The organism is Clostridium sp. AF19-22AC (assembly GCF_003479085.1).
In the GTDB taxonomy this organism is placed as follows: Bacteria; Bacillota; Clostridia; order Lachnospirales; family Lachnospiraceae; genus Faecalicatena_A; species Faecalicatena_A orotica.
The window spans coordinates 300783-358453 of sequence record NZ_QUGN01000003.1; the positions used below are offsets into that span (position 1 = coordinate 300783).

General features: G+C 45.0%; 53 protein-coding genes (1 of these 53 only partly in view). 7 read left to right on the forward strand and 46 right to left on the reverse strand.

Annotated elements, in window-relative coordinates; translation table 11 throughout:
* Positions 1-43 precede the first annotated feature (43 nt).
* Positions 44-1069, reverse strand: coding sequence for a LacI family DNA-binding transcriptional regulator (locus DWX43_RS05215; protein WP_182440624.1), 1026 nt, complete (start codon positions 1067-1069; stop codon positions 44-46).
* A gap of 369 nt (positions 1070-1438) precedes the next feature.
* Between DWX43_RS05215 and DWX43_RS05220 the strand changes: the two genes are divergently transcribed.
* On the forward strand, positions 1439-2212 hold the full coding sequence (locus DWX43_RS05220) for a nitroreductase family protein (protein ID WP_118619253.1): 774 nt from the start codon (positions 1439-1441) through the stop codon (positions 2210-2212).
* A gap of 11 nt (positions 2213-2223) precedes the next feature.
* On the forward strand, positions 2224-2574 hold the full coding sequence (locus DWX43_RS05225) for a metalloregulator ArsR/SmtB family transcription factor (protein WP_118619255.1): 351 nt from the start codon (positions 2224-2226) through the stop codon (positions 2572-2574).
* Positions 2575-2629: 55 nt separating this feature from the next.
* On the opposite strand, the gene DWX43_RS05230 is transcribed toward DWX43_RS05225, so the two are convergent.
* From DWX43_RS05230 to DWX43_RS05280, 11 genes are all read right to left on the reverse strand, one after another.
* Positions 2630-4045 (reverse strand): glycoside-pentoside-hexuronide (GPH):cation symporter, encoded by a 1416-nt coding sequence (locus DWX43_RS05230; protein WP_118619257.1) that lies wholly within the window; start codon positions 4043-4045, stop codon positions 2630-2632.
* 54 nt (positions 4046-4099) lie between these two features.
* Positions 4100-5041, reverse strand: coding sequence for a sugar phosphate isomerase/epimerase (locus DWX43_RS05235; RefSeq protein ID WP_118619259.1), 942 nt, complete (start codon positions 5039-5041; stop codon positions 4100-4102).
* 36 nt (positions 5042-5077) lie between these two features.
* The gene (locus DWX43_RS05240) at positions 5078-5998 is read right to left on the reverse strand and encodes a sugar phosphate isomerase/epimerase (RefSeq protein WP_118619261.1); all 921 of its coding nucleotides are present in this window, start codon (positions 5996-5998) and stop codon (positions 5078-5080) included.
* Positions 5999-6019: 21 nt separating this feature from the next.
* A complete protein-coding gene (locus tag DWX43_RS05245; protein WP_118619263.1) occupies positions 6020-7036 on the reverse strand; it encodes a Gfo/Idh/MocA family oxidoreductase in 1017 nt (338 codons plus the stop codon).
* Between the two features lie 82 nt (positions 7037-7118).
* The gene (locus DWX43_RS05250) at positions 7119-7724 is read right to left on the reverse strand and encodes a cytidylate kinase-like family protein (protein ID WP_243099258.1); all 606 of its coding nucleotides are present in this window, start codon (positions 7722-7724) and stop codon (positions 7119-7121) included.
* Positions 7725-7943: 219 nt separating this feature from the next.
* Positions 7944-8474 (reverse strand): hypothetical protein, encoded by a 531-nt coding sequence (locus DWX43_RS05255; RefSeq protein WP_118619267.1) that lies wholly within the window; start codon positions 8472-8474, stop codon positions 7944-7946.
* Positions 8465-9115, reverse strand: coding sequence for a J domain-containing protein (locus DWX43_RS05260; RefSeq protein ID WP_118619269.1), 651 nt, complete (start codon positions 9113-9115; stop codon positions 8465-8467). The genes DWX43_RS05255 and DWX43_RS05260 overlap by 10 nt, the downstream gene beginning before the upstream one ends.
* Positions 9096-9953: a DUF5685 family protein gene (locus tag DWX43_RS05265; RefSeq protein WP_109729562.1), complete on the reverse strand. Its 858-nt coding sequence runs from the start codon at positions 9951-9953 to the stop codon at positions 9096-9098. Before DWX43_RS05265 ends, DWX43_RS05260 begins: the two co-directional genes overlap by 20 nt.
* A 207-nt stretch (positions 9954-10160) precedes the next feature.
* On the reverse strand, positions 10161-10544 hold the full coding sequence (locus DWX43_RS05270; RefSeq protein ID WP_118619271.1) for a hypothetical protein: 384 nt from the start codon (positions 10542-10544) through the stop codon (positions 10161-10163).
* Positions 10529-11101 (reverse strand): UbiX family flavin prenyltransferase, encoded by a 573-nt coding sequence (locus DWX43_RS05275; RefSeq protein WP_118619273.1) that lies wholly within the window; start codon positions 11099-11101, stop codon positions 10529-10531. The genes DWX43_RS05270 and DWX43_RS05275 overlap by 16 nt, the downstream gene beginning before the upstream one ends.
* Complete coding sequence (locus tag DWX43_RS05280; protein ID WP_118619275.1) at positions 11094-12572, reverse strand: UbiD family decarboxylase; 1479 nt, start codon at positions 12570-12572, stop codon at positions 11094-11096. The genes DWX43_RS05275 and DWX43_RS05280 overlap by 8 nt, the downstream gene beginning before the upstream one ends.
* Before the next feature lie 159 nt (positions 12573-12731).
* Between DWX43_RS05280 and DWX43_RS05285 the strand changes: the two genes are divergently transcribed.
* Complete coding sequence (locus DWX43_RS05285; protein ID WP_118619277.1) at positions 12732-13610, forward strand: LysR family transcriptional regulator; 879 nt, start codon at positions 12732-12734, stop codon at positions 13608-13610.
* A gap of 16 nt (positions 13611-13626) precedes the next feature.
* Here DWX43_RS05285 and DWX43_RS05290 read toward each other — a convergent pair whose 3' ends face one another.
* From DWX43_RS05290 to DWX43_RS05330, 9 genes are all read right to left on the reverse strand, one after another.
* Complete coding sequence (locus DWX43_RS05290; protein WP_109729568.1) at positions 13627-15186, reverse strand: SPFH domain-containing protein; 1560 nt, start codon at positions 15184-15186, stop codon at positions 13627-13629.
* Between the two features lie 178 nt (positions 15187-15364).
* Entirely contained in the window at positions 15365-16150 is a 786-nt protein-coding gene (locus DWX43_RS05295; RefSeq protein ID WP_109729569.1) for a LytTR family transcriptional regulator DNA-binding domain-containing protein, read from the reverse strand.
* A gap of 36 nt (positions 16151-16186) precedes the next feature.
* A complete protein-coding gene (locus DWX43_RS05300) occupies positions 16187-16762 on the reverse strand; it encodes a DNA-3-methyladenine glycosylase I (RefSeq protein ID WP_118619279.1) in 576 nt (191 codons plus the stop codon).
* Positions 16763-16777: 15 nt separating this feature from the next.
* A complete protein-coding gene (locus DWX43_RS05305; RefSeq protein WP_330582226.1) occupies positions 16778-17098 on the reverse strand; it encodes a YolD-like family protein in 321 nt (106 codons plus the stop codon).
* Complete coding sequence (locus DWX43_RS05310; protein ID WP_118619281.1) at positions 17091-18356, reverse strand: DNA repair protein; 1266 nt, start codon at positions 18354-18356, stop codon at positions 17091-17093. Before DWX43_RS05310 ends, DWX43_RS05305 begins: the two co-directional genes overlap by 8 nt.
* 2 nt (positions 18357-18358) lie before the next feature.
* Positions 18359-18895 carry a methylated-DNA--[protein]-cysteine S-methyltransferase gene (locus tag DWX43_RS05315; RefSeq protein WP_118619283.1) on the reverse strand — a complete coding sequence of 179 codons (537 nt, stop codon included), beginning with the start codon at positions 18893-18895 and terminating at the stop codon, positions 18359-18361.
* A gap of 110 nt (positions 18896-19005) precedes the next feature.
* Positions 19006-20370: an APC family permease gene (locus DWX43_RS05320; protein WP_118619285.1), complete on the reverse strand. Its 1365-nt coding sequence runs from the start codon at positions 20368-20370 to the stop codon at positions 19006-19008.
* A gap of 29 nt (positions 20371-20399) precedes the next feature.
* A complete protein-coding gene (locus tag DWX43_RS05325) occupies positions 20400-21587 on the reverse strand; it encodes a PatB family C-S lyase (RefSeq protein ID WP_182440625.1) in 1188 nt (395 codons plus the stop codon).
* Positions 21588-21837: 250 nt separating this feature from the next.
* Positions 21838-22326, reverse strand: coding sequence for a MarR family transcriptional regulator (locus DWX43_RS05330; protein WP_118619289.1), 489 nt, complete (start codon positions 22324-22326; stop codon positions 21838-21840).
* A 359-nt stretch (positions 22327-22685) separates the two neighbouring features.
* Here DWX43_RS05330 and DWX43_RS05335 point away from each other — a divergent pair, with 359 nt between their 5' ends.
* The 3 genes from DWX43_RS05335 (at position 22686) to DWX43_RS05345 (ending at position 23785) form a co-directional block, all read left to right on the forward strand.
* On the forward strand, positions 22686-23048 hold the full coding sequence (locus DWX43_RS05335; RefSeq protein WP_109729577.1) for a DUF2089 domain-containing protein: 363 nt from the start codon (positions 22686-22688) through the stop codon (positions 23046-23048).
* 74 nt (positions 23049-23122) lie between these two features.
* Complete coding sequence (locus tag DWX43_RS05340; protein ID WP_109729578.1) at positions 23123-23509, forward strand: hypothetical protein; 387 nt, start codon at positions 23123-23125, stop codon at positions 23507-23509.
* Between the two features lie 12 nt (positions 23510-23521).
* A complete protein-coding gene (locus tag DWX43_RS05345) occupies positions 23522-23785 on the forward strand; it encodes a hypothetical protein (RefSeq protein ID WP_109729579.1) in 264 nt (87 codons plus the stop codon).
* A 92-nt stretch (positions 23786-23877) separates the two neighbouring features.
* Here the strand turns inward: DWX43_RS05345 and DWX43_RS05350 are convergent, their stop codons facing one another.
* The 24 genes from DWX43_RS05350 to DWX43_RS05465 form a co-directional block, all read right to left on the reverse strand.
* Positions 23878-25851 (reverse strand): oleate hydratase, encoded by a 1974-nt coding sequence (locus DWX43_RS05350; protein ID WP_118619291.1) that lies wholly within the window; start codon positions 25849-25851, stop codon positions 23878-23880.
* A 183-nt stretch (positions 25852-26034) separates the two neighbouring features.
* Positions 26035-26595, reverse strand: a complete 561-nt coding sequence (locus DWX43_RS05355; protein ID WP_118619293.1) for a TetR/AcrR family transcriptional regulator — start codon at positions 26593-26595, stop codon at positions 26035-26037.
* A gap of 94 nt (positions 26596-26689) precedes the next feature.
* Complete coding sequence (locus DWX43_RS05360) at positions 26690-27610, reverse strand: D-ribose ABC transporter substrate-binding protein (protein ID WP_118619295.1); 921 nt, start codon at positions 27608-27610, stop codon at positions 26690-26692.
* Positions 27611-27630: 20 nt separating this feature from the next.
* Positions 27631-28569, reverse strand: a complete 939-nt coding sequence (gene rbsC / locus DWX43_RS05365; protein WP_118619297.1) for a ribose ABC transporter permease — start codon at positions 28567-28569, stop codon at positions 27631-27633.
* Positions 28569-30056, reverse strand: coding sequence for a sugar ABC transporter ATP-binding protein (locus DWX43_RS05370; protein ID WP_118619299.1), 1488 nt, complete (start codon positions 30054-30056; stop codon positions 28569-28571). Before DWX43_RS05370 ends, rbsC begins: the two co-directional genes overlap by 1 nt.
* A gap of 38 nt (positions 30057-30094) precedes the next feature.
* Positions 30095-30502, reverse strand: a complete 408-nt coding sequence (rbsD, locus tag DWX43_RS05375) for a D-ribose pyranase (RefSeq protein WP_118619301.1) — start codon at positions 30500-30502, stop codon at positions 30095-30097.
* Between the two features lie 23 nt (positions 30503-30525).
* Positions 30526-31416, reverse strand: a complete 891-nt coding sequence (rbsK, locus tag DWX43_RS05380) for a ribokinase (RefSeq protein ID WP_118619303.1) — start codon at positions 31414-31416, stop codon at positions 30526-30528.
* A 39-nt stretch (positions 31417-31455) separates the two neighbouring features.
* Positions 31456-32451: a LacI family DNA-binding transcriptional regulator gene (locus DWX43_RS05385; RefSeq protein WP_118619305.1), complete on the reverse strand. Its 996-nt coding sequence runs from the start codon at positions 32449-32451 to the stop codon at positions 31456-31458.
* A 298-nt stretch (positions 32452-32749) separates the two neighbouring features.
* Positions 32750-34426 carry a methyl-accepting chemotaxis protein gene (locus DWX43_RS05390; RefSeq protein WP_118619307.1) on the reverse strand — a complete coding sequence of 559 codons (1677 nt, stop codon included), beginning with the start codon at positions 34424-34426 and terminating at the stop codon, positions 32750-32752.
* Between the two features lie 160 nt (positions 34427-34586).
* On the reverse strand, positions 34587-35909 hold the full coding sequence (locus DWX43_RS05395; RefSeq protein ID WP_118619309.1) for an ATP-binding protein: 1323 nt from the start codon (positions 35907-35909) through the stop codon (positions 34587-34589).
* Positions 35906-36619, reverse strand: a complete 714-nt coding sequence (locus tag DWX43_RS05400; RefSeq protein ID WP_118619311.1) for a LytTR family DNA-binding domain-containing protein — start codon at positions 36617-36619, stop codon at positions 35906-35908. Before DWX43_RS05400 ends, DWX43_RS05395 begins: the two co-directional genes overlap by 4 nt.
* 98 nt (positions 36620-36717) lie before the next feature.
* Positions 36718-39702, reverse strand: coding sequence for a glycoside hydrolase family 3 N-terminal domain-containing protein (locus DWX43_RS05405; RefSeq protein ID WP_182440626.1), 2985 nt, complete (start codon positions 39700-39702; stop codon positions 36718-36720).
* Positions 39703-39904: 202 nt separating this feature from the next.
* Positions 39905-40819, reverse strand: coding sequence for an AraC family transcriptional regulator (locus DWX43_RS05410; protein ID WP_118619315.1), 915 nt, complete (start codon positions 40817-40819; stop codon positions 39905-39907).
* A gap of 130 nt (positions 40820-40949) precedes the next feature.
* A complete protein-coding gene (locus DWX43_RS05415; RefSeq protein WP_182440627.1) occupies positions 40950-41498 on the reverse strand; it encodes an FtsX-like permease family protein in 549 nt (182 codons plus the stop codon).
* Positions 41462-41686, reverse strand: coding sequence for a hypothetical protein (locus DWX43_RS27280; RefSeq protein WP_243099259.1), 225 nt, complete (start codon positions 41684-41686; stop codon positions 41462-41464). The genes DWX43_RS05415 and DWX43_RS27280 overlap by 37 nt, the downstream gene beginning before the upstream one ends.
* Positions 41687-41695: 9 nt before the next feature.
* Positions 41696-43615: a MerR family transcriptional regulator gene (locus DWX43_RS05425; protein WP_118619319.1), complete on the reverse strand. Its 1920-nt coding sequence runs from the start codon at positions 43613-43615 to the stop codon at positions 41696-41698.
* Between the two features lie 222 nt (positions 43616-43837).
* Positions 43838-44992: an aldo/keto reductase gene (locus DWX43_RS05430; RefSeq protein WP_118619321.1), complete on the reverse strand. Its 1155-nt coding sequence runs from the start codon at positions 44990-44992 to the stop codon at positions 43838-43840.
* A gap of 51 nt (positions 44993-45043) precedes the next feature.
* Positions 45044-45667, reverse strand: coding sequence for a DedA family protein (locus DWX43_RS05435; RefSeq protein WP_109729593.1), 624 nt, complete (start codon positions 45665-45667; stop codon positions 45044-45046).
* A 107-nt stretch (positions 45668-45774) separates the two neighbouring features.
* Positions 45775-48711 carry a transporter substrate-binding domain-containing protein gene (locus DWX43_RS05440; RefSeq protein ID WP_147356286.1) on the reverse strand — a complete coding sequence of 979 codons (2937 nt, stop codon included), beginning with the start codon at positions 48709-48711 and terminating at the stop codon, positions 45775-45777.
* Between the two features lie 167 nt (positions 48712-48878).
* Positions 48879-49442, reverse strand: a complete 564-nt coding sequence (locus tag DWX43_RS05445; protein WP_118619325.1) for a nicotinate-nucleotide adenylyltransferase — start codon at positions 49440-49442, stop codon at positions 48879-48881.
* 75 nt (positions 49443-49517) lie between these two features.
* Positions 49518-50750 (reverse strand): [Fe-Fe] hydrogenase large subunit C-terminal domain-containing protein, encoded by a 1233-nt coding sequence (locus tag DWX43_RS05450; protein ID WP_118619327.1) that lies wholly within the window; start codon positions 50748-50750, stop codon positions 49518-49520.
* Between the two features lie 111 nt (positions 50751-50861).
* The gene (locus tag DWX43_RS05455; protein WP_118619329.1) at positions 50862-51881 is read right to left on the reverse strand and encodes a PD-(D/E)XK nuclease family transposase; all 1020 of its coding nucleotides are present in this window, start codon (positions 51879-51881) and stop codon (positions 50862-50864) included.
* A gap of 310 nt (positions 51882-52191) precedes the next feature.
* Positions 52192-53079 carry a DegV family protein gene (locus tag DWX43_RS05460; protein WP_118619383.1) on the reverse strand — a complete coding sequence of 296 codons (888 nt, stop codon included), beginning with the start codon at positions 53077-53079 and terminating at the stop codon, positions 52192-52194.
* 153 nt (positions 53080-53232) lie between these two features.
* Positions 53233-56058 (reverse strand): transporter substrate-binding domain-containing protein, encoded by a 2826-nt coding sequence (locus tag DWX43_RS05465; protein ID WP_118619331.1) that lies wholly within the window; start codon positions 56056-56058, stop codon positions 53233-53235.
* Between the two features lie 205 nt (positions 56059-56263).
* On the opposite strand from DWX43_RS05465, the gene DWX43_RS05470 reads away from it, so the two are divergent.
* Positions 56264-56773 carry a ferritin gene (locus tag DWX43_RS05470; RefSeq protein WP_118619333.1) on the forward strand — a complete coding sequence of 170 codons (510 nt, stop codon included), beginning with the start codon at positions 56264-56266 and terminating at the stop codon, positions 56771-56773.
* Positions 56774-56849: 76 nt separating this feature from the next.
* Here the strand turns inward: DWX43_RS05470 and DWX43_RS05475 are convergent, their stop codons facing one another.
* On the reverse strand, positions 56850-57671 hold the 3' end of the coding sequence (locus DWX43_RS05475; RefSeq protein ID WP_118619335.1) for an ATP-binding protein. Its footprint extends 1245 nt past the window's final position; only the last 822 of its 2067 coding nucleotides appear in the window; its start codon lies off the right edge, out of view — the gene reads right to left on this strand; the stop codon is at positions 56850-56852.

Here is a 57671-nt window from a genome sequence, read left to right on the forward strand (position 1 = left end):
CCTTCTCCTTGATATTGGCATACCTCGTTCCAAGGGTTTTATTTTAGATGCTTTCTTTGAGCATGATTTTTATTTCTGAATACAGGTGTTTCCGAACCGGCATTCTGTCGTAGATCAGGTAATCCATTAAGACTTCCAGTGCTTTTTTTCCCTGTTCTTCAATATCGCTATCCAGTGTGGCGGTTACGATGTCTTTTTTTAGAAGTTCGATAATCTCGGGATAGTTTTCGTAACAGATCAGTTTTATGTCTTCACGCTCATACTCTTCCAGTACATCACCGACTGCCTTGACACCACCACATGTAATGAATATACCTGACAGTTTTTTTTCGTTTTCACACAGTTTACGCATCTCGCGCCGGATGACCTGGGATTTTTCCTGTGTATGTATATTATCCATGACCTGAATATACGGGTATGCTTCCGCAATGATCTGGCGGAAACCGCCTTCTCTTGTTCCAAAGGGAAATGACTGGTGGTTATCACCGTCACTTGTGAAGACTGCAATTTTGCCCTGTCCCCGCAGAAATTCTCCCATTAGTCTTCCTGCAACGCGTCCTGCCTTGAAGCCATCCTGACCGATGAAGCATAGACGCTGGCTGCCTTTAATATCTGTATTTACTGTTACGACCGGGATCCCCGCAAGTGTACAGGTATCTATTTCTTTTACAATTTCCGGAGAATTGATCGGACTTAAGATGACCCCCTGCACTTTTTCCCCTATGCAGCTTCGAAGCGCCCTCACCTGTTTCTCTGTCTCTGAATAGGGTATGGTCATATAATCCAGTTCAATCTGAAAGGAACCGTATTTTTTTAACTCCTCTTCAATCCCCTTTTCCAGATAGGAACGGGCATCTACTTCCAGAAGAATAACCTTTATCCTCAGTTCCTTATCCTGCATCTTCAATGCCTTGCCAATCGGGTTAGCTTCATAATTACACTCATCAATAATCTTCTGCACACGCCTGCGGACGGGATCACTTACCCCCGGCCTGTTATGAAGCACTTTATCTACTGTGGACCTGTGCACACCCGCCATTTCTGCAATCTGTTTAATTGTAACGCTCATCCTTTTATCTTCACCTCTTCTATTCTTATGCATCCTCACAAACAGTCATCGAGTACGAACTCTTAAACGAATTATACCATACCTTGCTATTTATGTGCAATTAAGCGTATAATTTCATTTGATCTTAATAAGCAATTCTGATATTCTTTTCATGGTGATTTATTCACATTCGTGATTATGATATGTGCTATTATTACATTAGCCAGAAATGGCAGAGACAGAAAATAGCCGCCCTGCTCTCTGGAGCAGCCCGCAAAATAGATATAATCCCCTCAGACCTCCAATGGTAACGTATTTCTTTACCAATGTTGTAACTGGCATTTTTGTTTTGTATAATGGTTAACAAACATTAACGAAAGGATTTTTGCTATGGAAAAACATGAGGTAAGAATTGATACAGATAAATGTATTGGATGTGGGTTATGTGTGAAAACGTGTGCCGCACGTAATATAAGATTAAAGGATAAAAAGGCCGACATTGTTTCAGAACACTGTATTCTTTGCGGACAATGTACGGCAGTCTGTCCGAAAGAAGCGGTTTCAATCAGTGGCTATGACACGGAGCCAACCAGGAAAACAGGGAATGCACAATTAAATCCCGGGGAAGTTTTAGATGCTATCCGCTTTCGAAGAAGTATCAGGCAGTTTCAGGATAAAAAAATTCCAAAAGAAGTCATAGACCAGATTTTGGAGGCGGGGAGGCTTACCCATACTGCAAAAAATAAACAGGATGTGTCATTTGTTGTACTTGATAAAGAAAAGGACAGAATAGAACAGATGGCTGTCCGTATATTTAAAAAAGTGAAACCGCTTGCAGGTTTATTCAGCCCTATGGTGAAGCGTTTTGAAATTGACAGACACTTTTTATTTTTTAAGGCGCCTGTTGTTATTGTTGTGCTGGCCGAAGATAAGACGAACGGAATTCTTGCCGCACAGAATATGGAGTTTGTGGCTGAAGCAAATGGCCTGGGTGTGCTGTTCAGTGGATTTTTTACGACAGCAGCCAACATTTCACGCCGAATCCGAAAAGAGCTGCGGGTACCGAAGGGGAAGAAAGCAGCGATGACTTTAGTCTTAGGTTATCCGGGTATTAAATTTCTCCGTTCCACACAGCATGAAAAGTTAGATGTCAGATATATGTAATGTAAGGGAGGATGTATATGGAATGTGAAGAAAGGTTGGAAAAAATAGTGTCGGGTTTTCAAAAATGCAGGAATGCTTTTACTGCTATCGGCGATGAGACAAGACAGCTGATTCTGCTTGTGCTGCTGGAAAGTGATTTATCCGGAATCCGTGTTGGAGAGATTGCAGAAAAAACGCATTTGACAAGGCCGTCCGTGTCACATCACCTTCAGATCCTGAAGGAAGCAGGAATTGTAGCAATGCAAAGGGAAGGAACTAAAAACTATTATTATTTGAGTGTAGATGGAACGCAGTGGAAAGAGATTGCTGACTTGATCAACTTAATCTATGGAAGTATTCAGGCAATTAGTACTCAAAAATAACCGGGCGACAGCAGATCAGGGTCTGCTGCCGTCCGGTTTTTGTCCAAAGTCTTATTTATTCTGATTCCACCTGTTTCGTCTTGATTTGTTTTGCCTCGCGTTCCAAAAGTTCCTTAATAATAGCCGGGTATTCTTTATCCAACTTATAGAAGAGCAGAATCACGATCATGATAACGCCGAGTATGGTCACTCCATATACAAACAGATTTTCAATCGTCTGAATTGCCTGCGGTGACTGTGCAGCCAGATTTCCGTTATACTCATTTGCCTCCATGATAAATCCAATCAGGGCCGATCCGATCCCCTGTCCGAATTTCTGGCCGGAAGTGGTTGCTGACTGGATTGCCCCGGCAGTACGCAGGCCGGTCTTCCACTGTCCGTACTCGATCGCGTCTGCGATCATGGTGAAGATCATTCCCAGAATCGGAGTCATACCGATACCTCTTAAGAGACCGCCGAATGTAACAAGGGCCACACTCTCCGGACTGATCAGCAGGATCAGGGAACCTGCGATAATAAAGCATGCCCCGAGTATGCACCAGTTGCGCTTACTCATCAGATGCATGACTTTTCCAAGCAGAAGTGTTGCAAAAATTGTGATTCCAAAACATGCCGTGTTTACGTTTCCGATGATGTTTGTGTCACCCACGATCCATTTGCAGTAATAGGTAGCCATTGTCCCGGCAAAGGTCTGGTACATTGCAAAAAATACAAAGAATAAAAACAGCATGATAAAATATTTATTCTTAAACAAAGCCGGAATTGCTTTTTTCAACGGAAGCTTCTCGCCGCCGGCTTCATCATGAACTTCCACACGTTCTCTGACAGTTGCAAAGCAGAACAGCATCAGTGCCGCTGCACCGAATGCATAGATTGCAGTCAGAATCACCCAGTTTCTCTGGGAATCCATTCCGCCGCCCGGCATTACATTTAAAATACGCGTGAACAAAAGGGTTACCAGAATGTTACCGATCGGGCTCATTGCCATACGGATGATATTGATCTTGGCACGTTCATTCTGGTCACGTGTCATATAAGTCATCGTGGTTGCGAAGGGCAGCTGGAACAGAGTATAGACTACTGTCAGCATCAGGTTATATGTAATAAAAATGTAGATTGTCTGCGCCATCCGGCCAACCTGTGGAACGGTGATCAGAAGGATTGCTGCAATTGCATAAGGGATTGACATCCGCAGCATCCAGACGCGGGCACGCCCGTACTTGGAGCGTGTCCGGTCTACGATAAAGCCTGCCGCGATATCTGAGACCCCGTTGAACACCTGTGATACAGCTATAATCATACCTATGATCGCCGCGGACACATGTGCAACATCTGTATAAAACATGACTAACAGGCTGGTAGCGATCGTAAATACAATGTTGGTTGAGATTTCACCACACCCGTACGCAAATTTTTCAAAACCGGTTACACGGTCTTTCTGGACCAGTTTATTAAAACCATTCAGATTCATTTGTGTACCTCTCTTTTCTTTCCATTTATATATCTGTTCAAAACCATGAACATTTTATTTACTGATTGTCTGATTAAGTGCGTCGATTGACGTAGCCAGGCCAGCCTCTGTGCTCATTGTCAGGTCTTCCATCTCGAGGGATACATATCCGTCATATCCCATCATATGTGCTACTGAGAAAAATTCTTTCCACCACTGGAGGTCTTTTCCGCATCCGACTGCCACATAATTCCATGTACGGTTCTTTGAATCTGTGACAGGCTTTGTCTCTGTCAGTCCGTTGATATCACATAATCCTCTTTCTATTCTAGCATCCTTTCCATGAATATGGTAGATTGCACCTTCCAGATTTCTTAAGCCGGCAATCGGGTCTGCCCCCATGACCATCAGGTGGGAAGGATCCATATTCATACCGATCATCGGATCAACTGCATTGCGGAGTTTCCAAAGTGTCTCCGGGTTATGTACGAGCTGGCATGGGAATTCTTCAATCGCAATCTGCTCTACACCGTTTTCCTTACAGTGCCCTGCGAATTTCTTCCACCACGGGATCGCAACATCTTCCCACTGGTAACGTACGCTCTCCACCATGTAATCTGGCCATGAAACGGTTGATGTGAACCAGTTCGGAGTCTTATCTCCGGGTGCACCTGCCGGGAGCCCTGACATCATGACTAATTTCTTCACACCCAGTTTTCCTGCCAGTACTGCAGTATCATAGATCGTCTTCGTATGAAGCTCTCCCATCTCTCCCGGACAGAGCGGGTTGCCGGAGCAGTTCAGCGCTGCAATTTCCATTCCCCTTTTTTCAAGCTCTGCCTTGTATGCCTTTAATTTTCCTTCATCCTCAAGCAGTTCCTTCGTCGGTACATGCTTACAGCCGCCCCATCCGCCTGCTGTCATTTCTACTGCATTGATCCCCAGTGATTTCACCCGGTCAAGCATATCTGTAAATGATAAATCTCCTAATACATCTGTACAAAGTGCTAACTTCATATTCATTTCCTCCCTGTTTTACACGAACAATTACTTCTATTTTAATAATTCTTTTTCAATTCTCTCTCTTGCTTCCGGCGCCTGCTTTGCCATTTTTTCGGGAAAGCCAAACATGGATACGCATGCGATGTTGTCCCCGCCTGCTTTTGGTGCATCCTGCTTCATCTGCTTTCCGGCAAAATCCATTTCCCTGAGTGTCTCGAAGATACCGTCAAAGTCTACATCTCCCTCACCCATTGCCAGATGCTGGTGGATCGTCACATCCGCCTTTCCGCGTCCGTTGAGCCACGGAGGATTGGCAATATAGCGGCAGTCCATTGTCTGGTTAAAGGTATCTGCAAATAAAACATGTGTCAACTCATCTCCCGCATACTTCAGCATGGAGCGTACATCTCCTTTTCCCCCATCATAGAAGAAGCCATGTGGCGCTGAATATACATATCCCAGATTCGGTGAGCGGAAAGACTTCACCATATCACAGGTCTCATTATTTAATTCACAGAAATCATACGGATGGGACTGAATCTCTACGCGGATGCCTTCTTTTTCAATGAGCGGAAGCAGTTCCTCCATTGACTTAAACCACATCCCGTTACAGATCTCCTGCTGGTTCGGGTCTCCTGAAAGCTCGGTGTTAATGACCTTCACCCCCATGTCTCCTGCAATCTGTATCATCCTTTTCCAATTGGCTACGGCAAACTGCCTCTGCTCGTCGGTTGGGCCCGACCAGCAGTAAACAACAATAAAGGATGATATTTCAACACCTGTTTCTCTCAATGCTTTTTTATATTCCATCTCGCACTCCTTCGAGAAAAGCGGATGTTTGTAAAATGGGTTGATCCTTGGATGCGGGGACTGTTCGATATATTTATACCCCCAGTCCGCTGCCTGATGGACCATCCAGTTGATATCCATTGACTGCTTTGCCAAAACGTCTACATCAAATGCTATTTTCATGCTCTGTACCTCCTGTTTCGATTATTTCTGATAGAAATCCGGTGTCGGGTCCATCTCGATCTGAACAACGGTCTGTGTGTCTCTTGCTTTAGAAGCTGCAGCAGCCGTTACCTGTCCAACATAGCCGTCCCATGCAGTCGGCCCGTCAACTCTTCCCTCTTTTGTTGCATTGATCCATTCCTGTACCTCTACGTTATATGCCTCAACAAAACGTGTAGACCAGTCACTGTGGATCGCGTGTCCGCGCTGTGCATTTGCACATACCTGGATGTTAGCCGGTTCCGGAAGATTCAGGATGGCATCCTCACAGCAGACCTCACATTTAATATCATAGCAGTGTCCTGTATTAACAAATGCTTCCACATCAATCCTTACTCCGGATTTTGTTGTCAGGATCATGATCTGCGGGTCCATCAGGTCCTTATGTGTACGCCTTGTGTTCTTCGCAAATACGACCTCTGCCGTCGCATAATCTTCATCCAGCAGCCATCTGAGCACATCTATCTCGTGGATCATGGAGTTTTCCACTGCCATCGGTGTTGTGTAGCTTTCATCTACAGCCGGGTTCCTGTGTGCACAGTGAAGCATCAGTGGCTCGCCGTATGTACGGTTCTGGATGGCTTCTTTTAACTGACGGTATCCCGGATCATATCTTCTCATGAATCCGACCTGAACAAGCTGCTTTCCTCCTGCGATCTCTGCATCCACAATCCGTCTGCAGGCTTCCGCTTCCGGTGCAAGTGGCTTCTCACAAAATACATACTTCCCTGCTTTGATTGCTGCCATAACATACTGTTCATGGAAGGGGTCAATGGTTGTTACGATAACTGCGTCAATATCATCGGATGCAATCATTTCTTCTCCGTCTGCATAGAATTTACAGTCATACTTTTCAGCTACTGTTTTTCCAAATTCTACATTTACGTCCGCACATGCAGTCACCTTTGCTCCCTGCAGCTGTCCGTTAATTCTCTCAATGTGTGTCCTTCCGATTGCTCCGACTCCTACTACTCCAACTCTTAATTCCTGATTACTCATCTTTGTTTCCTCCTTATAATATGTGTGAAATTTATTTTTTTAAAGAGCTCGTGCTCTTTAATATGTATAAAAAAATGGACTTCTAATCATCCTTCTGCCTCTTCTCTACATATGCTAAAATTAACTCTGCCGCATCCTCAAGACTGATCCTGCTCGTATTGAGCATCATATCATAATTATTGCAGTCGCCCCTTTTCAGCCCTGTGTAATACTGATAATACTCAGCTCTGTTTTTGTCTTCCTTTTCCAGTTCCTCCACTGTCGCACTGCCATACAGTTCCTTTGCTCTCTTTTCCTTAAATTCCCTGTCCGCATAGATGAAGAAGGAATAGTGGTTCTCATACTCTTTCAGTACATAATCTGAACATCTCCCCAGAAATACACAGGACCCCTGCATTGCAAGTTTCTGTATGATTCGGGCCTGTTCCAGAAACATCTGGTTATAAACCGGGATATTCCCCATTCCCATAACACCTGTGATACCGCCCAGACCGATGTTCCCTCTGTCATAAGCCAGCTTGTTCACAGAGTCAATATCTACGGATTCTGCCCCTATTTCCTGAGCTGCCAGGTATAGGATCTGCCGGTCGTAACATCTTACCTTCATCTTTTCTGCCAGGATATCACTGAGTTCTTTTCCACCGCTTCCATATTGACGGCTGATTGATATGATTGTATTCTTTAACAAACTCACCTCTCCTTTCTGTCTGTAAAGAGCTCGTGCTCTTAACTTGCTTTTACTATACTCTCTTTTCAAAATATTGTCTATTGCCATTTTTACCTAATCTGTAGTGAAATTATTGTGAATAATTACCAACTAAAACAGGGCATCATGATTTAACCGAATCATGATGCCCTGTATTTATAATATCTTTTTCCTGATGTCCCTCTGTAAAGTATCCTTTTTCTAAAAGAGCCGCCCACGCATCTTATTCCATATATGTCCCTGCACATACTCATATGCGCGGTCGTATATCCATAATCCGGCCTGTCCCGCTGCAATGATTCCGGCCAGCCACACGGCAGACAGACTTCTACCGAACAACAGCTTCTGGAAAAAGAAGAGGATGGGAATATACATCAGATTAAATATGACATATTTCACCGCCCAGAACAGTAACTTCCTGTTCACATTTCTTTTGATCTTCCCGATATAACAGTAGCTCACTTCTACAGCTAAAATATAAAATCCCATCGCGGCAAAAGAAACTACGTACAGCTTATTCGGTGCTACCATAAATCCAAGCAGGACGGCAGCCAGATAGAAGGCTCCTCCTGTCCTCATACCAGCCTCACGTATGAATATTCCTACAAAATAAGAAGCGGCCGCCAGTAAAAACAGCGTATTGGACTCAATGACGCTCCCCAGTACCATACAGACGATTATCAGTGCGAGCAGCAGCCCGCCGAAAGCCATCTTTTTCGCATTTACATGCATGAACAAAGATCTCCTCCCATACATTCACATAATGAATCTGCACACCAGAGGTCACAGCACAGGTTTCCCGTGCCGCAAGACTGATTGCCTGAACCGTAGCCTCCGCCATAAGGATTATTCTGGTATCTCCTGCTGTTCCAGTCGAGCTGGTTCAGCAGCTGGCGGTACTGCGGATTATTGGGTTCCATATTCACAGCCTGGCCCGCATGGTCTCTGGCCAGGACATTATTCCCCATTCCTGCATTCGCTGCCGCACTCAGATAATACCACTGTGCATTCCTGTTCGGCATGCGGTTCAAAAGATTAAGGGCGTCATTAAAGCGTCTGGAATTAATGAAATTGTAAACAGCCTGCATCTCTACATCCTGTTGTCCTCCCCCACTGTAACTGCTCTGCTGGTAGCTGCCGGCGCCCCTGCCGTAATTATAGCCGCCGTTATATCCGCCATTCTCTCTTTCTTTCATAATAACGTCGTATGCTTCCTGCACCTCTTTGAACTTCTCCTCCGCCAGATCAGCCAGCGGATTATTCACATTCGCATCCGGATGATATTTCCTTGTCAGGTCTCTGTATGCTTTCTTTATCTCATCATCCGATGCATTCTGGGGCACCCCCAGAACATCATATGGATTTTTCGTCATGACTCTTGTCCTCACTTTTCTTCTTTTGTTCCTGAATCTTTCGATATCGGGTCCACACACCATCATATAATATATTTCTCAGAATGTCTACATCCAAAAGGCATGGAAGTCCTTCAAACTGTGCACTGCATTCTGCAATCATCATACACAGCATCTCTTTGCAGCGCTCCTCATAATCTTCTTTCTGCCGTAATTCCTTCAGGGGATTGTAGCAGCCCTCCTTCAGGTCCTTGTCCAGGTCCTCATAGGCATCCATAAGATAGATGAACTTACCCAGGAAAAATCCCATCCTGCGCAGCCTCTGCTCCCACTGGTCTTCCTTATATACAAAAAGCTCCGCCATCAGGCGGCCAAAACAGCCGGCTGTCTTATCTATATCTGCAGAACCTTCTTTTTCATATTCAGACAGCTCCTTTAATTCCTTCTGGATCACACGGCTCTGCCTTGGATAATTCCTGATGATTTTCTTCACCCTGCCGCGCAGGGCATAAGTTCCCGCAAAGCCGCTAACTTTCTTCTCATCTATCCAGTCATCCTTCATATGATAGTAAGTCAGGATCATATTCATATCTGCCGCATACTCTGTAAACTCATTCTGAAGCATATCCTGCTTCTTCACAGGGTGCACTTTACAGCGGTGAGTAGAATGCTGAGTCTCACTTTCATACAGGGAAGTAAGCAGAATCACAGAAAACGTCATATCATATGACAGCGTCAGCTGCCCCAGACTCCCATACCGTTCCTTTAAGGTCCTGCACAGACCACAATAATATGCCTTATATTTTCTCAAGTCCTTGACCTTAAGCTCAGGTTCACTAATCGTTATATAACCAAACATAAATCTCCTGAACAATGTATATGGAAAATACACTGTCTTCCTTTCACGGTTTACCGGTATCAATTGTACAGGTTTACTTCACTGCACGTCTAGTTATTATAACATCAAAATATCATGTTGCAAAGGTGTGCGGGTAAACAAAATCGGAAATTGGTGGACTAGCGTTACTGTGCACGCCCGCAGGGTGTGAACAGTAACGGACGGGCTTTAGCCCCGCCGGCCTGCCTCCTTTGATTGGCTCATAATTTCTTCTACTGCCTTTATAACTTCTTTTATCTGTACCTCTGTAATGTCATCCATATGGAATCCGCCTGTACATACGACTGCCGCATTTTTCAATTTAGCCGTCTGCTCTGCAAGGTAACGGCAGATTTTCTCGTCTTTATGTCCTGTCAGATTCAGTACCGAGGAGGTTACGCTTATGCTGCCGTCCCCAGTCAGCGACGGACGGGGGACGGTAAGCACGGTGCATCCAATATGTGGTTTTGTGCCACCTGCCAGCAGGATGCTGTAATCTTCTCCGATTTTTGTGATTCGAACTGTTATTTTTGCAAACGGCAGTTCTTTTTCGTATGTTATATCCCCATCCATCTTCGATACTCCTTTGCTTCTATTTTAAATGGTTCTAATAGTTTTGCTGCTGTATGGTATATCATATCCTGAATATTTTCCGGCCGATGATAAAATGTCATCATCGGGGGGATGATTCTGACTCCGGGCAGCATGGACAGCTCTGACAGGTTCCTTAAGTGTATCGGGCTTAGCGGGGTCTCTCTGGCGGCCAGAACAAGGGGGCGCTGCTCCTTGATTGTTACATCGGCGGCTCTCAGAATCAGGTTATCCGCATAACCGATGTGGATACCCGCAATTGTCTTCATACTGCAGGGCACGATGAGCATTCCCTCCGTCTGGAAGGAACCACTGGCCGGCCCTGCGCCAATCTGCTCTTGCCCCAGCACATAGTCCGCCAAATCTGTAACTTCATGTACTGTATAGTCTGTCTCCTGTGCCAGTGTTATTTTAGCGCTTTCGCTCATGATTAACCATGACTCATACTGTGATTGTCCGCGGATTAGTTTCAGGCACTGTACCAGAATAGGAAGCCCGCTCGCGCCGGTCGCAGCAACTATGATTCTTTTTTTATCCATAAAAATCTGCTCCTGTCCACTTTTGTGCATCTACATCCAGAAAACGGGCCCGCACAAACCGCTCTTTCTGTGAAAATGGCACGGTACAGTCAAAAATAGTCTTGCAGGCAATTCCCTGATCCAGAATACTGGAAGAATAGGATGGAGAATTCGACGGATCCAGCGGATGGCACCTGACTCCCGGAATCGTAATGATGTCACGGTCTCCCTGAAATCTTGTATTCATGGCCCACAATACATCATTCATGTCAAAGCAGTCGACATCCTCATCGACAAGGAATATATGCTTGAGTTCACTGAATGCAGAAAACGCTAAAAGCGCCGCCTGCCTCTGTCTCCCCTCATCACTTGCCGCCCTTTTCTCAAACTGGAGGACTGCCATGTATTTCCCGCCGCCTGCAGAAGTACAGTAAACATTCTTCAGCCTCCCTGGCATTGCTTTCTCTACCATACCGTAAATACTGGCTTCCGTCGGGATTCCTGCCATTGAAACATGTTCTTCACTTGGTCCGATACATGTCTGCATAATCGGATGTTTCCGATGTGTGACAGCGGTCACCTTAATCAGCCGGCACTCCCCGCTCGCCGGACCTGTATAGCCCGGAAATTCAGGCATTGCATAGCCGGTATTACTGTTCTGGTCCTCTCTGACCCGGACGTTGGGAACCACCTCTCCCTCAATCACGTACTCCGCATTCGCGATTGCCTTTTCATCCACAGTCACACATGGACAAAGCTCAACAGGTTCTCCTCTGAGGGCACCTGCAACGGCCAGCTCATCATACCCCATCGGAGTTGTAGGCGGTTCAAAGCATGATCCAATCTCAATAGCCGGATCTACGCCGATACTAATCGAAATCGGCAGCCTCTGTCCCAGTTCTTCCGCCCGTTCAGCCATCGCCCCGATATGTCTGGCTCCGGGTGTAAAGAAAATCGAGAGTTCATCCTTTCCCTGAATACAGAGCCGGTGGATTGTCACATCACTCTCTTTCGTATCAGGATGCGATGCATAACACATGCCGAGCGTGATATACGGACCTGCATCATCCGGCGTGTTTGTCGGTGCCGGTACTAATTCTGCCAGATCAAAACCGGGATCTTCTGCCAGATGTACTACCTCCTGACACAGTGCCGGGCCTTCTGCCAGTACAGGCGGAACCGGATGATCAACACTCTTCCACAGCAGCTTTCCTAACTCCTGAGGCTTAGTATCCAAAAGGGCCGCCACTCTCTTTCTGCTGGCAAGTACGCCGATTGCAACCCTTGCCCCGGGGTGTCCTTTTACATGATTAAATATCATAGCCGGTCCCTCTTTTGTCGGACGCATTACTGTTCCACCTGCACCGACATACCGGTACACTCCTGACAATTCCGCTCTGGGATCCACCTCAACATCCGTCTCAATAAGCTGTCCGGGCATGTTTCCCAGCATGTCCAGCGCACTGCGCAAATCTTTTATTTTCTCAGCCATTTTCTTTCACTTTCTCCTTCCTTCTCGCCATAATTCACATCCTTAAAACAGATACAATAGCGATATTAACATAATTTTACCCTTTGAATACTACGCAATCAATTCAACTTATGGTATAATTGTTTCCAATATGGAATGAATAAAAGAGAGGAAATCCCTATGACATTTGACCAGTTAAAATATTTTATTGCCGTAGTTGAAGAAAATACCTTTTTTGACGCCGCAGAAACTTTGCATATCTCCCAGTCTTCCCTGTCCAAACAGATCATGAAGCTGGAAAAAGAACTGGACATCACACTGCTTGACAGAAGCAGGCGAAGCTGCTCTCTGACAGAAGCAGGGCAGTTCTTTTACCAGGAAGCTCTGCAGCTTACAAAACAGTACCGGCAGACACTTTTCGGACTTAAATGCTTCAGAGAAAACTGTGACAGTGAACTGCGTATTGGAACGCTGCCCATCCTGTCCCATTACCGTCTGATCCCTCTTATAAAAAAGTATTCAGAGATACACAGCCAGATTCATCTCGAAATCGACGAAGTGGAAGAAGTGGAATTAATCAACGGATTCAATGCAGGAAAATATGATCTCATCATTGCGAGAGAGCCTCTGCTGCGCCAGTGTTCCTGCGAGACCTCCATACTGGTACACGACGAACTGGCCGCAGTACTCCCCTCCTCCCACAGATATGCACACTCTTCCTCTGTCAGCCTTCCTGAACTTGCCTGCGAGGACTTTCTTTTGATGAACAGATACACTTCCGTATTTCACCTGTGTATGGAAGAATTTAAAAAATATGGCATCTCTGCAAATATCATCCGTAATGCACGTGCAGAATCTATAATCGGGGCCGTCGCCGCGAATGAGGGCATCAGCCTCCTCCCTATGAGTAATTTTGAGGTTTTCCGCCATCAGAACGTTGCTGCCCTTCCCCTGGCCCCCCCTGTACAGCTTCCTGTCGCTGCCGCCATGAAAAAAAATGGCAGCTCTGCACGAGCTGCCAAAGAGTTCATCTCTTACTTATGTAAAAATATAGAATAAAATTGGTTTCAGATTTCTATTCCGTCTCTGATTTTCCATCCGGCAAATCAATATCCGGGATACCAGTTATATGTACGTTCCTGTCTGTTCTGGCTTCAAGTGTCTCTGCCTTGATTACATCTCCAAGATCAATACCGGTTGTCTCTTTCATGCTTTCAATCAGCTTCTTCATGACAATCGGTACATTGCCTGCGACAGCATCCATGCCACTGCCTTCGCCACTTCCTCCGATGATCGTGATCTTATCGATCTGTTTCAGCGGCTCGGCAATGCTGGATGCGATATCCGGCAATACCTTAATCAGCATTTCTGCCATAGCAGCTTTATTGTACTTCTGGTAAGCATCCGCCTTTTTCTCCATTGATTCAGCCTCTGCAAGTCCTTTGGCACGTATTGCCTTAGCTTCCGCTTCTCCCTTTGCCTGCACACCTTCAGCCTCTTGTACCATCCTGTACTTCTCAGCTTCCGCCTGTGCTTTTTTGGCAATTGACTCCTGCTCCAGAGCATACTTGTCGGCTTCGGCCTGGATCTTCTTAGCAGCGGCTTCGCGTTCCATCTCAAACTGTCTCGCTTCTGCATCTTTCTGTCTGCGGTACAGTTCCGCATCAGAACGCTGCTGCTGTTCAAACTTCTTCGCTTCAGCTTCTTTCTTAATCTCTGCTTCCAGTGCCTTTTCTTTTACTTCTACCTCACGGGCTTTCAGCTCTACCTCACGTTCCTGGCGGGCGATGTTGGCATTCGCAGTCGTGATCTCGATTTCCTTACGCTGCTGTTCTTCCTGAATGCGGTATGCAGCATCCGCCTCTGCCTGCTTGATGTCGGCGTCTTTTTTCAACTCTGCTTTCTTGATCGCGAGTTCATTCTCACGCTGGGCAATCTCGGTCTGGGACGCAATCTGACGTTCATTGGCCATCTTATCAGCATCTGCCTTAGCCATCGCAATATCTCTCTCAGATTCAGCTTTTGCAATGGCAGCATCCTTTTTGATCTTCGCGGTATTATCCATACCCATATCATTGATCAGTCCGCTCTCATCTTCTACGTTCTGGATATTACAGGAAATAATCTCAATACCAAGCTTGCGCATATCAACCATCGCCTTGCCCTGCACCTGATTACCAAACTCATCCCTGTTATTGCAGATTGTTTTTAAATCCATTGTACCGATAATCTCCCTCATGTTACCCTGAAGGGAATCCTGCAGATCCATGATGATCTCTTCTGACTTTTTATTCAGGAAGTTCGTCATCGCAAGCTTAATCATCTCCGGCTCCGTGCTGACACGCACTTTTGCCACGGCATCAACCTGAATATTGATAAAGTCCAGCGTCGGAATATATCCTTCTGTCTTGATATCAATGGTTACCTGCTTTAGTGAAAGCTTATCCAGCCTCTGCAGAAATGGAATGCGAATCCCCGCCCGCCCAATCAGAATCTTAGGGTCTTTTTTGAATCCGGAAATGATAAATGCCGTGTCCGGCGGAGCTTTTACATATCCGCAGACGATGAAAATTAAAAGTAATGCAACGACAATGACAGCTATGATGATGCCTATGAAATCTCCTATGTAGAACATGTGTCTCTTCCTCCTCATATTGTGGCACATTACCGGCCCCTGTTCCGGCCGTCTGTATACCAATCTTGACTGGTGCCTGTTCGCTTTTGCGGCCTTCCCAGCCGCCTTCCCGCCCTCCTTATCGTGAGAATTTATTATGCTTTATTGTACCATAAATAGCACTGCTTTAAATAGTAGATTATGTTAATTTTCCGGAAATTCGTTTTTGAATCTCCTTATAGCGAGTCTGCCCGATGGGGAGCTGTGTTCCGTCACTCAAAGTCGCCTTATACCGGCAGATTTCCCGGATATAACGGATATTCACGAGATAGCTGTTGTGGATACGGACGAAATGGGGGTGTTCCATCTCATTCAGCGTTACCCTGGCAGTAATGGAATCCGTCTCTGTAGAAATGGTAGTAATCTTATCATCCGATTTCATATATATGATTTCACCGGGAAAGAAAAAATGGATATTGCCATTTAAGTCCTTTATCCTGATCTTTTCCATCTTCCCACCGGAAAGGATTTCTGTATTCACGCGGTCAAACACTCTTGCCTGCGGTGTCTGGTCCTGCGGCGCCTGTTCATTCTGAATATGGCAGGCATTGGCGTGAAGCAGATGCAGATCTTCTTTCTCCTGCTTCCAGACGAACGTAAAATGTACCCCGCTGGATAATGATGTGCCATCCGCTCCCCGGCTCGTTACTATAAATCTGCCATAAGTCACCCATGTATGCCGCTCATGCGTCAGCATAGCATACTCCTCCTGTGAAATCTCCAGTGGCGGCAGTTCCCCTTCCGACTCTATCGTTTTTAAAAACTTGTCACGCCCCTGAATATATTGTGAAGAATAATCCCCGACCCAGACAAAGTCTTCATCCAGCAGTTCAACAAAAGGAAGAAGCTGTTTGTTCATAAATGCGTGAATCAGCTCCCTCGATTTGTCCAGAATATTCTTTTCAGTATAACGCTGTTTTCCCATGTAAGCCACCTCCGGTTTGCCCTGAAACGTTGAAGATCAGCTGTGCTTTACCTCCTCATAAACGAAACAGTCTTTTATATGGTCATTGACGATACCTGTCGCCTGAAGGAATGAATATACGATAGTTGTTCCCAGAAATTTAAATCCCATTTTTTTCAAGTCCTTGCTTATCCGGTCAGAAAGCGCGGTGTTCGCAGGCAAATCTTCTATATTATCCCAGTGCCCGGTCACGGGAGTGCCGTCTACATATGACCATATAAACTTATCAAAACTTCCGTACTCCTCCTGAATCTTCAAAAAGAGATTCGCATTATTAACAGCGGCTGATATCTTCCGCCGGTTCCTTATGATTTTCTCGTTCGACATAAGCTCTTCAATCTTATCATCCCCGTAATGTGCAACCTTCTCCGGGTCAAAACCATCGAATGCTTCACGGAATGCCTCTCTTTTTTTCAGGATTGTGATCCACGACAGTCCTGCCTGCATACTTTCCAGAATCAGCATCTCAAACAATTTGGCGTCGTCATGAACCGGCCGTCCCCATTCATTATCATGGTAGTCTATGTATATGGGAGTATCTCCCGCCCAGGAACATCTTGTCTTATTATCCATACTGCTGTTATCCTTTCATTCGATTATAATATCATACAAATCATCAAATGAGATCTTTGTATTCACAATTTTAAGAAGTCTGGCTGTCTCATCTATCCTTGACACCATCCCTGTCAGCTTCAGATACTCATGATTGGAAAAATAAATGACTGTTATGATATCATTTTTATGAACCTGCCTGAGTTTCTGATCCAGTTCCTTCTGGTACTCTTCTGACAGTTCCCGCTTTGGGACCACAATTTTTTCTTTTTTCTTCAATGCCTCCGGATAACCTTTTAAGGCCGCAAACGGCATGAACTGCTTTGCCCGCTCTTCCCTGCTCATTTTACTATTCACTGCGGTGTCCTCCGATCTGCCGGTTACGTTCTATTGTCGTTCCATTTTCCATCAGATTCATGCCTTTTAATATCGCATTCTTACCATACTTTTCCTTGATATTAAGCATCGCCTGCTGCATGCGGTGTTCCCTTTCCAGTCCGGTCGGGTCTGTAAACAGGTCATACTGCTGGTATGCCTCATCTATGACATGATTGAATGTGAGATATACCCTGCGGACTGCCGTGAATCTGTCTACAATCCTTTCATACAGCTTCAGTGCATACGACCTGATCTGCCGGGCGGAGCTTGTCGTAACCGTCATGGAGATCGTACCGTGCGCAGATTTTTTTTCTATCCGGTTACTGTATCCAACATGAAGCGTGAGAGAATCCGTAACCAGCCCCTTATCCACCAGTTCCAGACAGAGCAGTTCTGCCATCTCCTTGACAATGAGTTTCCCTTCCTCATAATGATAATCCCGGCTCAATACCTGCCCGCTGGATATGGAATTTGATTTTGCCTTGTAATTCTTAATATCCGCTATCGTCGTTGGCTCCCGTCCCCATGCATGGTCGATCAGAAGTTCCGCATCTATGCCGAATAGCTGATAGAGAAGCCCTTCATCTGCCCGGGCTATCTCTCCCATCGTCGTAATCCCCACCCGCTCCAGACGGACGGCCGTCCCTGTACCGATCCTCCAGAAATCTTTGAGCGGTTTGTGGGTCCACAGTGTCCCACGGTATGATGCTTCATCAAGGATGCCTATATGGTCGGGCACATGCTTCGCCGTAATATCCAATGCAATCTTAGCCAGATACAGGTTCGTGCCAATCCCGCAGGTGGCAGTAATCCCTGTGCTGTCCATGATGTCCTGCATGATCCTCATACCCAGCTCCTTTGCCGTCATCTGGTACATTGACAGATAGTCGGTCACATCCATAAAAACCTCGTCCACAGAATACACATGGATGTCCGCACTTTCTATATATTTCAGGTAAATGGCATAGATTTCAGCAGAATAATCGATGTACAACTGCATCCTCGGCGGTGCCATGATATATTCGATGTTCTTTGGAATCTGGAAAACCCTGCATCTACCGGGTACTCCCAGCTCTTTCATCGCCGGCGAAACGGCCAGACAGATCGTCTTTTCCGACCTTTCAGGGTCTGCCACTACCAGATTCGTCTCCAGCGGGTCCAGACCACGCTCCACACATTCTACGGATGCATAAAAGCACTTCAGATCTATACAGATATAGACTTTATCTCCGGTCATATTCACTGCCGCCCTTTCTTAGGCCAGTGATACCGGCTTAGATCTACCCCTTCCAGACGCAGGAGTGCTTCTTTTTTTTCTATTCCGCCTGCATATCCGGTCAGGCTCCCGTCGCTCCCCACTACACGGTGGCAGGGTATCACAATGGAAATCGGGTTGTGTCCGACTGCGCCCCCGACAGCCTGGGCGGACATACGGCTAAGTCCCTTCTTTACAGCGAGTCTCTCTGCAATTTCTCCATAAGTCATGACACTCCCATATGGGATCTCACAGAGTATCTTCCAGACTTCCTGTCTGAACTCACTGCCGGCAGGAGCCAGAGGAAGCTTCGATATCCCGGGCTTCATTCCTGCAAAATACCGGTCAAGCCAGTCTTTCGCAGACTGCAGGACCGGGATGTTATCATTTTCCGTTGGTTCTTCCTTAAGTGTTCCATAAAAATACTTCTGACCGTCCAGCCACAGGCCTGACAGATTCACCCCGTCAGATACAATTGTAATCCCGCCTGCCGGTGAGGAATAGTGTGCTGAATAATACATGGGCGCCCTCCTTTTGCTTTTTATTCTATCAGAACATTCGTTCGTTTTCAAGGTCTTATTTTAAATCCTACGGACAAATTTCCCCACGGCAGGTAAATCAATACTTCTACTTATTCCTTATAAGAAAGCGCTTCCTCAATTACCTTCTGTTTTTGTGACTTAAGATATTCGATGCTTACAGCCTTTACTTTCAGTCTCCAGATAACGTAAACTGCAACTATTAGAATTGTCGCAAATGAAGCAATAATAAATCCAAAACTTTGTCCTGCACAGGAACCATAAATCATATATCCACAGGCAATCAAACCTACGCTGCAAAATATGTAGTAAACAGGAATCGGCATTGCATGCAGGAAAGAACATTTCCAGGGTTCCGGATATTTTTTAGGCAGAGCCATGCATTTTACAACAGCAAAGAAAATAATAATGTAAAATACCAGATTCGTCAGCGATACTATTGTATCAAATGAAATATTAAATATAATCGGAATCAATGTAATCAGATACAATGCAGTCATGGAAACATACGGCCATCCATTCTTCGCTTTCTTTTTAAATACAGGGGGGATCCATCCTTCATCTGCCATCTGCATGATCGGATAACGGAAGGTTGTAACCGATGTAAATAAAGAAGTCAGCAGTGCCAGTACTGCCCCGCACAGTATAAATGCCACAAACACACCTTTCGGGAAAATATACTGGGCTACAACAGAAAGATCCTTATTGGCAACCTGCTCAATGGGAAGTACTCCCGTTGCAACGAAAACAATCAATGTAGAAATAACCAAAACAATCAGACTGCAGCCAATCATGGCTTTTGGCGCTTCTCTCGTAGGTCTTTTCAATTCAGAGCTTAAACTTACCGGAACTAATGTACAGCCAAGTACTGCATATAAGCACATATTGCAGGCTGCCGCAAAATTTGAAAAACCACAGTCAAAAAAGCCACCCTCACTTATATATTTTGAAAAATTTATCTTAGGAAGACCCATTATTACAAATAGTAATAAAGCTCCTAACAGTATGACCGTCATAGCGCTCTCTACTTTTCCCCCAAATTTCGTACCAAAATAGCTGATTCCAAAAAACAGCGTGATAATACCAATTGACAGCAGTTTGCTCTCTGAAGGTACGGAAGTAATGACAGATGACGTATAGGAAATCGCGGATGTTGCATATCCTGCCATAGTCAGTGAGGCAATCAGCCAGAGGAATCCGTAAATTCCACTAACAACAGGCGGCATAAGGAATGCCATCTGGCTGTAATCCCCTCCTTTTAAAGGAAACATCGAGGCTATAATAAAGTTAAAGAGTTGTGCAAAGAAAGCCAGCAGCACACCCATAATCATTGCAAAAATGGCTCCTTTCCCAGCCAGTCCTATCGCTATCGGAAGCAGGATAAAGAGACCTGAACCAATGACGCCGCCAATCGTATAACTATAAAGTTCCAATGTTGTCAGCTTTGTGGATTTCATAAAATACCTCCTTATTTATAGAAATAATTCTACTTGAATTGACTGCAGATTCTTGAAAATGCTTCTTCTAAACGGATGCGGGGGATGGATGTGCAGACACGGATATATCCTGGTGAGCCTCCCTCATCAAAATCTCTTCCTTGTTCCACGAAAACACCTGCTTTATTATAACAGCGGTCTAACAGTTCATCATCTGACAGTCCATAAGCTGAAAAATCCATCCACAGCAGATATGTTCCTTCCGGCCTCCATACCTTTACTTCGGGCATATTTTCTTTTAAAAATGCGATGACAAAATCAATATTTTCATCCAGATATTCCCGCAGCTGTTCGAACCACTCTTCCCCTTCGTTATAGGCTGCTTTCACCGCCTCCAGAACAAATGGTGTCGGGTTACAGTGAAGCTGTTCTGCAGTTTTACATCTTAGCGCTTTATCTTTTATAATCAGATGGCTTGCTTCCAAAGATGCAAGATTAAACGATTTACTTGCTCCTGCACACACAATCAGGTTTTGTGCATCTGTTATCTTTCCTATCGGTGTAAATACTGTTTCTCTGCGTACAATATCCCCGTGTATCTCGTCAGCAATCACGACCACATCATTTTTGGTACATATGTCATATATCCGCTTTAATTCATCTGCTGTCCACACACGCCCGACAGGATTATGCGGACTGCATAATAGAAAAGCTTTCACTTCTGCCAGTGCCGTCTTTTTTTCAAAATCCTCCCAGTTAACCGTATAGTATCCGTCATTATCTAGTAAATGGCTTTTCACTACCTTGCGGTCTGCGTTCCGGATGGTTGAATAAAACGGAGTATATACCGGGGGTGTGACAAGTATGCTGTCACCATACCCAGAAACCGCCTTAATTGCAGCAGTAATTCCTGTAAGCGTCCCTGCACTGTATAAAATTTCCTCTCTTTTCACATGCCAGTCATGTCTTCTGGCGTACCAGCCAATAATGGCTTCATAATACCCATTGTGCAGACTGGGGTGGGTAAAGCAGTAACCATAAAGATTAAAATCTACTACTTTCTGGAGCGCTGTCCTGATACACGGGGCACACCGGAAATCCATATCAGCAACATCAATTGGTATAAAATCGGCAGGAACAGGCCCCCAATTAAACTCTGCCATATACTCATCCGTGACATCATATTCCATACTGTTTGTACCGCGCCGGTCAATTATTTCGTCGAAATCAAATTTCATCTGAATACCTCCTGTTGTAAAATACATAGTTACAGATTCTGCACTGCATTACTATGCATAACATTAAAGTTATTTAATTATTAAGCTGCTTAACTTTTATTTTAATATAATACCACTGTCTAAAATTGTCAATACATTTATGTTTTTTACCATATTTTTGTTATATTTTCACAAAAACAAGCATAAAAAAAGAGCCCCTGATGCAAAGAAAAAATCCTGTTAACAGGATTCTCTTGCACCAGAAAACTCATTATTTTGAAACATCATAATTGCGGCTGCGCTTAATATCTTCCCTGTATGCAGCATTCAGCATTTTCTGAACTGCTATATGATTCTGCAATTCTTCTTCTGAAAAGTCCTCCAGCATATGATAGGTGGTCCGCTGGCATAAGTGGTTGAATTCTACATGGTCTTTGTATAATTCTTCCCCCTTTTTAGTAAGGCACAAATTATAAATGCGGTTATTCTGGTCATTCCGCGTCTGGTCTACATATCCTTTACTACGCAATTTCCTTACGATCTGTGAACACGCACTTGTTGTCTTTTTCAAAATCATTCCCAGCTCAGTTACCGTAATACCGGGATGTTCTGCAATCAAATCTACAATATGGCCTTCTGTCTGAAACAATATATGATTTCCATAATGATGAGGAAGGGTGTCATACTCACACATTAAATCATATGCCTCATCCTGTGCATTCCATAGCTGTTCAAAAAGCTTATAGCGGTCTTCTTCCATGTCTAACTCTACTCCTTTATCGGCTTAATCTTGCATTCAATGGCTTCCTGCGTCGATTTCGTACTGCTGCCTCATCAATTCTTTTATAAGTATACAATTATAAAGTATAGAAATCAATAAATAGCTAATAAATTTCTGTCACTTTATCGGCCCCGGTGCAATGCAGCTAAGTGCACGGCACGGTGGGAACAGTAATGCTCTGCCCTTATGATATGTCCATATACACAATATATATTTTTATATTTTTCATGATTAAATTAATTTTTTCAATATTTATATTAAAATATTTAATTTATATATTGATTTTTTTAATATCTGTGTTATATTATTAGTAGAAGCAATCGAAAGGGAGTGATTATATGAACAAAGTCATCAGCCGCTGCCCCATCTGCAATAACGAGCTGACCGTAGTCAGGCTGAAATGCGATTCCTGTGAAACCGTGATCGAGAATAATTTCAGACTCAGCAAATTTGATTATCTGTCCGACGAGGAGCTCTATTTTACAGAGACTTTCATACGGTGCAGGGGCAATATCAAAGAGATGGAAAAGGAACTGGGTATCTCTTACCCAACCGTCCGCTCCAGACTGGATTCTGTCATAAAAAAGCTGGGCTATGAGACAGAATCCTCCGACCAGAAGTCAAAAAAGAAGGAGGAGATACTCCGGGCTCTGGAAAATAAGGAGATAACTGCTGAAGAGGCACTCGCACAGTTGAAATAGTGTGACCTAAGAAGGAAATGAAAGCTTCACCGCGGGTATACCGCGGTATCTTTAAAATGAAAAGGAGAATTGACATGGATGAAACATTAAGAATTTTAAAAATGATCGAGGATGGAACGATTACCGCAGAACAGGGGGCAGAGCTTATGTCTGCCATTAACACAGAACTGAGCGTACCACAGGCTGCAGTCACAAAAACAGGGTATGATAAGAAAATGTTCCGTATCATCGTAGACAGCACGACCGGAGACAAAGTGAAAGTCCAGTTCCCGGTTGGTGCGATTAAGAAGATTCTCAAAGTAACGGGGAAACTCCCGATACCGGAAGCGGATCTTGAGGGATTCGATCTGCCCGCTATGATGGATGCCATTCTCGAATGTCTGGAAGACGAAACCGACGGGGATTTCGTCAATGTGGAAGCCGCTGACGGAACAACCGTTCGGATATATGTTGACAAATAAGAGGATGCTGTTATGAAGATAAAGATCAGGACAACGGGATTTCATTTATCCATTCCCGTCCCCATCGGCATGGCCGGGTTCGTTATCAGGGTGATCCCGGAACACGTCTTTCTGGAAATGAATAGGAATATACCCGAACCTTATTCCGGTTTGGTTACAAAAGAGAATGTGCGGATGATTCTGGAAGAATGTCAGGATATTCTTAAAGAGAATAAAGGGCTTGAGGTGGTTCATGTGGAGGCTGCTGACGGAACCTTTGTGTCCATACGAATATAGAAAGTATGAGACGTACTTTCCACGTATGAAACAAGAATCATAGAGGGAGATCTGCTAATTAAAGCATGGTCTCCCTCTCCTTGTTCACATGGCTACATATTCTCTTTCAGTACATCATGGTCTCTTAACAGCTTCTCTATTACGGTTCCCTTAACAAGGCCGATCAAAGGCTTTTTCAGTACATTGAGCGGTCCGGGCAGTTCGATCTCGAGCGGGGATTTTCCATCCATCAGTTTTACGGAGCTGTCGAGCAGTTCACGGATATCATACACACTTCCCCATACTTCTGGAACGCCCCTGTCGACGCCGAGCAGTCCATAAACCGCTTCCATAGCCGTTCTTACTGAGTATTCTGTTGTGAAAACAGTATCCCTCGGTGTCTCGGCAAATTGTCCGAGAAAGGCAAAGTTCACACAGCCATCCGGGATGACGTCCGGCCTGTCACCTTTTGTCCTTGGCATAAAGAATGCTGTGATGTACGGCATCATGGTCGGTACACATACGGCACTGTTTTCAGCCAGATCAGGAATCAGTTCGACCGGAACACCTAAGTGGAACAGCCATTCTTCGGTAATCTCTTTTCCGGTACATTCTTTCATCGGCTTTTTCACATAATCCCCGGGCACATCTGTAAATAACCCATATACCCAGACGCATACCTTCTCCGGGTCCTGATCCTTGAACTGTCCCTGTCTGTTTATTGTCCAGCTCATCAGCCATTTAGAATCCTTACAGCTTACGATACCGCCTGTAACGACTTTTCCGCTTCTTGGGTCACGTTTACAGATATTTGTAATATAAGGGATAATCTTATCATCCAGTGTTGTAATTGTGGCGGATTCCCAGTTCGTCTTCTGGATATCAGAGCAGAACTTCTCCGGATGTCCGAAGGACGGGTCCTGTTTAGCAATGTTTTTCCAGAGGCTCCAGCATCCGCTGGTCCTTACTTCCGCGTCGCCGTTCGGTGCATGATTCTGATCGCCATAAATTGTTCCCTCCGTACAGCTGCCGTTTGTCACGAATACAAGGTCATTTTCGGTCAGAAGGATTCCTTTTTCAACGCCCTTCACTTTACACTCAATAGCTGTTGCGACTTTTTTGCTGCCTTTGCAGTCAAAGATAACATTCGTCACTTCCGTGTTGAACTGGAAATCAACGCCTGCCTTTTCCAGATATCTCTGCATTGGAAGAATCAGTGATTCATACTGGTTGTATTTTGTAAATTTGAGGGCGCTGAAATCCGGCAGGCCTCCGATATGGTGGATAAATCTCTGGAAATATAATTTCATTTCCAAGGCACTGTGCCAGTTCTCGAATGCAAACATGGTCCTCCAGTACAGCCAGAATGTGGAATCGAATACTTCTTCGTCAAACACATCTTCGATCGTTTTATCGTAAAGGTCCTCGTCTTTTGTCATGAAAAGTTTCATGATTTCCATGCAGCCCTTCTGGCTTAAGTTGAACTTTCCGTCCGTATGTGCATCTTCTCCCCTGTTCACAGTTGCCCGGCACAGAGAGTAATTCGGGTCATGTTTGTTCAGCCAGTAATACTCATCTAATACGGAGACATCCGGCGTCTCGATGGAAGGGATGCTATGGAACAAATCCCACAGGCATTCGAAATGATTTTCCATCTCTCTTCCACCCCTCATGATATAGCCGCGGGTGGAATCGTATATACCGTCACAGGCTCCTCCTGCAATATCCATCGCCTCCAGTATGTGAATGTGGGAGCCCTCCATCTGGCCGTCCCTCACGAGGAAACATGCTGCTGCAAGGGATGCGAGTCCGCTTCCTACGATGTACGCATTTTTTTCATCCACGCCTTCCGGCTTCTCCGGACGGGCAAATGCTTCATAGTTTCCATTCGTATACCGGATTCCCTTACTATTTTTCTCGTCTTTTCCACGCTCTGTATTTCGGTATTCGTTTTCCTCTGATACAGTTGCTTTTTCTTTATTTTCGTCTTTTTTATTTTCTCTTGATTTCTTTGCATATAATGCAGCTGCACCTGCACCTACTGCAATTGCAGAAGCAACACCAAATTTTGTTCCTTTTTTTGCCATAGCTGTTACCGCCTTTCTGAAGTATCTTTTTCTTTGCTACAGCTACATCATAGTCCTGAAGGTTATATCCCGCAATTTACAAAACAGGGGATTTGATAAGTTTTTTATCAAATCCCCTGTTTTGTATAATACATGTAACTGTTCGGGTACATGAGCAGTTACGAAATCATATCTTTTTAAGAATTATGAGCGGCTGCTGAAATTCTGGATAGAGTTTGCTATATTTCCTTTCAGGGTAATGCTGAGTTTATCCGTGATATCCCCATAATCCTCCTTCATCCCGTCCTTAATCCAGTCCAGCATGATTCCCACGAACCCGTATTTGTAAAAATCTGCAATGAAGGCCATTTCCTCTTCCGTAATATCAAACCCCGCTGACTTCTCCTCCACAACACCGATCAAAAGGCTGTGGGTCAGCTTGAACAGATAATTCTCGATCTGCTCACGGCTGAGCGTACGGTACACGTTCATGATAAAGGGCTTATTTTCAATGACAGCCTCAAAAATCTGCTGCAATCCTTCCTGCCATGTATCATAAGTTTTCTTTCCCTGAAGCGCCCGTCTGGCATCCTCCAGACATACCCATTCGATCAGGTCATATATATCTTTAAAATGATAGTAAAAAGCCATGCGGCTGATTCCACAGTCATTCGTTATATCGCTGATTGTAATCTTATCCACCGGCTTTTGCAGGAGCAGTTTTTTCAAAGACGTTTCCAGTGCATATTTTGTTGTATTTGACATGATGAACTCCTTCCTCTTGGCATCGCAAAATAGATTGCTTACCTGAATTGTACACAATTTTTATGAAAAAGGAAAGAGTCCTCTCTTACATTATCTACTTAATCAATTCCACTTCTACCGGGATGGATTTTTCCACACTCACACCGCTGATCATCTTCAATGCTGTCAATACGGCGGTCTCCCCCATAAGCTCCGGCTTCTGTGCAACCGTTGCCGCCATTTTTCCTGCCTTTACTGCTGCCACTGCATCATCAGTCGCGTCGAAACCGACCACTTTGATATCCTTCCCGGATGCAGCGATCGCCTCTACGGCTCCGAGCGCCATCTCATCATTGTGTGCAAATACACCCTTGATCGCACCATCAGACTGCAGGATATTTTCCATAACGTTCATCCCCTCTGCACGGTTAAAATTTGCAGACTGGCTTGCCACAACGTCAAAGTCCTGATCCGCTACCAGATGGAAGCCATCTCCGCGGTCAATTGTTGCAGATGCGCCCGGAACACCCTGAATCTCCGCAACCTTCGCGCCTTCTCCAATCAGTTCCTTCAGGTACTCCGTTGCCATCTTTGCACCCTCCACGTTATCAGATGCGATCTGGCAGTCTACTTCCGCACCATTTACCACACGGTCCACAGAAATGACTTTGATCCCTTTTGACAGCGCATCTTTTACGACAGGGCCCACTGCATCAGAATCTACCGGATTAACGATCAGCACGCTCACGTTTCTGGAAATCAGGTCTTCGATGTCACTTGTCTGCTTAGCTGCGTCATCTCCGGCATCTACGACGATCAGATCTACATCTTCCTCTGCCGCTGTTTCCTTTGCCCCGTCAGAAAGGGATACGAAGAACGGGTTATTCAGTGTGGATACAGAGAATCCGATTGCCCCGCTTCCCTCCGAAACAGTTCCCGAATTATCCTCTCCGTCTATTGTGATTGCATTGCATCCTGTAGCTGTAAATAAGACTGCACATGCCAGTGCTGATACTATTAATTTCTTTAATCTCATAACTTTCACCTTTCCTTTCTCTAACGCTTGCGGTCTGACAGCACTGCAACGAGGATGACAAGACCCTTGATGACGTCCTGATAATAGGATGAAACGCCTAAGATATTCAGTCCGTTATTCAATACTGCAATGATCAGCACACCGATCAGTGTCCCGTATATTTTTCCACGTCCGCCGCTCATACTTGTTCCGCCAAGCGCTACTGCCGCGATTGCATCCAGTTCATATCCGTCACCGAGTGTCGGCTGTGCGGAACCGAGTCTGGAGAGCAGGATCAGACCTGAAAGAGCTGCCATGAAACCTGAAATTGCATACGCTATAATTTTCGTCCTGTGAATATTGATCCCGGCGAGTTTTGCACACTTTGCATTGCTTCCGGTTGCATAGATTGCACGTCCGAACGTTGTTTTCTGCAGCAGGATGTAAAATCCGATAAAAATAAGAAGCAACAGGATAACCGGGATCGGAATGTGGTAGAAATTCCCTTTTCCAACAACTTTCAATGTAAAACTGTCTCCAAGGTTGGAAATCGGCTTTCCATTTGTAAAAATCATTGTCAGGCCCCGGTAAACTGTCATCGTAATTAATGTTGCAATAAACGGCTGGAGCCTTCCTTTTGTTACAAGTACACCGCTCACACAGCCGAGCAGGATCCCGATCACAAGTGCAAGGAGCATTGCCAGACCTGCCGGCACGCCGCTTACGATCATGCCTGCACACAACGCGGTCGAAAGGGCGAGCACAGAGCCGACCGACAGGTCGATGGCATCTGTCAGGATGACGCACGTCATGCCGAATGCGATCAGTCCGTTGATGGAAGACTGGCGCAGCAGGGATAAAAAGTTATTCCATGTTCTGAATTCAGGGCTTACACAGCTGATTCCCACTACAAGCAGAATCAACGCGATCAGGGCGCCCAGGTCCTGGGCATGATTTAAAATTTTCTTTTTCTCATTCATTAGATTGTTCCTCCTGTTGCTAACGTCATAACATTTTCCTGATTTGCTTCCTCTTTGCTTATAATTCCTCTGACAAGGCCTTCACGCACTACCATGATCCGGTCGCTCATCCCGAGGACTTCCGGCAGTTCAGAGGAAACCATGATGATCGCCACACCCTTTGCCGCCAGCTTGTTAATGATTGTATAAATCTCTTTTTTTGCACCAATATCCACACCACGTGTTGGTTCATCCAGAATGAGGATTTTCGGGTCTGTATAAATCCATTTTGCAAACACAACCTTCTGCTGGTTTCCGCCGCTTAAGTTGTTACATTCGTGATCCGGTCCGAAGCATTTAATGTGGAGTTCCTCTATCGCCCTGCTTACCAGATCTGCCTCTTTTTTCTTCTTTAAAAATACATTCCGGCTGGATACTTTATCCAGATTGGCAAGTGCAACGTTTGTCTGAATGCTTTCTTCCAGCATCAGACCTTCTGTCTTTCTGTCCTCCGTGATAAATCCAATCCCGTATTTCATTGCCTGCATGGGTGACTTAATCTGTACTTCTCTGCCTTCAATCAGGATATGTCCGCTGTCATAGGGGAGGTTCCCGAAAATTGCCTGCATGATCTCCGTACGCCCGGCGCCCATGAGTCCGGATACCCCAAGCACTTCGCCCGCACGGACTGAAAAGCTTATGTTCTGGAAAACGCCCTCTTTTGTAAGGCCTTCCACACTAAGTATTTCTTCTTTTATTTCACAGCTTCGTGCAGGATAGCGCTCCCCGATCTCACGCCCGATCATCATCTTGACAATTTCATTCATGTTTGTATCCGGGATGTTCTTCGTTCCCACATAAGTTCCGTCCCGCAGCACAGAAATACGGTCGCAGAGTTCAAAAATCTCTTCCATGCGGTGGGATATGTAAACGATGGAAACACCTGATTTCCGAAGCCCCTGAATGACTTCAAAAAGCACTGCTGTCTCGCTCTGTGTAAGTGCTGCCGTCGGCTCATCCATGATAATGACTTTGGCATCCACCATCAGCGCTTTACAGATCTCTATCATCTGCTGCTGCCCGACAGACAGATTGGACATCGTCTCTGCCGGGGAGATGGATACTCCCAGTCTGTTCAGTGCTTCCTCCGCTTTTTTCCTCATTGTCTTGGAATCACAGAGGCCGAATCTTCCTTTGATCTCCTTCCCCATGAAAAGGTTTTCTTCCACCGTCAGATCAAACAGCACATTTAATTCCTGATGGATAAATACGATTCCGTCCTTCTCCGCTTCCTGGGGATTCCTGTAGTGGACCTCTTTCCCATCCACATACACTTCCCCGGCATCCTTTGTATATACGCCGGTCAGTATCTTCATCAGTGTGGATTTTCCGGCGCCATTTTCCCCCATCAGCGCATGGACTTCCCCGTCACCTAAGACAAATCCGGCATCTTTCAGAACCTGATTGGTTCCGAAGGCTTTGTCAATTCCTTTCATTTCTATCTGCATACTTCTTCCTCCTAAAGGTCCCCTGAATCCGGCTGCTGTTAAAACAGGCAGGCTGACTGCAGGATGATATTTGCATATGGTGTTGTCTCTCCGGTCCTGATCACGGCCTTACATGATTTTGTTCTTTTTTTCAGTTCTTCATGAGGGACATACTCTGTTTTGAAACCGGTTTCAAAAGTGGCAGACAATGACTGTATTTCATTTAAAACCTCTGGATTCTTTTCTTTTATTTCTTCCGCAAGTACTATTTTTTCAATCTTCATGTCTGCGGACACCGCTTTGAGCACATCCATGAAAGACGGCATCCCTTTCACAAGTGCCAGATCAATGCGTTCTGTCTCCTCCGGGACCGGAAGTCCACAGTCCCCGATTGCAATCGTATCTGTATGCCCCATATAGGAGAGCACCCTTGAAATATCTGCATTTAATATTCCTGATTTTTTCATCACTTTTCCTCCTTTCTTTCCTTCTATATCCTGTTAAGCTCTGCCGTTACCTCTTCGAATGTCGGCATACCGCCCTGTGCCCCAAATTTTTCTGTTGAAAGGCTGGCTGCAATATTCCCAAATTTCAGGGCATCTTTTACACTCTCACCTTTTGCAATCTGTACTGTAAATGCCCCGTTCAATGTATCTCCGGCACCTGTTGTGTCTACAACTTCCGCCCTGCGTGCAGGAACCAGCAACACTTTGCCTTCTGCAAGGCACATGCTGACACCTTTTGCCCCCTGGGTGATGAGAAGTTTCTCCGGATATCTCTGAAGAAGTTCTTCTGTCGGGATTTCTTCGCCGAAAATAATCTTTGCCTCATGCTCATTCGGGGTCAGATAGGTGACCAGATCAACGATCTCCTTTTTCACCGGTCTTGCAGGTCCCGGATTAAGCACAACCTTTACATTATTTTCATGACAGAGGCGGATAACATATTCATTTGTCTCCTGTGGTATCTCATGCTGCAGGACTACGACCTCAGACTGGAGCAGGTCCTCTTTGATACTGTCTACATATTCCTTATCCACACAGTCATTTGCTCCGGCCACCACGATGATCGTATTATCATTCTCTCCGACCGTAATCAGGGCAATCCCCGTCGGCACACCATCCACAGTACGGATGTTGTCCGTCTTAACCCCCATGTCCTTCAGGTTCTGAACCAGTTCTTTCCCTGCACTGTCATTCCCGACGCACCCGAACATTTCCACATCCGCACCCAGCTTCGCCATCGCCACTGCCTGATTCGCACCTTTCCCTCCGGGAATATACTTTAAATCCTCACCCTTAAGAGTCTCACCCTTGAGCGGAATCCGTTCCGCTTTTACTGTCATATCCATATTGATGCTGCCTACCACTGAAATCTTCATAAAAATCCCTCCTACTTATGTTACTTAGGCCTGGTTCTTTCAGGCCTTAGTTACCTTGTTTTTCGTTGTTTCCCGCTGGATCAGTTTTACTTCAAAAATGTTCTTCTGGGGTACTTCTTTTCCTTCGATATGGTCAATCAGGATCTGGGCCGCCTTTGATCCCATCTCTGTGATTGGCTGGGCTATCGTCGTGAGTTCGGGGGTCATCAGCCTGCTCATGATGATATTATCAAACCCGATCAGCTGGATATCCTCAGGAACCCTTTTCCCATGTCTTGTCAGTACCTTGTAGGCCGAGATTGCAGCCATGTCATTCGCAGCGATGATTCCGTCTGCATCTGGATATTCCCTCAGAATTTGTTCTGTACTCCTCAATCCGTCTTCATAATCATACAGACAGTCCACAAATTGTACTTTTACATGCTTTTCCCTGCATATGTCCAGATATCCTTTATACCGGTCCCTGCCGCTGGACAGATTCTGTGGTCCGCGCATTGCCACGATGTTCCTGCAGCCGGCGTCCAGCATGTGTTCCATGCCCATGCGGCCTCCCTCATAGTTATCGGAAATGATGCTTGCCACCTCATTTTTATGCCTTACCGCACGGTCCAGTACAACAACGGGAATCCTGGCATCCGCTATCTGGTCGAATATCTCCTCCTCATTCGTCAAAAGGATGATTCCGTCCGCATTCATCCTCCCCAGAAGTTCAATGCTGTTCTTTTCTTTTTCAATGTTATCGTTGGAACTGCAAAGTGTAAGCCTGTAACCTCGCTCATATGCTTCTCCCTCGATTGCCTTTGCCATCTCATTGAAGAATGGGTTCTCAATATTCGGCACGATCACACCGATCAGGTGGGCCGATTTCTTATATAAGGTCCTTGCAGCTTCATTTGGTTTGAAACCGGTTTCCTGTATAACCTGCTGTACACGCTGTTTTTTTACTTCATCCACATTAGCCGTGCCGTTCATTACTCTTGATACCGTCGCCGGAGAAACACCGGCCAGCTTTGCAACATCTCTTATACTAATCATTCAAGTCACTCCATTCATCACTTCATGTATATTTTACCTTTTGAAACCCGTTTCAAGCTTGATTTTATTATATGTTTTGTATATTATTTTGTCAATCCATTTTACATTATTCATATTTTTTTGGATGTTTTGTATATTTTTAAGCATATTTACCGACTGAAACCTCTTCTGAATTTAGTCAAAACATACAATACTCAGACTTATCACAAGTCCAGATACCGTATCTCATCCCCAGTAAATTAAATATGCATGCCATCGCAATCTGCGGGACATGCATATCCTTTCATCGCCGGTTCGGCTACTCTACTTCAAAATGGCCTACTAATTCCATTAACAGCTGCGCCTGACTGGCCAGTTCTTCACTTGCCGCAGCACTTTCTTCCACCGTAGCAGAATTCGTTTGTATGACATCTGCGATCTGATTAATGCTCTCCCTGATCTGCCTGATGGAGACTGCCTGGTTTTCAGAGGCTGTTGTAATATGGCTTACAGATTTATTTACCTCCCCAACCCCCTTTACCACTTCTGTCAGTGACCGGTCCATCTCACTTGCCAGTTCCTTTCCCTTTTTAGCAGACTGGATACAATTTTCAATTAGCATCCTGCTGCTTTTAGATGCATCAGATGTCTTTGCAGCCAGACTGCGTACCTCATTTGCAACTACGGAAAATCCCTTTCCTGCCGCGCCGGCACGTGCTGCTTCCACACCCGCATTTAATGCCAGAATATTAGTCTGGAAAGCAATGTCTTCAATTGTTTTGATAATTGCCCTAACCTCATTGGAACTCCTGCTGATATTCCGGACAGCGTCCATCATATCCTGCATATGCTCCCCGCTTACTACAGCATCACTTCCGACAAGGGCTGCTCTTTGATTGGCCCTTGCAGCATTTTTCGCATTCTCTTCAACCTTATCAGATAAATCATTGATCGAGTTGGATATTTCTTCCGATAATGCCGCCTGCTCAGATGCTCCCTGAGCCTGAATCTGAGCACTCGAAGCAATCTGCTCGGATCCGGAAGATACCTGGTTGGAAGACTGCTGAATCTGGCATATTGTCTCACTTAAATCACCCTTGATCTTTTGAATGGAATACAGAACCTGCTCCAGATCTCCCACGTAGTATTCTTCCGCACTGCTTTGTATCTGGAAATTCCCTGAAGCCATTTCATTTAACAGATGGGATTCATCCTGAACGATTCTGGCCAGCAAATTCATTACATACCGCATGTCATCTGCCAGTTTTCCAAACTCATCCTCCGATTGATATTCGATTTTAATATCGGAAAATTCCCCTCTGGACAACTTCTGTGCAGCAGTCTCCAATTCTTCAACAGGCTTTGTGATTCCACGTGTAATGTAGACAGCAAAAACTATGCTGATGGCGACACTCATGCAGCCTAAAGCCAGTATCACTATTACCGTATTCCGCTGCCTGTCTTTCAGAGCGCTGATTAACTGTTCCCCTTTCTGATTGCCATTCTCAATTAAGCTGTCTAACTCCACCTTTGCCTTATTAATCACAACACGATTATTTTTTTCCATATATGCAGCTGCTTCATCATTTCTATTTTCGGCAGCCAGTGCAAGAACATGCTCCCTCATGGGTTCCAGCTCTGTAAATGCTTCTTCAAGCCGGTTTACAATCTGTTTGTCACCCAGAAAATGTTCTTCTATCACCGGTAACTGCTCCTCTATGGCGGCAGCTGCATCTTTCGCATTCTGCTTTGCATCCTCTATAATCTCAGGATCGGTATTTGACATAGTCCGGTAAACTGCCTTCTGCATTTTTTCAAAATTAGAATTAATGATATTAGCACTTCCTTTTACGAGAAAAGGACCCTCATAAAAGGTTTGGATCTGGTTTCCCAGACTTACAAGATTCATAATGCTGACAACCATCCCCATAATCATCAATCCGAGTACTACCGCATAAGAAACGATTAATTTCTTCCTCACCCTCAAGTTTTTCACTGCAATTGCCTCCTGTGTAATATGTTCTATTGTAACATACTAAATATCCCTTATCAAGGAATACAGGGCAGCCGGACGAGTATCCTAAAATAACTATTTAAATATCAGATGAGATCTGGAAAAGTAACAGGTGGATAGTCCCGGCACTGCTCCCAGTGTTTCAATTTTTCCCGGAAAATGCAGGCAGTGATATTTGAAGTCTAAAGATATTTTCCTCCGTATCTATTGTCATGTATCCACCGTACTTCTGCACGGAATACCGGATACTCTTGAGGCCATATCCATGACTGCCGTCTCTGTCTTTCGTGGATTCCGGCAGTTCTCCGTGGCGGATAATCTCTGACTCATAGTAATTTTCAAACTGGATGAACACCACATCCATGCGTACAAATGATAATACCGATATCATTCGTTTATCCGGTTCTTCAATCTGGCTCACACTCTCCACCGCATTTGTAAGGGCATTTCCGAATATGGCAAAAATGTCTATCGTTTCCATAAATTCAAAACATTTTCCATCCACCATACAGGCCATCGTAATCCCATTCTTTTCGCACCAGAGATTTTTCTCTGTCAGGATAGTATCCAGAATCTCGTTTCCTGTATTCACATAGGCATCATAGATCATCACAGACTCTTCCACTTTCCTGAGTACTTCTTCAGGTACCTTACCGCCTATGCCGCGCAATGCAGCCACCTGCTGTTTGAGATCATGGCACTTGTAATTGATCAATTCCAGATTCTCCTGATAACTCTCAAACTGGTTCATTTGCTGTCGTCTCAATTCACTCTCTGTCAGCATTTGTTCCTGAAGTGCCAGTTCCCTGGATTTATTGTATTGTGCCCAGAGCGTTACGATGCAGCAGAGCATGGCATATACCCTGCATATCCCGAACAGTTTTCCCCCACTGACTGTCTCCTGACTGAATACGGTTGAAATATGGCTTAATATGATGGTACTTAATAGTGTAATCATCATAAGTGCAAGTGACTGTCCACTCTCAATGCGGTATCTCCCATCTTTGACCAGGTGTCTGATAAACAGAAAATAGACAGGTATACAAATTCCTGCAAGAGGCAGGTAATAATACAAACATAACCTGAGCTGGTCCATCTCAAATGTTTCACTGCCATAAGTCATGAACTCTGATATCGCAGTTACTGCCGAATAAAACAGATGCTGTGTCAGATAGACACAGGCAGCACAGTATACAGACTCCGTAAAACGGATTCGGCAGACCGCCCAGATCATCAGCACAAGAAATAAATACAAGGTAATATAGACGGATATTGTAATCCCTCGTGTAAATGTAAGATACTTCGCCCCGGTTATAGTCCCTGCCACTATCAGGCATAAAACCGCCATAAAACCGCTCTTGTAATTTTTCCGTTTCTTCACCGGCAGCATATAGATAATTCCAAATATAATAAGGGTTGGCACCATAATGACAAGTGCCCTTCCTTCTCCTGCCATGCCTGTCATTTCGCCAGCCCCTTTCCAATATAATCCATGACTGCTTTTAAAAATACTTTCTTTTTCGGTCTGCTGATCGGAATCCGTTCCTCCCCCACTACTACATATTCATCACGGTAGCTTGTCACATGATACAAATTGACTAAATATCCTGAATGACATCTTACAAAAAAACTTGATTCCAGTTCTTTTTCCATCGCCTGAAGTGTTCCGTAAAATTCAATTACACTATCCCGCGTATGGACATACAGATTATGGTTATACGTCTCCAGATAATAAATATCCCGCACAGAAACCTTGCGTTTTTCCCCGTCAACCGGCAGAAAAAGAAATTTTTCCTTCTTATTCCGCACGGTTTCAAGGGCTTTCTTCAACTTTAAGGCGAACTGAAAATACTTCACAGGCTTCACCACAAAATCCAGTGCATTGACCTCATACCCGTGGATTGCGTAATTCGCCATGTTTGTGATGAAAATAATCACCACCCCGGAATCCTTCTCCCGGATACGTTTTGCCGTCTTCATCCCATCCAGATGTGGCAGCATGATATCCATAAGGATAATATCAAAGTCCGGCGAATAGGCATCCAGAATCTCCAATCCATCATGAAAAACCGTCGTCTTAAAAGTCTCCTGATACTCTTTTTCATATTGCTCCAGATAATCTTTCAGCCTCCGGACAGACGCATTCTCGTCTTCCACGATTACAACATGTGCCATTTTCCCGCCCCCTTACGGATGATTCCTGATAATGATCAGGTTCTATATTCCATCTTATCATAGTTATCCCTTATATTGAAGCGGTCCGTGGTACAATTTTATGCCTTTATCTTCCTGAGCCTGCGCCGTTTTATAATACTTCTGATCCACAGTACAATCAGCACCAGGGCAACTGCATCATAAATAATCTGAACCTTTGTTACAAGTGACACTGCCTTTTTCTCTACCGGCCGTATAACCGGATTCTTGGCTGTCTCATTATAAATTTTATTTTCATAGCCTGCATTTACCCACATGTATATGATGTTCTTGCTGGCTCTTCTAAGTGCCTGTCTGAATGTATCTGACTCTGTTTCAAACTGGAATTCCCCTTCAAACATGCCGTCCATCCATAAGTCTCCTCCGGCGCGGAGAGCGTGATCCATATTCATATATTTATGGTGATCACAATAATCTGTGATAATTGCACCTTTAAACCCTATTTCACCGCGGACCACATCTGTAAGCAGTGTTCTGCTTCCGCCTGCCCACACAGCTCCAAGACGGTTATAGGAGGTCATGATTCCGGTTGCCCCGCCCTCCTGAATTGCAATTTTAAATGGTTTCAGATATGTTTCACGTAAGGCCTGTTCTGTCATCCATGTATAGAGACTGTCTCTCATGGAATCCTGGTCATAGGCAATCAGATGCTTCATATAACAGTACATTCCTGAATCCAGTGCACCTTCTACTGTTTTTGCTGCCAGTGCCCCTGAGAGAAAACTGTCTTCTGAATAATATTCATAGTTCCTTCCTCCAAGTGGGGTACGATGCATATTGAAGGATGGAGCATACCAGCCCTCGTAGCCTTTTTCGCCTGCCTGTGCCCCCTGAATATGCCCAAGCATCCAGGCCAGTTCCCTGTTCCACGTCCGTGCCACTACATTTTCATCCGGAAATCCAGTCGCTTCTTCCCCACCGCCTATGCCTGCCGTGAAGCCGCCAAACTGTGCCGGTCCGTCAAGTTCCTGATTATGGATTTTACCAATGGATTCTACGTCATAATTCTTGGAATACCCGTGCAGCACCAGCCTTTCCATCTCTTCCACCGTCATCTGGTCCAGCAGGTCGTCCCATCTTTCATTGTCATAATCGGCTCCCAGTTCAAACGCAAGGTCAGTAAACCCATTTTCATCATACAGTACGAGACCATGATCCGCACCGGTTACAATTTTTTCGTCTGAGTCGTCAATCCACGCATTTGCCATTTCCTCTGTATAAAGGTTCAGTGCTTTGGCATTGTCTGTAAGCGCCCGGTCCGGTGCTTTTTCTGCCGGAAAGGTTCCTTTAAAGTCAGCTCTTGTCATATACCGGATGTTGGCATCAGTATCACTTCCGTCTACTGAAATGCCGTCCCCGGCATCTTCTCCTGTAAACTTATTGTCTACGGCAGCCCCTGTTACGGAATCATTTTCATAGTGGATTCCTTCACTTAACTGATAGGAAATACTCATGCCGCTCCCTGCTGCCTCATGGGCATTACGCATCACTTTTACCTGATACTCCCCGGGGTCCAGTTCATATCCTGTCACTCCATTTCCATTGGCGTCATAGCAGTCATAGGATGCCATATCCTCTACATCAAAAGCCAGCGTCAGTTCCTGGCTTTCGCCCGGCTTAAGAATATCAGTCTTCCCAAATTCTGCCAGCTCCACCGCCGATTTTTCAATCCCTCCCTTAATATAAGGAGGTGTATAGTACAATTCTACGACTTCTTTGCCCGCTGTCCCCCCTACATTTGTCACCTTCACAGTGACCTCAATCTGCCCGTCCTTTGTGAGTTCACTTCCGGCTTCTGGTACAGTTTTTACTATTTCATAATCAAATTCTGTATAGGAGAGGCCATATCCAAACGGGTACTGGACCACGCCTTCATAACCTTTGCCATATACATTATCCACATCGTCCCAGTATCCTTCTGCATCTGCTGTCTCGTACCACTTATAGCCAATATAGATTCCCTCGGCATAATCGACATAGTATAAACCTTCATAGAACGGGTTATCCCCTACATTACCGTTAGTTGTCTCCCCGTCTGCCGGATACAGGTCTTCTCCCTCGGTGTTGGTATACATCCCCTCTCCCTCTGCTCCAGCATTCGCAAATGCTGCGGATGATGACAGGTCATAGGCGTATGTATCCGCCGTTTTTCCGGACGGGTTTATTTCCCCATAAAGCACTGCGGGAATTACCGATGCCGCATTCACACCAGTCGTCCCGGCCAGCAGGCAGGAATCAATTCCCGGAATTGTCTCCAGAAATCCCATTGTCATAGCATTTGTTTCATTTACTACCACAATGACATTCTCGAACTGCTGTCCGCAATACTCCAGAAGTTCTTCTTCCTCAACAGAGATATCGAGATAGGTGCGGCTGGCATCTGTTATAACATCCGATTCCTCATAGGTTCCGTCTTTCGATGTACGGTTGATTTTATACTGTGTCTTTGGGCAGTCATTAGACTCGCCACAGTACCGGCCCAGAACTACGATCGCGGTATCTGAAAATTCCTGTGCACCTGTCAGCATTTCCTTTGTATAGTAATCTGTATCATGAACAGACGGTTCATATAGGCGGCACATCTGAGTGCTGTATGTACCAAGCGCATTTGCATATGGTCTTTCCGGCATAAATTTTTCATACATGTCAGTCAGTTCTGTATTGTAGCTGATTCCATAGTCCTTAAGTGCTTTCAGGAAATCTGTTTCCACACCTGATATCTGGGCAGAACCAGAGCCTGAACCAAGCCATGCTGTTGAAGCCCATCCGAATACATTTACCTGCTTCGTATTCTTATTAAGGGGCAGTGTTTCCCCCTCGTTCTGCACCATTACAATGCCTTCTGCTTCCGTCTGGCAGGCGTATTCCTCCCCCTCTGACAGATACCTTTTCATTGTCTCCTTGTCACTCTTTACCTTGTAGGTTCCCAAAAAACCATCCGCAATAGGCCGTCCGATCGTTGCCGCTGCATTTAGGGCAACAGTAAGCACCAGAACAATCACCATTAAAATATGGATCAGAACCCTTCCCACTTTTTTCATCATTTCTTTCATTCCTCCTAAATCTTTATTTCGGTAAATCATGATACCGGGGCAAAAGGCCATCCAATTCATGCGAACATGTTTTGTATGGCCTTTTAACCCTGACATTATTTAATTTAGCAGTACATACGAAAAAATGATGGATACTCTCCTAACCTGTACTTTTTTCCCCTTAATTTGCAGAATCAACATAAATGAATTTGTTTTAAAACTCCATTTCCTTCACCCAGATTTCCATATATGGGCATTCTGAAATATCCTTATAGTATTTTTCAGCCGAAAAGGGTTCTGTCACAATCTGGCGGTTTTTCAGCCATATTTCGAATAAATATCTATTCGCCTGATTTAATGCTGTTGTAACAAGTTCCACGAATGATTCCGCTTCAATCCTGCATACGATATATTCCCCTGCCGGCAATAAACGCTTAACCATGCCATTCCTCCCTGCCTCTGCGTTTACGGCCCTGCCGCCTGCAAAGTAAAGAAATGTACCTGTTTCAAAGCTGGCCGAGTGAGACATTCCGAGTTCAATACCACCATTGATTACATCTTCCGCCCCTGTTTTCTTCTCATGGAATTCACGCCACAGTTCCCCGGGGACATCGATCCCGGTACTTTCTCCGGCCGGGACCTGCCCGGCAATGCTGACCGCCTTTTCCAGTCCCAGATACGGCTCCGGCTGATGCAGGACCTGTCTTTGTATTTCCAACACGATCCCATCTGCAATAAGCGGAACATTCTCGTCTGCCATTATATAATTCATGGAAAGCTGCGGCCGGTCAAAAGTATTCAGCATAGGCTGTGTCTTCCTGTACTCCTCCGGTGTGATCTGATAGGTCTCTCTGAAAGCTCTTGTAAAGTTCGCATGATCGGAAAAACCATAATCAAGCGCCGTATCCAGAATTTTTCTTTTTATATCCTTTAGATCTTCCGCAGCCCTGGCCAGACGTCTGAGTTTTATATACTCCTGGACCGTTTTTCTCACAAGACGTTTAAACAGTCTCTGATAATAAAACAGAGATAATCCGGCAATACCGGCTAATGTTTCGTTCCTTATTTCTTCTGCCAGATGTTCTTCTATATAATCCAGCGTTTTGTCCATTGTTTCCCACGTATACATGATGTAATACCTCCTAAATTTATATTAATCACAGTATAGCGGAAATAATCACCCGGGGCTTGTCATACAGTGCTGTTTTCTCACATACCTTGCCGTACAGCAGAAGTGCACACCACGGTGTGAACCGAATTTACTGTTCCTCTAAGCTGCCAAGCAGCTGAAGGGGTTCCTTCTTTAAACTTTCTTTCATGCAGCAGCAAGATATCAGTAATGCAGCAACTAACAGCCCTCCGCCTGTTCCGGCCGCCAGAACGGGGTCCGGTTCCGGCCAATAGACCTTTTCTTCTTTTGTATTCTCTGTAATCAGATTGCTGTAAGCCGTATCAAAGACCACCTCCGTATCTGCCTTTTTTGCAGCTGTTTCTGTCGCTTTCCAGCCCGCTGTACTTCCCAGAATACTTCCAGCTGCGGCGAGTACGAGAATCCCGGTCAGAATAGATCTTGAACACTGCCGCTTCGTCCTTCCAAGCAGCCGTTCCACCGCAATACGTTCCTGCTGTCCGGTTATAAACAGGTTGGCGAAGAACAGCAGTATCATAACAGACATCACGCAGCCGCTGACCAGAAATATCCACGACATCAGCATACGGTTCTCAATCCCTTCCTTCAGCTGGCTGTAGCCTTTATCGTAAAACGTGATCTTTAAGTCCTCAATCCCTTGCCTGTCCCATTTGTCCATGAACTCCTGTATGGTGCCGTTGGGAATCTGGAAAGATGTCGTAGCCCCTCGCATCCGGCTGAAAGCAGCGATATTATCTTTCCATTCTTCCCAGATTCAAATGTACAGGATACCTTTTTTACCGCTTCAATCGTCTGGTATTTATTCTGATAAAAATAGCTGATATTTTCTACTTTAATTCTCTCCATATATCCCTCTCAATCTCTGTGTGATAACACAGCCGCAACGCTGAATCTTCCAAACATCCACATAGCCGCAGCCGTTCCTGCTGCATAGCAGGCCAGAAACAATACCCATACCAGCAGTGCATCCCTGATATCTGACGACCGGAATAAAAGTCCCGCCAGTGCTCCGACCGCGCCGCCTGCTGCGGCCAGCAGAAAGTGTTCTGTAAAAAACAACAGGCTGCACCGTCTTCTGCCTGTTCCGAGTGCGCGCATAATGGCATATTCTTCCCGCCTTCCCTGCAGTAACAGGTGGGGCACGATATATCCAAGCATCACCACGACCAGGAGTACAAACGGAAGGAACCCTTCCAACAGCGACAGACTCTTTTTCAGACTTGTAACCGTATCTATGAAGACTGCATCATCAATTTTCAGACCGGCACCCGCAAAGGAGGCGGGTGATCCCTGAATCACAGACTGAAGCCCCGCATCCTTCAATTCCTTTTTTAATGCATTGAGTCCCATTGGATCCTTTACAACAAAAGACAGAGAAGATGCAAAATATGTTTTGCCGCAGTCTTCAAAAATCTGCTTTCCCATTTTAAGAGGCAGAATCACGTCCGGCACATCTGTCTCCTTATCTACATTGCTGAAATCACCGATACCGACAACTTCCATACTCACAGTCTCAAGGTGTTCCCTTTCCAGACTGACACCTGCCATATTCTGCCGGTACCGTTCCAAAGAAAAGGAAAGCGCATCTTTCATTTGTGCCTGTCTCTCTTCGGAAAATGTCGCATTCACGATACAGGCATCCCTGCTCTCCTGAAACTTCTTCCAGTCCCAGCCGTCTGCCCATGCAATATCCTCTTCTGAAAATTCTTCAACAGCATCCGTACGATTCATGCCTGTAAGCATATATAAATCGGATTCTTCCCCGCCAGAATCCTGAAGGTACCCCAGAAATTCCACTCCTTCTGCAATCTGTTTCGTATGGGAGGACCCATAGACCGTATCCAGTACCCGCTGTGGGATAAATAACCCTGACTTGAGTTCTGCACAGACGTTCCAGACCTGGGCTGATACAGTAAGTTTTTCGGGCAGCTCCTTTAGCTGCAATTTTGCGCTGTTAAGATTTCCGAGATAGAAGGACATGACCAGAACAATCAGCAGGCTGATCACTCCATTCAGTATACTTTTCAGCCGGTGCCGCCGGATATTGACAGAAACCGTGTGCACTCCCTGAAAAAACATTCTCCTTTTTTCCGGAATCTCCCGTTCAATTTTTTCATATTTTTTTCTTTTGCAAACGATCTTCACCACAGCCTTACCTGTCTCCTCATTCCCCTCTAAGATTCTGGCCGCTGTGTAGGTAACTCCTTCCAGCGTAAATTCAGGATACATGCCCGGCTTTATCATCTGGAACTTCACGTTTTGCTCCAAGGCATACTCCCGCAGGGCTTTCTCAAACATCCCGGCCGTATTCACATCCTGTGATGCATAAAACGTAATCTTCCCCTGCTGCTCCTGAAGTGCCACCTGCTTATAATCGTCCACAATTCTGGCAAATACGCCTCCGTTTTGAGACATGTTCTCCATCTTTTCCAGATAGCCATCCACATCGATCATTTCTGTTTTTTCTTTATGTATGCTCATGCAGACCTCAACCGCCGCCTGAAGCTGTCTCTGCTGCTTCTGCAGGGCCTCCTGCTGCCGGGCAGCCGCTTCCTTAAGAGATACCTCTTCATTCAGGATACTTTCGATTTCCTTCAATGGCATATCAAGCATCCGAAGCATCTTGATCAGTTTCAGGCGCCGGACATCTTCTTTTGAATAATCTCTGTATGCATTCCCTGTCTCCCGGACCGGTTCGAGCAATCCCTGCTTTTCATAATAGCGTATGTTCTGCCTTGTGATACCAGTCAATTCTTCAACTTGTTTTGTATTCAAAGATCCACCCCCTCCTTGTTCACCCGCCCCGGCACACACTTCCTTTTCACTGTTTATAGACGGGTTTTATACATTTGTGCTGCCTGATATGCTTATTTTAAGGTGTATAGCAGGTATACAGTCAAGCTTTTTGAGTAATTCACTTTAAATTTACCCTAAAAAAGAAGCATCTGAACCTTTCAGTCCGGATGCTGTCTTTTTCATTTATAGATCATGTTAGTTTTATGCTGATGCAGGATCTCCAAATATCCGCTCAGCCTCTTCCATGTTTTTCACAACAGGCACACCGAAAGGACAGCGCTCTTCACAGCTTTTACAGCCGATGCACTCATCCCCCTTATGAAGAAGCCCGTTATAATGTGAGCGGATAGACGCAGGCACCTGCCCAGGTGTAAGACGCGCTATATCGAGATACTTGTTGACCCCGGCGATATCTATTTCAGACGGACAGGGCTGGCAGTGCCCGCAGTAGACACAGTTTCCCTGAAAGTCATTCCTCATGGTCGAAATTACCTGTGAATAATCTTTTTTTTCTTCATCCAGATCGAAATAGCTGACCGCGGACTCCACTTCTTCTATCGTCTGTGCCCCTATCATGACACTTCCGACAGACGGACGTGTCAGGGCATAATGAATGCACTGCGGTACAGTAAGCGGCTGTGCGAACGGTGTATGCTCTTTCGAAATCAGCTTCCCGCCGCCAAGTGACTTCATTACTGTGATCCCTGCCTGCTTTGCACTGCAGATCCGGTAAAGTTCTGCCCGTTTCGGATCCAGCCCCCTGTATAATTTCACCCCCATATCAGTATCCATATGGTCAAATATGGATTCTTCCGACGGAAGCATATCGAATGCCGGATTGATACTGAACATCATCATTTCCGGGATTCCTGTATTGATCACTTTCGCCGCTGTGACCGGATTATGTGAACTGAATCCGATATGCCTGATATCGCCCTTTTCTTTCAGACGGACCACATAATCAATAAATTCCGTCTCAAAAACATCCTGATAGTCTTTTTCTGTATCAATAAAAAACATCATGCCAAAATCTATGTAACCGAAAATACGAAGCATATCTTCGAAATATTTCTTTACCGTCGGCAGGTCACGACTGATATCGTACTGCTGATTCACGTCAGTAGAGCCGATGTGCCCCTGGATCATGACCTGGTCCCGCCTGTTCCCGACCGCCTTTGCGATATTCTCACGTATCTCCCGGCCCGGCATGAACACGTCAAATATGTTGATACCACTGTCAATGGCTGTATTGATTACCTCACTCACCTGTTGGTACGGTTTCCCGTCAAGGTTCTCACATCCCAGACCGATAGCGCTCACCTTTTTTCCTGTCTTTCCAAGTTCATTATAGTACATACACATTTCCTCCTGTCCGGGCAGTTTAAACTGCCCTCAAGCTTTTGTTTTTTATCCCTGTTCTTTACAGGCGATTTTCTTCCACATAAACCGTATAACAAGAAACAGGGCCGCAACAATCAGTACTGCTTTGATAAACGCTGCATATTTCCCTATGTATACGAGCACCACTTCCCATGAGGCCCCCAGAACTGCCCCCAGTGACACAAGGATAATATTCCATACTGTGCTTCCGATTACCGTATAAACCAGAAAGACCGGCATGCCAATGCCAGCCATTCCTGCCGGGACCGAGACGAGGCTCCGGATGATCGGAACACAGCGCCCCAGCAGAATTGCCTTTTTCCCATGTTTATCAAACCATCCAATTGTCTTTTCCACATCTTCCTTTTCAAATCCAAGTATTTTAAAAAGTCTTCCCTTCGTCAAAGTCTCCAGACGCTCCGGATTTAACGCAGTCCCTACCCAGTACAATACAATTGCACCGATTGTAGAACCAAGTGTCGAGAAGATAATCACCCCCGGCACAGTGAGCCGCGTATAGGTCGTCATGAATCCCCCGAAAGTCAGAATCACCTCCGATGGGATCGGGGGAAAGATATTTTCCACCGCGATCAGAAAGCAGACTCCCAGATATCCAAACTGGTTCATGATCTGAATCATTAATTCCTGCATATACTCATCCCTGATTTACATTATTATGTATCTTAAGTATATGTGGAATTTTGAGAATCATTCCCTGCAAATTCATTTACACCGGGATGGTTCAGCATGCTGCATTTTCATTCTTCTGTGCCGTAAAATGTATAGCAGTTGCGTCCGGCATCTTTTGACCGGTACAGCGCCGTGTCCGCATGTTCAAGCAGAACCCCGAGGTCAAAACCGCTTATCATGGATGTTGTAACCCCGATACTTGCTGTAATCTGTACCTGGTATTTCCCGTTACTATAAATACAGCGCAGTTTTTCCCTGAGCCACTCTACTTTTCTGGTCAGCGCCTCCATCGTAATATCTTTCACGAGCACACAGAATTCATCTCCTCCGAATCTGCCCACTACATCCTGGCTTGAAAAAATGGCCTTTAATGTCTGCGCAGCATCTTTTATCGCCTTATCCCCTTCCATATGCCCAAGCAGGTCATTGATATTCTTAAAATGATCCAGATCGACAAAAAGTACGGCACACTCTTCATCCAGATTCTGCCTTAGATATTCTTTTGACTCACGGCGGAATGCTTCTTTATTATACAGTCCGGTCAGGGGATCCATTCTGGACTTCTCTGCCAGATTCTTCTTTTCTCTCATATCCCGGTCCACATCCCGGATCAGCCCCAGTATCTCCAGCGGATTACCTTCCGAATCCAGCATAATAAACTGGCTGACACTGCACCAGAGGGCCCGTCCGTCTGCCAGCATCAGGCGCACCGTTATATTCGTATCCTCAAGTCCATCCAGCGATTTTCTAAAGTTCTCCGTAAATGCAGCCTGATCTTCCGGATGGACACGCCATATGCTTAAAATCTCGGCCGCATCCAGTCGTTTATAGGTTTGCATAAGTCTCCAGCCAAACTTCCGGCAAAAAGACTCTGAAGTTTTAATTTCCTTTTGTGCAAATTGGATCTCATAAACGATCTGCTCCGTCTTATCAATCAGCAGCTGGTGTTTTTGCTCCTCCAGTTTTAACTGCTCTTGTATCGCAACCTCCTGTGAAATATCCATGATCACACAATACAGTTTGATCAGTCCCTGCTCATCAGCAGCAAGTGTCCCATTAAATAACGCTGGAATATAGGAACCGTCCCGCCTTCGCACACGCAGCCTTAAAGAAACGGAACCTGCATCTCCCTCATCCGCCTTCTCCATAAGTCCGGCAAGCTGTTCTTTATCATCCTCATGGACATACATCACATAGTTATCCTGCTCTGGCTGTTTCATCCTGTCTGCATCATACTCCAGAAGATTCCAGAAGCCTTCGTTTGCATAGAGAAGGTGCAGTTCCCGGTCAGGCTGGAGAATCAATACACCGCCGTTAATATTATTTGTAATATTCTCCAGCTGCTTTTCACTGTTTCTGAGTATTTCCAGATTTTTCTTTTTTATCCGCATGGAATATGCCGCTGCACAGCCTGCTGCAGCCAGTGCCGCTATAACGGCCATACACATATATTGATAGCGGTATATGAAATCTCCCAGTGTGAACTGGTAGCGTCTCTTTGTTGTCTGGTCGATCAGTATTTTCGATATCTCATCCTCGGTTATGTTATTGATTCCTTTGTTGATCACCTTTATAAGAAGTGGATTGGATAAATCCTCATCCAATGTATCATTGCCCGATTTATAAAGCACGGGAGACAGGCTCTGTGCATCACCGATGCCTTCTGCCGCCAGAGCATTCAGGCTTTCATATCTCGGTTTCTGGAGCAGACGGTCTATGGAATACTGGTTATGCAGCATAGCATCCGCCTCCCCGGATTTCACAGCCTCCAGACATTGTTCCGGCGTCTCATAAGTCACAATATGAAAGGACGGATATGTATTTTTAAGAACGGTTCCGAGTGTCTGGGAGCCTGATACAATTGCCAGCGTCAGCTCTTTCTCTGTATCAAATTCTGTGTCCTTTTTACAAACAACTACTTTTTTTGCCTGGAAATAGGGACTGGACAGATGCACCCCCGGACTCTTCGCATTCACACTGTTATACTCCACGCAGGCAATCAGGTCAACGCCTTTCGCCCGCAGATCTTCATAAGTAACCTGTCCGGCGGGAAGTGCCTCGTATTTGAACTTCAATCCTGTATTTGCCGCCACCCGGTCCAGGATATCCCGGGTAATTCCTGCCGTCTCACCGCTCTCCTCATCCAGATAAGATACCGGATCCGTATTCACCGGGCATCCCACAATGAGTTCCCTCATCCCCTGTGCAAATTCGATCTCTTCTTTTGTCAGAATCTCTGCATCAAATACCGGGAAATATCTACTTCTCAGTTCCTGTTCAAACTGAGGCGATTCTACATCGATCTGATACATGGCCTCGTTCAGTCCGGACATAAGAACACTGTTATTCTTATTTGCCATAAAATAATATTGGGAAGTTCCGAATCTCCCCAGCAGGCTCATCGTTTTCTGCGTGCGCATGATATTGTCCACAAGGGCATCGATCTCACCCGCATTCAATGCCTCCACCATAGACTCAAAGTCTTTATAGTACATAATATCAGGTGTGAATTGATGCTCACTGGCATAAGCTGCAAATGTCTCACTGTGGATAGACCCCTTTTCTACTCCAAACGTCATACGGGAAAATGCCTCAAAGTCTTCATAAATGCATTCATTCGTATTCAAAGCCATGACTGCACCGTACGTCTTCCCCAGTGGAAGTGAGGAAAACAGGAACTCCGCATCCCTTTCTGTCGTAAACTGTGACGGAGAAAGAAGGTCGATCTCACCATTTCTGAGTGCCTCCATTCCCTTTTCCCAACTGGCAAGCCTGACATATTCTATGTTCCACCCGGTAATCTCTGATACCCTTGAAAGATAATCTGCCTCATAGCCTTCTACTTCCCCGTTCTCATTTTCAGCATGGTAATTTTCCAGCGGATAATATCCGACTCTGACCGTCTCTCCCGATGCCGCAGCAGCATGACTGTCAAATGCAGCAGACAGGACAAAACAGAAAACCAGTAATGTCAGCAGCACCACGCTATACTTCTTCCTTTTCAAATTCCCCCACACCCTTCCCGTCTTCCGCCCGGATACAAGGCATTCTGAACTCAAAAAATGCCCCGCAGGACTGATATTTACAAATGCTTATCTATTTCCATAGTATAGCATATTTTCTGTCCTGCGGGGCATGTTATTTTCCCGTGAATCTCATAAACCAATAATATTTAAATCTGGTCCTCTTCTTTTAATAATCCTGAAATTCTTTCATCGATCTTATGCGTTGTGATGTACTCATAGGTTGCTTCCGGTACATACTGCCGCCACTGGCAGTTTCGGCCTATCGCCTGACGGATCATTGTAGAAGATATATGCTTCGGAATGTTTTCCCACAAAACCACGACCGGGTAGCCCATTTCCTCAATCCGGTCTTTTTTGCAGTAGCCCCATTCGTCCAGAATCGTGATGAAATGACAGGCATCTTCCGGCACATAGCTTTTTATAAACTTAGGTCTTTCAATAGGATATGGTATGATATCGAATTCCTCCCTTTTTACCCCCGCTTCCAGCAAAGCATTCCTAATGATACACATCCTTTCATAATATGTGCATGGGTTTGCCGCCCGCTTCCCCCTGTTCCTGTCCGCCTTTTCCTCATGACCCGGCACGCCATCAGGGGAAGTTATACCCACCAACAGGTAACTGCACTGTTCTTTTGCACTTAATACATACTGTAAATGTTCCTTATGGAAGATCTGAAATCTTCCGCATACTACTCCTGTCTCAACCATGATTTCCTCCTTTATTCTTCCATTAGGCTATCACATTCCCTAACCGGCCCTCCTGTATCAACGCAATATAACATTTTATGAAAAATCTCTTACCAGCAGTTCACTGTTCTCAATAAAATCTTCGACTGATGTAAATCCCAGTTTCTCCAGCATCTTCATCACATACGGGTTCTCCAGCGGTGTGGCAAACAATGCCTGGTCACCATATTCATCCACGAATCTTTTTCCTTCGTCTTTATTAAGAATGGCTTTCGGTCCGCCTACACATCCTCCGGGGCACCCCATCCCCTCGAAGAAGTTTGCATCTGTTTCCTGATTCTGTATACGGCTGATCAGCGCCCTGCAGTCCTGAATCCCGTCGGCCTGTTCTGCCTTGACTTTGATCTTTCTGTCAGGACGAAGCTGCCTCTCCGTCTCCCTCACAGCCTCACTTACCCCGCCTGTCCGGGCATAGATTCTTCCTGCACGTGATGAGTGTTCCTTTTCCTGATCTTCCAGTTCCTCCGGATGGATATCCGCCGCTTCGAAAATATCCTGTACTTCCTGAAATGTGAGGACATAATCAACAGCACCGGCAACATCCTTTTCACGGGCTTCGCTCTTTTTTGCCAGACACGGGCCGGCAAAGACAGTCACCGCATCCGGGTGGAGAAGTTTGATCATGCGTCCGCAGGCGACCATCGGTGAAACAGCACCCGGTACATGCGGCATCAATTCCTTATACATCTTCCGGATCATGGCAATCCAGACAGGACAGCAGCAGCTCGTCAGCTGGTAATCCCCTTTTTCCAAAATATGCTTATCAAATTCCAGCGCTTCTTTCAGTGTCAGAATGTCTGCAAAAAGCGCGACCTCCACCATACCTGAAAAACCGAGTGCCCGAAAAGCCGTCCTTAGCTTTCCCGGTGTAACATTTTCTGTGAACTGGCCTAAGAATGCCGGTGCTACCATCATGTAGGCAGGCCCTTTGGCCTCTCTCACTGCCTTCATGGCCGGGAGTATATCCTTTCCCGCCGAGATATTATGGTTCTCGCATGCATCTATACAGACTCCGCAGCCGGTGCAAAGGTTTGGATTGATAAACAATTTCCCGTCACTGCCCTCTTCTATGGCATCAAAAATACAACTGTTCTGGCACGCCCTCTCATATGCACAGTCCGTACACGGTTCATCAAACAGAACCGGGGCATTTCTTTCCGGATGCAGCAGACAATCCAGATGATATGGCTCGTATTCCGGCGGCAGAGGCGCCTTCAATGATACTTTCTGCGCCAGAATATCCCGATAAAGCTCGTCAAATGTCTTCATTCTCAGTTCTCCTAATCTCCCAAATCAAACATATGGAATATTATGGACAACCCGACAGAAAATATTCGCAGCACACTGTAGAAAGCTGTTAAATTTAAAGCGCTCATATCATTATCGGCCAGCAGATAAATTCTCCAGCCTTTTTCTCAATTCTGCAATCTGTTTTGCCTGTTCATTTATCTGCTCTGCCTGTTCATTTATCTGCTCTGCCTGTTCATTTATCTGCTCTGCCTGTTCATTTATCAATTTCTCCTGTTCTTCAATCATATATTGTACTGTATTCCTGTCCAATTCCGCCAGTTCTTTTGAATACATCTGCATCACCCTTTCAATATTACAGCACATATTATAAATTTCTTCATACATGGCTTTAAACTTCGGATATGTTTCTATCAGCTCTATTATCTTCTCCGGCTCATCATATACCACAAAAGACAGCCATGCCTCCAATTCGCTATCTATAATTTTATTGTGCATGTTTTCCTTAAAGATGTCAAGAGGGATGAGTATATACTCTTGCAGCGTTTCTAATTGGAGCATGGTATCGAATACCTGCTTTGATTTATGTATATAATGTTCCTTTAGCAAATGAAATTCCTGTGTGCTCTTTTCAAAAAACACAATTGTATATACGGTTTTGATATCCCGATATGTAAATTTATTTTTCCGTTCACTTTTCACCCGCTTATACTGTCTTAACAAAGTATCCGCCGAGTAACACGCCACTCTCTGACCTGGAAATGCATAACCGATTTTCTGGATTTCGATATTCGCAAGACTTCCATCATCTAACTCAACAAGCATATCTGTGATCAAAAGGCTCTGCTCATCTGCTATCCTCACAGAGTCATTTGGCAGGACCTGGCATATCCTTACCTTTCTTTTTAAGATCAGTGATAAGATTTCTTCTAATCTTTCCGGATGATATTCCGGACTGAATATTTCCTTGAAAAATGAATCATATAACATCTTTACCCCTCTTGCTCCGGTACAGAAGTCCAGAAATTCTTCCTGCTGCTCGTCTTTCCATTGTTCGAATATGCCCAGCAGCTTATCGTCGTTTTTAATTTCTTTCAGCACCTCCCTTCTTGTCCGAATCATTGGAAAATAATTTTGCAGCAGTTTATCCATAGGCTGCTCCTCCTTTACATCATTCTTTTGTTTTTCTAATTTACGGATTTAGCTTCGAAAACAAAGCACCGAAATAAATAGAAATCTCATGGACTGAATAAGGCCAGAATGCCATCCATTTAAGATAGATTCAGACTACCACTTTCAGAAAAAGCAGTCAATATTTACTTTCTAAAATTTAAAGAATAAAGTTTAAAAATTTCTAAAATCAAAAAGGAAGCCTGCAGATGATCCTGCAAGGGGAATTTGGCCCCTTGCAAGTTTATCGTACTGACTTCCTTAATTTAGCCAATTCAGGTTATCCCAAGAACTAATGTTTCCTTTTCTCCCCCCAGAAAAACAGTGCCACCGTGCCCGGCCCTGTATGGCTTCCTATCGTTGTTCCCACACTGTTGATTATGACTTTCCCCTGAAGCTTCGGGAATCGCGATTCAATCATATCCGCCACTTTCCTCGCATCCTCATAGCAGTCCGAGTGGGATATGAAGCACTTCTTTGAATAATCCAGACCGCCTTCTGCAAAGAGCTCCATCTTATTCACGATCTCTTTGATTACTTTTTTCTTCCCCCTGATCTTAAACCGGGGAATCAGGCGTCCCTCATCATCCATATTCAAAAGTGGGCAGATGTCCAGAGCGGTTCCAAACCATCCTGAAACCTTCGAAATTCTTCCGCCTTTTACATAAAATGTAAGATCTGAAGAGAAAAACCAGTGATGCAGGTTGAGCCGGTATTCTTCCACCCAGCTGTAAACTTCATCTATACTCATGCCTTCATCGCGAAGATCTGCCAGCCGGTCCATAAGCAGTCCGTAACCGGAAGATGCACCGAACGAATCTACAATATAAATCTTTCGTTCCGGAAATTCCTCTTCCAGCTCCTCTTTTGCAGTCATGGCTGAATTGATAACACCCGATATCCCCGAAGACAGGCAGACATGCAGGATGTCTTTGCCCTGTTTGAGAAAACCACGGAAATACTCTATAAATTCCCCGGCATTCACCTGAGAGGTTTTCGTATCTGCCCCTTCCTTCATCTTCGTATAGAAATCTTTAAACGGCATGCTCTGTCCTAAGTCATCCGCATATTCAACGCCGTCCATATAATAGTGAAAACAGATAAATGATATATCACGGGCTTTGAAATGCTCCGGTGACAAGTCAGCAGTAGAACAACAGCTTAATACATAATCTCCCATCATACATTTCCTCTCCTATCCTATATTTTCATGGCTAAAAGCAGCCTCATAAGTATGTACCCTTTGGGTATATTTTTATCTTACGCGTGTATCGTGGTTATGTCAACTCTTTTATATAGTTATAAATACTACATATCAGATATCGCGTTAATGTCAACGAAGCTGTTCCTGCAGAATCTCCCACAGGTAATGAATATCTACCGGCTTTGGCACGAAGGCTGTCATCCCTGCTTTTTCTGACGCTTCCACATCTTCTTTAAATGTATTGGCCGTCATCGCTATAATCGGGACAGTACGGCTGTCCGGATGGCTGCTCTGTCGAATCTCCTCTGTGGCCCGGAGTCCGTCTTTATTCGGCATTCTGATATCCATAAGTATTGCCTGATACCAGCCTTGAGCACTGTTTTCAAACAGATCAACCGCTTCCTGCCCGTCTGCCGCACGATCTACCTTTGCCCCTCGCAGTTCCAGCAGTTCCTTTGCAATCTCGGCATTCAGATCGTTATCCTCGGCAAGCAGAATACAGATTCCTGTAAAGTCTTCCGTTTTATCCTGAATCTCTTTTTCTGTACTATCTTTTTTCGTGCCCGCAGGGAACAAAAGTTCAAAGAAGAATCTGGATCCCTCTCCTGCTTCACTCTCCAGCTTCAGCTGTCCGCCCATCGCTTCGACAATATAACTACTGATAGGCAGTCCAAGGCCAGTTCCCTCGCTTTTTGCTGAATTATTGCCAAACTGTTCGAATGATTTAAACACCCTGCCCTGATTTTCTCTCGCAATTCCAACTCCTGTGTCACGGACTTCAAAGAAATATCTGACTTTATCCCCCTGATACCCTTTTTCCTGAATACTCAGTGTGATCATTCCACCAGCCGGGGTAAATTTGAGTGCATTCGCAAGCAGGTTCAGCAGTACCTGACGAAGCCTGACCGCATCCCCAACCAGCGTATCTGTATTTATTTTCAGGCATGGAATAAAACGTATCTCTTTCTGCTCTGCCTGAGGTTCAATCATCTGTATCATTTTGTCCGTGATATCTTTCATAGAGAACTCATCCGGCATAATTTCCATCTTTCCGTTCTCGATCTTGGACATATCGAGAATGTCATTGATGAGTGAGAGCAGATACTGGGAAGATGACCTGATCTTCTGAAGATTTTCCTCCACCGAATCCGGGATTTCGTCCTTCATACAGGTAAGGTCCGATAAGCCTATGATCGCATTCATAGGCGTCCTTATTTCGTGGCTCATCTTAGACAAAAATTCACTCTTTGCACGGCTCTTTGCCTCTGCCCTGGCCAGTTCCCCCTCCATCATAGTTCTTCTCACCTTCGAACGGGCCGCCATAACAACGCCAATCAATATACAGAGTACAAAACTACATAAAATGAAGATAAATGCCACCGGATTCGCATAAATTAATTCCGATAAAGTAAGGGTGCTGCTTCCCATTGAAATTAGATTCTTATCTACAATCGTATTCATATCCTTTAAAGAAATGTTATTGATTGCTTTGTCCAACACACCGAGCAGTATCTTGTCGACCGGACGGTCCATCGCCATACTCACTGCTGTATTGTTATTCACTCTGGATATTGGTACGATATTCGTATAATGATGGTTCTGCATCTCCTGATCCAAATTTGCCGAAAGTCCGTAAACAAAATCAATCTCTCCTTTATTCACTGCTTTCAGCCCTTCATTTATCGAGTCATAATATCTGATATGTTCAACAGGGATATCGTTCGGCATTGTTCTTCCTGCAATGATCCCGCCAGTCATTCCCTGTGCCGGGTAATTTACGGACTTATTCTTAATAATAATACTATTCAGGCTTGTATACGATTTTGTAAGAGCAAGGCCCTCTGCAAAAGCATCCTCATCTGAATCCAGATATGCCCCAAGAATATCCACCTCATCGTTATGGACCAGTTCAAGCGCCTTCTCATACGTTTCTGCATACACAAATGTAAATGGAATGCCGAGGTATTCCGACATCCGTTCAAAAATATCGGGAAGAATCCCGTCATGCTCTACCATTCCATTCTCCACGCAGTAAAAAGGATGCCACATCCTTACAACCGCTACCGTGATTTCCTTTTTCTCCCTCAAATATGTAAGTTCTTCTTCCGTCAGCTGAATATCAAAATTATCCACATCCGGAAAGTTTTCTTCATATTTATTGGCAGCAAAGCCCGGATCGGCTTCCTGAATTGCTTCCAGAGCTTCATTCATTTCTCTGAGGATATCCTTATTTTTGATCTGGGTAACAAGGTAGTATGGCTGGGCGGCAAATGATGTAACCGCCCGGAACTCCTCGTCTTTATCCCCGTCATTTCCCAGAAGCAGGTCAACATCACCATTCTTCAGAAATCTGTACAGATTATCCTCCCCCTTCAGTTCCTCCGCTGTGTAATACTTTAAGGTACAGTCCAGATTATTCTGATTCAGGAATTCATTCAGATATGCAATCTTCTCTTTCGCAGACTCATATACACCTATCGTCTTCCCGTTCATGCTTCTCAGATTATAACTCTTGATCTCTTTATCGTCTTTTCTGCATAGAAGAATTGCCCTGCTGTTCCCCATGCTGTACTCAGGGTAAGCAAAATATTCTTCCAGCGACGGAGAATAAAATACACCGCCCATCAGGTCATACTCGCCGTTCAGAAATCCATTCAATGTATCCTCCGCACTGCCCTCATAATATTTGTATTCCCAGTCTGTATATTTGGCAATCTCATTCAGATAATCAACTAACAGGCCATTATAATTGCCATTTTCATCTACCTCACTGATACCTGGTGAATCTGGAAAGGCTACTTTTATCACCCTGCTTACCGGCTGTTCTTTCTCCTGCTCTTTGCCTGACGCAAAGGTATTGATATAAAACAGCTGGCTAATCAGCAGTACTGTCATAATCATTGATAACTGCCGTGTGATTCTCCCCGGCTTTAGTTTTCTCGTAACCTGTCTCATGTATCCTCCCTTATACAGGCAAAATGTACAATCTGCCTGTATGAAACCGAATTTTTATGAATGTCTTCATTATACATGATTGGCGTTTACTTTGCAATTTTTGCCCATATAAAATACTGTATAACTTTTTATTCGGAATCTTATACCGTATAAAATTTCCAATTTAGAAAATACTATCCCAAGAAACATCTTTAAGGAGGCAGTTATGGATAAACAAATTCTGCAGTTAATCAACAGCCAGATCAATTTTGAGTTCTTTTCATCCTATTTATATCTGGCATTTTCAAATTACTATTCAGAGGCAGATCTTGACGGCTTTGAAAACTGGTTCCGCATACAGGCCAGAGAGGAACTGGACCACGCGATACTATTGATCCAATATCTCCACAACAATGACGAAAAAGTTGTTCTCGAGCTGGTCCCCAAGCCTGACTGTAAACTCACATCCCCCGCACAGCCGCTGAAAATGGCGTATGACCATGAGAGACAGGTAACAGCTCGTTTTAACCGTATTTATGAGGCTGCATTTAAAAAGAAAGACTTCCGGACGACCCAGGTGCTTGAATGGTTCATTAAAGAACAGGGTGAAGAAGAGAAATCTGTCAGCGAACTGATAGCAAAAATGAAACTGTTTGGAAACGATACAAAATGTCTCTATGAACTGAATCAGGAGTTCGCCGCCAGAGTCTATACCGCCCCGTCACTGGTATTATAGACAGATATATCTCCATACAGAAAAAAAGGCAGAGAATAAAACCCCGCCCCTTTCAGAAATCTTATGTATCTTCCCGTTATAGTTCCTCTTTGTGAAAAACCACCCGTTCCAATGTAGTCAACAGGCGCTGGTAATCTATTGGTTTGGAGATATGGTCATCCATGCCGGCTGCCAGCGCTTTTGCCACGTCTTCTGCAAACGCATTGGCAGTCAGGGCAATGATTGGTATTGTTCTGCCGTCCGGATGACTGCTTCTGCGAATCTCCCTCGCAGCCGTACAGCCGTCCATGACAGGCATCTGCAGATCCATCAGGACTGCCTTGTAAGTCCCCGGTTCTGACAGGCGGAAGTTTTCCAGCGCCTGTGCCCCATCGTCTGCACAATCAATCTGAAACCCTGCTTCTTCCAGCAATGTTCTGGCAATCTCCTGATTCAACGCATTATCTTCAACAAGAAGAAGGCGCATCCCTTTCATTTCCTCCCTGCAGCCGGCATTTTTCACGACCGGACTGCCTTTCTTATGCTCACTGCCTTCGTCTCCCGGTTCTGTGCTTTTAGATATTCCCTTTTCCCCGTCTGCAATCTTCAAGTTCAAAGTTACCGTAAACCTGCTGCCGCGGTTCTCTTCGCTTTCAACCTGAATATTGCCCTGCATCGCTTCTACAATCCCCTGTGCAATAGACATGCCAAGCCCGGTTCCCTGAATATTCCGGCTCCGTACGCTCTCGGCCCGTGAGAACGGTACAAATATATAATCTTTAAAGCTTTCCGGCATTCCGATCCCATTATCCTCTACGATAAATACAAAACGCCCGTTGTCCTGCGTTCCCGCGGACAGTTCGTGCACCTCCAGCCGGATCTTCCCACCCTTTGGCGTGTATTTGACTGCATTGTTGCA

Bases quoted from the DNA above. Each gene is read 5' to 3' on its own strand.
- DWX43_RS05215 (WP_182440624.1), bottom strand. From the start codon at position 1,069: ATGAGCGTTACAATTAAACAGATTGCAGAAATGGCGGGTGTGCACAGG.
- DWX43_RS05220 (WP_118619253.1), top strand. From the start codon at position 1,439: ATGGAAAAACATGAGGTAAGAATTGATACAGATAAATGTATTGGATGT.
- DWX43_RS05225 (WP_118619255.1), top strand. From the start codon at position 2,224: ATGTATATGGAATGTGAAGAAAGGTTGGAAAAAATAGTGTCGGGTTTT.
- DWX43_RS05230 (WP_118619257.1), bottom strand. From the start codon at position 4,045: ATGAATCTGAATGGTTTTAATAAACTGGTCCAGAAAGACCGTGTAACC.
- DWX43_RS05235 (WP_118619259.1), bottom strand. From the start codon at position 5,041: ATGAAGTTAGCACTTTGTACAGATGTATTAGGAGATTTATCATTTACA.
- DWX43_RS05240 (WP_118619261.1), bottom strand. From the start codon at position 5,998: ATGAAAATAGCATTTGATGTAGACGTTTTGGCAAAGCAGTCAATGGAT.
- DWX43_RS05245 (WP_118619263.1), bottom strand. From the start codon at position 7,036: ATGAGTAATCAGGAATTAAGAGTTGGAGTAGTAGGAGTCGGAGCAATC.
- DWX43_RS05255 (WP_118619267.1), bottom strand. From the start codon at position 8,474: ATGCATGTAAATGCGAAAAAGATGGCTTTCGGCGGGCTGCTGCTCGCA.
- DWX43_RS05260 (WP_118619269.1), bottom strand. From the start codon at position 9,115: ATGACGAAAAATCCATATGATGTTCTGGGGGTGCCCCAGAATGCATCG.
- DWX43_RS05265 (WP_109729562.1), bottom strand. From the start codon at position 9,953: ATGTTTGGTTATATAACGATTAGTGAACCTGAGCTTAAGGTCAAGGAC.
- DWX43_RS05270 (WP_118619271.1), bottom strand. From the start codon at position 10,544: ATGGATGGGGATATAACATACGAAAAAGAACTGCCGTTTGCAAAAATA.
- DWX43_RS05275 (WP_118619273.1), bottom strand. From the start codon at position 11,101: ATGGATAAAAAAAGAATCATAGTTGCTGCGACCGGCGCGAGCGGGCTT.
- DWX43_RS05280 (WP_118619275.1), bottom strand. From the start codon at position 12,572: ATGGCTGAGAAAATAAAAGATTTGCGCAGTGCGCTGGACATGCTGGGA.
- DWX43_RS05285 (WP_118619277.1), top strand. From the start codon at position 12,732: ATGACATTTGACCAGTTAAAATATTTTATTGCCGTAGTTGAAGAAAAT.
- DWX43_RS05290 (WP_109729568.1), bottom strand. From the start codon at position 15,186: ATGTTCTACATAGGAGATTTCATAGGCATCATCATAGCTGTCATTGTC.
- DWX43_RS05295 (WP_109729569.1), bottom strand. From the start codon at position 16,150: ATGGGAAAACAGCGTTATACTGAAAAGAATATTCTGGACAAATCGAGG.
- DWX43_RS05300 (WP_118619279.1), bottom strand. From the start codon at position 16,762: ATGGATAATAAGACAAGATGTTCCTGGGCGGGAGATACTCCCATATAC.
- DWX43_RS05310 (WP_118619281.1), bottom strand. From the start codon at position 18,356: ATGACCGGAGATAAAGTCTATATCTGTATAGATCTGAAGTGCTTTTAT.
- DWX43_RS05315 (WP_118619283.1), bottom strand. From the start codon at position 18,895: ATGTATTATTCAGCACACTATTCCTCACCGGCAGGCGGGATTACAATT.
- DWX43_RS05320 (WP_118619285.1), bottom strand. From the start codon at position 20,370: ATGAAATCCACAAAGCTGACAACATTGGAACTTTATAGTTATACGATT.
- DWX43_RS05325 (WP_182440625.1), bottom strand. From the start codon at position 21,587: ATGAAATTTGATTTCGACGAAATAATTGACCGGCGCGGTACAAACAGT.
- DWX43_RS05330 (WP_118619289.1), bottom strand. From the start codon at position 22,326: ATGGAAGAAGACCGCTATAAGCTTTTTGAACAGCTATGGAATGCACAG.
- DWX43_RS05335 (WP_109729577.1), top strand. From the start codon at position 22,686: ATGAACAAAGTCATCAGCCGCTGCCCCATCTGCAATAACGAGCTGACC.
- DWX43_RS05340 (WP_109729578.1), top strand. From the start codon at position 23,123: ATGGATGAAACATTAAGAATTTTAAAAATGATCGAGGATGGAACGATT.
- DWX43_RS05345 (WP_109729579.1), top strand. From the start codon at position 23,522: ATGAAGATAAAGATCAGGACAACGGGATTTCATTTATCCATTCCCGTC.
- DWX43_RS05350 (WP_118619291.1), bottom strand. From the start codon at position 25,851: ATGGCAAAAAAAGGAACAAAATTTGGTGTTGCTTCTGCAATTGCAGTA.
- DWX43_RS05355 (WP_118619293.1), bottom strand. From the start codon at position 26,595: ATGTCAAATACAACAAAATATGCACTGGAAACGTCTTTGAAAAAACTG.
- DWX43_RS05360 (WP_118619295.1), bottom strand. From the start codon at position 27,610: ATGAGATTAAAGAAATTAATAGTATCAGCACTGGCATGTGCAGTCTTA.
- rbsC (WP_118619297.1), bottom strand. From the start codon at position 28,569: ATGAATGAGAAAAAGAAAATTTTAAATCATGCCCAGGACCTGGGCGCC.
- DWX43_RS05370 (WP_118619299.1), bottom strand. From the start codon at position 30,056: ATGCAGATAGAAATGAAAGGAATTGACAAAGCCTTCGGAACCAATCAG.
- rbsD (WP_118619301.1), bottom strand. From the start codon at position 30,502: ATGAAAAAATCAGGAATATTAAATGCAGATATTTCAAGGGTGCTCTCC.
- rbsK (WP_118619303.1), bottom strand. From the start codon at position 31,416: ATGAAGATTTCAGTGGTAGGCAGCATCAATATGGATATGACAGTAAAA.
- DWX43_RS05385 (WP_118619305.1), bottom strand. From the start codon at position 32,451: ATGATTAGTATAAGAGATGTTGCAAAGCTGGCCGGTGTTTCTCCGGCG.
- DWX43_RS05395 (WP_118619309.1), bottom strand. From the start codon at position 35,909: ATGACAGGCATGGCAGGAGAAGGAAGGGCACTTGTCATTATGGTGCCA.
- DWX43_RS05400 (WP_118619311.1), bottom strand. From the start codon at position 36,619: ATGGCACATGTTGTAATCGTGGAAGACGAGAATGCGTCTGTCCGGAGG.
- DWX43_RS05405 (WP_182440626.1), bottom strand. From the start codon at position 39,702: ATGATGAAAAAAGTGGGAAGGGTTCTGATCCATATTTTAATGGTGATT.
- DWX43_RS05410 (WP_118619315.1), bottom strand. From the start codon at position 40,819: ATGTATACGTGGGAAACAATGGACAAAACGCTGGATTATATAGAAGAA.
- DWX43_RS05415 (WP_182440627.1), bottom strand. From the start codon at position 41,498: ATGGACAAATGGGACAGGCAAGGGATTGAGGACTTAAAGATCACGTTT.
- DWX43_RS27280 (WP_243099259.1), bottom strand. From the start codon at position 41,686: ATGGAGAGAATTAAAGTAGAAAATATCAGCTATTTTTATCAGAATAAA.
- DWX43_RS05430 (WP_118619321.1), bottom strand. From the start codon at position 44,992: ATGTACTATAATGAACTTGGAAAGACAGGAAAAAAGGTGAGCGCTATC.
- DWX43_RS05435 (WP_109729593.1), bottom strand. From the start codon at position 45,667: ATGCAGGAATTAATGATTCAGATCATGAACCAGTTTGGATATCTGGGA.
- DWX43_RS05445 (WP_118619325.1), bottom strand. From the start codon at position 49,442: ATGGTTGAGACAGGAGTAGTATGCGGAAGATTTCAGATCTTCCATAAG.
- DWX43_RS05450 (WP_118619327.1), bottom strand. From the start codon at position 50,750: ATGAAGACATTTGACGAGCTTTATCGGGATATTCTGGCGCAGAAAGTA.
- DWX43_RS05455 (WP_118619329.1), bottom strand. From the start codon at position 51,881: ATGGATAAACTGCTGCAAAATTATTTTCCAATGATTCGGACAAGAAGG.
- DWX43_RS05460 (WP_118619383.1), bottom strand. From the start codon at position 53,079: ATGGGAGATTATGTATTAAGCTGTTGTTCTACTGCTGACTTGTCACCG.
- DWX43_RS05465 (WP_118619331.1), bottom strand. From the start codon at position 56,058: ATGAGACAGGTTACGAGAAAACTAAAGCCGGGGAGAATCACACGGCAG.
- DWX43_RS05470 (WP_118619333.1), top strand. From the start codon at position 56,264: ATGGATAAACAAATTCTGCAGTTAATCAACAGCCAGATCAATTTTGAG.